The sequence below is a fragment of the Bradyrhizobium sp. HKCCYLRH3061 genome, from assembly GCF_051168015.1.
Taxonomy (GTDB): Bacteria; Pseudomonadota; Alphaproteobacteria; order Rhizobiales; family Xanthobacteraceae; genus Bradyrhizobium.
Genome location: NZ_JBNPUE010000002.1, coordinates 340,676 through 396,700 on the forward strand (window position 1 = coordinate 340,676; position 56,025 = coordinate 396,700).

54 protein-coding genes and 2 tRNA genes (2 of these 56 only partly in view) are annotated in these 56,025 nt (G+C 65.9%); 22 read left to right on the forward strand and 34 right to left on the reverse strand.

Annotation, left to right across the window (positions count from 1 at the left end; translation table 11 throughout):
* The 7 genes from ACQR2C_RS05420 to ACQR2C_RS05450 form a co-directional block, all read right to left on the reverse strand.
* On the reverse strand, nt 1-315 hold the start of the coding sequence (locus ACQR2C_RS05420) for a VCBS domain-containing protein (RefSeq protein ID WP_434880651.1). Its footprint begins 14,742 nt before the window's first position; the window shows 315 of its 15,057 coding nt (coding positions 1-315); its start codon is at nt 313-315; its stop codon lies off the left edge, out of view.
* 411 nt (nt 316-726) lie between these two features.
* On the reverse strand, nt 727-1,044 hold the full coding sequence (locus ACQR2C_RS05425; RefSeq protein ID WP_434880652.1) for a hypothetical protein: 318 nt from the start codon (nt 1,042-1,044) through the stop codon (nt 727-729).
* A 113-nt stretch (nt 1,045-1,157) separates the two neighbouring features.
* Nucleotides 1,158-1,838, reverse strand: a complete 681-nt coding sequence (locus tag ACQR2C_RS05430; RefSeq protein WP_434880653.1) for a transglutaminase-like cysteine peptidase — start codon at nt 1,836-1,838, stop codon at nt 1,158-1,160.
* A gap of 601 nt (nt 1,839-2,439) precedes the next feature.
* Nucleotides 2,440-3,774 (reverse strand): HlyD family type I secretion periplasmic adaptor subunit, encoded by a 1,335-nt coding sequence (locus tag ACQR2C_RS05435; RefSeq protein ID WP_315801020.1) that lies wholly within the window; start codon nt 3,772-3,774, stop codon nt 2,440-2,442.
* A gap of 1 nt (nt 3,775) precedes the next feature.
* A complete protein-coding gene (locus tag ACQR2C_RS05440; RefSeq protein ID WP_434880769.1) occupies nt 3,776-5,959 on the reverse strand; it encodes a type I secretion system permease/ATPase in 2,184 nt (727 codons plus the stop codon).
* Nucleotides 5,960-6,210: 251 nt separating this feature from the next.
* Complete coding sequence (locus ACQR2C_RS05445; protein WP_315801022.1) at nt 6,211-7,740, reverse strand: TolC family outer membrane protein; 1,530 nt, start codon at nt 7,738-7,740, stop codon at nt 6,211-6,213.
* A 574-nt stretch (nt 7,741-8,314) separates the two neighbouring features.
* Nucleotides 8,315-8,400: transfer RNA gene (locus ACQR2C_RS05450), tRNA-Tyr, on the reverse strand.
* A gap of 217 nt (nt 8,401-8,617) precedes the next feature.
* Between ACQR2C_RS05450 and rlmB the strand changes: the two genes are divergently transcribed.
* The gene (rlmB, locus tag ACQR2C_RS05455) at nt 8,618-9,448 is read left to right on the forward strand and encodes a 23S rRNA (guanosine(2251)-2'-O)-methyltransferase RlmB (protein WP_434880654.1); all 831 of its coding nucleotides are present in this window, start codon (nt 8,618-8,620) and stop codon (nt 9,446-9,448) included.
* Between the two features lie 56 nt (nt 9,449-9,504).
* On the opposite strand, the gene ACQR2C_RS05460 is transcribed toward rlmB, so the two are convergent.
* Nucleotides 9,505-9,945: a hypothetical protein gene (locus ACQR2C_RS05460; RefSeq protein ID WP_316237700.1), complete on the reverse strand. Its 441-nt coding sequence runs from the start codon at nt 9,943-9,945 to the stop codon at nt 9,505-9,507.
* Nucleotides 9,946-10,012: 67 nt separating this feature from the next.
* Entirely contained in the window at nt 10,013-10,474 is a 462-nt protein-coding gene (locus ACQR2C_RS05465; RefSeq protein WP_316237699.1) for a hypothetical protein, read from the reverse strand.
* A 370-nt stretch (nt 10,475-10,844) separates the two neighbouring features.
* Here ACQR2C_RS05465 and ACQR2C_RS05470 point away from each other — a divergent pair, with 370 nt between their 5' ends.
* Together ACQR2C_RS05470 and ACQR2C_RS05475 are read left to right on the forward strand one after the other, a co-directional pair.
* Nucleotides 10,845-11,309, forward strand: a complete 465-nt coding sequence (locus ACQR2C_RS05470; RefSeq protein ID WP_316177037.1) for a hypothetical protein — start codon at nt 10,845-10,847, stop codon at nt 11,307-11,309.
* Nucleotides 11,310-11,502: 193 nt separating this feature from the next.
* A tRNA-Thr gene (locus ACQR2C_RS05475) sits at nt 11,503-11,577 on the forward strand.
* Between the two features lie 53 nt (nt 11,578-11,630).
* Here the strand turns inward: ACQR2C_RS05475 and ACQR2C_RS05480 are convergent.
* The 3 genes from ACQR2C_RS05480 to ACQR2C_RS05490 form a co-directional block, all read right to left on the reverse strand.
* Nucleotides 11,631-12,227: a DUF2147 domain-containing protein gene (locus ACQR2C_RS05480; RefSeq protein WP_316237698.1), complete on the reverse strand. Its 597-nt coding sequence runs from the start codon at nt 12,225-12,227 to the stop codon at nt 11,631-11,633.
* Nucleotides 12,228-12,321: 94 nt separating this feature from the next.
* Nucleotides 12,322-12,966 (reverse strand): DUF3313 domain-containing protein, encoded by a 645-nt coding sequence (locus tag ACQR2C_RS05485; RefSeq protein ID WP_434880655.1) that lies wholly within the window; start codon nt 12,964-12,966, stop codon nt 12,322-12,324.
* 229 nt (nt 12,967-13,195) lie between these two features.
* Complete coding sequence (locus tag ACQR2C_RS05490) at nt 13,196-13,783, reverse strand: TetR/AcrR family transcriptional regulator (protein ID WP_316177033.1); 588 nt, start codon at nt 13,781-13,783, stop codon at nt 13,196-13,198.
* Between the two features lie 319 nt (nt 13,784-14,102).
* Between ACQR2C_RS05490 and ACQR2C_RS05495 the strand changes: the two genes are divergently transcribed.
* On the forward strand, nt 14,103-14,615 hold the full coding sequence (locus ACQR2C_RS05495) for a hypothetical protein (RefSeq protein WP_316216007.1): 513 nt from the start codon (nt 14,103-14,105) through the stop codon (nt 14,613-14,615).
* Between the two features lie 67 nt (nt 14,616-14,682).
* Here the strand turns inward: ACQR2C_RS05495 and ACQR2C_RS05500 are convergent, their stop codons facing one another.
* Complete coding sequence (locus ACQR2C_RS05500; protein ID WP_041750859.1) at nt 14,683-14,790, reverse strand: hypothetical protein; 108 nt, start codon at nt 14,788-14,790, stop codon at nt 14,683-14,685.
* A 180-nt stretch (nt 14,791-14,970) separates the two neighbouring features.
* Between ACQR2C_RS05500 and ACQR2C_RS05505 the strand changes: the two genes are divergently transcribed.
* The gene (locus ACQR2C_RS05505) at nt 14,971-15,216 is read left to right on the forward strand and encodes a hypothetical protein (RefSeq protein ID WP_434880656.1); all 246 of its coding nucleotides are present in this window, start codon (nt 14,971-14,973) and stop codon (nt 15,214-15,216) included.
* Nucleotides 15,217-15,442: 226 nt separating this feature from the next.
* Here the strand turns inward: ACQR2C_RS05505 and ACQR2C_RS05510 are convergent, their stop codons facing one another.
* The 4 genes from ACQR2C_RS05510 to ACQR2C_RS05525 all read right to left on the reverse strand — a co-directional run bounded on the left by ACQR2C_RS05510 (nt 15,443) and on the right by ACQR2C_RS05525 (nt 17,847).
* Nucleotides 15,443-15,682, reverse strand: coding sequence for a DUF6719 family protein (locus ACQR2C_RS05510; protein WP_315737532.1), 240 nt, complete (start codon nt 15,680-15,682; stop codon nt 15,443-15,445).
* Between the two features lie 218 nt (nt 15,683-15,900).
* Entirely contained in the window at nt 15,901-16,614 is a 714-nt protein-coding gene (locus ACQR2C_RS05515) for an outer membrane protein (RefSeq protein ID WP_316216006.1), read from the reverse strand.
* A 283-nt stretch (nt 16,615-16,897) separates the two neighbouring features.
* Entirely contained in the window at nt 16,898-17,344 is a 447-nt protein-coding gene (locus tag ACQR2C_RS05520; RefSeq protein ID WP_315801033.1) for a hypothetical protein, read from the reverse strand.
* Nucleotides 17,345-17,505: 161 nt separating this feature from the next.
* The gene (locus ACQR2C_RS05525) at nt 17,506-17,847 is read right to left on the reverse strand and encodes a hypothetical protein (RefSeq protein ID WP_315801034.1); all 342 of its coding nucleotides are present in this window, start codon (nt 17,845-17,847) and stop codon (nt 17,506-17,508) included.
* 290 nt (nt 17,848-18,137) lie between these two features.
* On the opposite strand from ACQR2C_RS05525, the gene ACQR2C_RS05530 reads away from it, so the two are divergent.
* On the forward strand, nt 18,138-18,683 hold the full coding sequence (locus tag ACQR2C_RS05530) for a tetratricopeptide repeat protein (RefSeq protein WP_315801035.1): 546 nt from the start codon (nt 18,138-18,140) through the stop codon (nt 18,681-18,683).
* A gap of 146 nt (nt 18,684-18,829) precedes the next feature.
* Nucleotides 18,830-20,218 carry a serine hydrolase domain-containing protein gene (locus tag ACQR2C_RS05535; RefSeq protein WP_434880657.1) on the forward strand — a complete coding sequence of 463 codons (1,389 nt, stop codon included), beginning with the start codon at nt 18,830-18,832 and terminating at the stop codon, nt 20,216-20,218.
* A gap of 107 nt (nt 20,219-20,325) precedes the next feature.
* Here the strand turns inward: ACQR2C_RS05535 and ACQR2C_RS05540 are convergent, their stop codons facing one another.
* Nucleotides 20,326-21,897, reverse strand: a complete 1,572-nt coding sequence (locus tag ACQR2C_RS05540; protein WP_434848736.1) for a S10 family peptidase — start codon at nt 21,895-21,897, stop codon at nt 20,326-20,328.
* Between the two features lie 238 nt (nt 21,898-22,135).
* On the opposite strand from ACQR2C_RS05540, the gene ACQR2C_RS05545 reads away from it, so the two are divergent.
* From ACQR2C_RS05545 to ACQR2C_RS05565, 5 genes are all read left to right on the forward strand, one after another.
* Nucleotides 22,136-22,819 carry a hypothetical protein gene (locus ACQR2C_RS05545; protein WP_434880658.1) on the forward strand — a complete coding sequence of 228 codons (684 nt, stop codon included), beginning with the start codon at nt 22,136-22,138 and terminating at the stop codon, nt 22,817-22,819.
* A gap of 11 nt (nt 22,820-22,830) precedes the next feature.
* Nucleotides 22,831-24,984, forward strand: a complete 2,154-nt coding sequence (locus ACQR2C_RS05550; RefSeq protein WP_434880659.1) for a CHASE2 domain-containing protein — start codon at nt 22,831-22,833, stop codon at nt 24,982-24,984.
* A gap of 161 nt (nt 24,985-25,145) precedes the next feature.
* Nucleotides 25,146-25,925 carry an NAD kinase gene (locus tag ACQR2C_RS05555; protein ID WP_315714654.1) on the forward strand — a complete coding sequence of 260 codons (780 nt, stop codon included), beginning with the start codon at nt 25,146-25,148 and terminating at the stop codon, nt 25,923-25,925.
* Nucleotides 25,926-26,048: 123 nt separating this feature from the next.
* Complete coding sequence (locus ACQR2C_RS05560) at nt 26,049-26,594, forward strand: response regulator (protein WP_172107934.1); 546 nt, start codon at nt 26,049-26,051, stop codon at nt 26,592-26,594.
* A gap of 124 nt (nt 26,595-26,718) precedes the next feature.
* The gene (locus ACQR2C_RS05565; protein WP_315801040.1) at nt 26,719-27,303 is read left to right on the forward strand and encodes an Hpt domain-containing protein; all 585 of its coding nucleotides are present in this window, start codon (nt 26,719-26,721) and stop codon (nt 27,301-27,303) included.
* A gap of 170 nt (nt 27,304-27,473) precedes the next feature.
* Here the strand turns inward: ACQR2C_RS05565 and ACQR2C_RS05570 are convergent, their stop codons facing one another.
* The 4 genes from ACQR2C_RS05570 to folE form a co-directional block, all read right to left on the reverse strand.
* Nucleotides 27,474-28,649, reverse strand: coding sequence for a DUF2336 domain-containing protein (locus tag ACQR2C_RS05570; protein WP_315801041.1), 1,176 nt, complete (start codon nt 28,647-28,649; stop codon nt 27,474-27,476).
* Between the two features lie 288 nt (nt 28,650-28,937).
* Nucleotides 28,938-29,963 (reverse strand): lytic transglycosylase domain-containing protein, encoded by a 1,026-nt coding sequence (locus ACQR2C_RS05575; protein WP_434880660.1) that lies wholly within the window; start codon nt 29,961-29,963, stop codon nt 28,938-28,940.
* Between the two features lie 149 nt (nt 29,964-30,112).
* Nucleotides 30,113-30,538, reverse strand: a complete 426-nt coding sequence (hisI, locus tag ACQR2C_RS05580) for a phosphoribosyl-AMP cyclohydrolase (protein WP_315801043.1) — start codon at nt 30,536-30,538, stop codon at nt 30,113-30,115.
* 27 nt (nt 30,539-30,565) lie between these two features.
* Nucleotides 30,566-31,273, reverse strand: coding sequence for a GTP cyclohydrolase I FolE (gene folE, locus ACQR2C_RS05585; protein WP_315801044.1), 708 nt, complete (start codon nt 31,271-31,273; stop codon nt 30,566-30,568).
* A 227-nt stretch (nt 31,274-31,500) separates the two neighbouring features.
* Between folE and ACQR2C_RS05590 the strand changes: the two genes are divergently transcribed.
* A complete protein-coding gene (locus tag ACQR2C_RS05590) occupies nt 31,501-31,962 on the forward strand; it encodes an iron-sulfur cluster assembly scaffold protein (protein WP_315801045.1) in 462 nt (153 codons plus the stop codon).
* Nucleotides 31,963-32,096: 134 nt separating this feature from the next.
* Here the strand turns inward: ACQR2C_RS05590 and ACQR2C_RS05595 are convergent, their stop codons facing one another.
* Nucleotides 32,097-32,990 (reverse strand): hypothetical protein, encoded by an 894-nt coding sequence (locus tag ACQR2C_RS05595; protein ID WP_434880661.1) that lies wholly within the window; start codon nt 32,988-32,990, stop codon nt 32,097-32,099.
* Between the two features lie 262 nt (nt 32,991-33,252).
* Between ACQR2C_RS05595 and yidD the strand changes: the two genes are divergently transcribed.
* A complete protein-coding gene (yidD, locus tag ACQR2C_RS05600) occupies nt 33,253-33,603 on the forward strand; it encodes a membrane protein insertion efficiency factor YidD (protein ID WP_315801047.1) in 351 nt (116 codons plus the stop codon).
* Nucleotides 33,604-33,766: 163 nt separating this feature from the next.
* Nucleotides 33,767-33,979: a hypothetical protein gene (locus ACQR2C_RS05605; RefSeq protein ID WP_434880662.1), complete on the forward strand. Its 213-nt coding sequence runs from the start codon at nt 33,767-33,769 to the stop codon at nt 33,977-33,979.
* A gap of 9 nt (nt 33,980-33,988) precedes the next feature.
* Here ACQR2C_RS05605 and ACQR2C_RS05610 read toward each other — a convergent pair whose 3' ends face one another.
* Both ACQR2C_RS05610 and ACQR2C_RS05615 read right to left on the reverse strand, forming a co-directional pair.
* Nucleotides 33,989-35,227 (reverse strand): hypothetical protein, encoded by a 1,239-nt coding sequence (locus ACQR2C_RS05610; protein WP_410051407.1) that lies wholly within the window; start codon nt 35,225-35,227, stop codon nt 33,989-33,991.
* Nucleotide 35,228: 1 nt separating this feature from the next.
* Nucleotides 35,229-36,602 (reverse strand): APC family permease, encoded by a 1,374-nt coding sequence (locus ACQR2C_RS05615; RefSeq protein ID WP_316177009.1) that lies wholly within the window; start codon nt 36,600-36,602, stop codon nt 35,229-35,231.
* A gap of 340 nt (nt 36,603-36,942) precedes the next feature.
* Here ACQR2C_RS05615 and ACQR2C_RS05620 point away from each other — a divergent pair, with 340 nt between their 5' ends.
* The gene (locus ACQR2C_RS05620) at nt 36,943-38,154 is read left to right on the forward strand and encodes an alpha/beta hydrolase (RefSeq protein ID WP_434880663.1); all 1,212 of its coding nucleotides are present in this window, start codon (nt 36,943-36,945) and stop codon (nt 38,152-38,154) included.
* Between the two features lie 21 nt (nt 38,155-38,175).
* On the opposite strand, the gene ACQR2C_RS05625 is transcribed toward ACQR2C_RS05620, so the two are convergent.
* The 3 genes from ACQR2C_RS05625 to ACQR2C_RS05635 form a co-directional block, all read right to left on the reverse strand.
* Nucleotides 38,176-38,535 (reverse strand): hypothetical protein, encoded by a 360-nt coding sequence (locus ACQR2C_RS05625; RefSeq protein WP_315801052.1) that lies wholly within the window; start codon nt 38,533-38,535, stop codon nt 38,176-38,178.
* A 138-nt stretch (nt 38,536-38,673) separates the two neighbouring features.
* Nucleotides 38,674-39,861 carry an MFS transporter gene (locus ACQR2C_RS05630; protein ID WP_434880664.1) on the reverse strand — a complete coding sequence of 396 codons (1,188 nt, stop codon included), beginning with the start codon at nt 39,859-39,861 and terminating at the stop codon, nt 38,674-38,676.
* Nucleotides 39,862-39,962: 101 nt separating this feature from the next.
* Nucleotides 39,963-41,378 carry a hypothetical protein gene (locus tag ACQR2C_RS05635; RefSeq protein WP_409997879.1) on the reverse strand — a complete coding sequence of 472 codons (1,416 nt, stop codon included), beginning with the start codon at nt 41,376-41,378 and terminating at the stop codon, nt 39,963-39,965.
* Nucleotides 41,379-41,576: 198 nt separating this feature from the next.
* Here ACQR2C_RS05635 and thrS point away from each other — a divergent pair, with 198 nt between their 5' ends.
* Nucleotides 41,577-43,649, forward strand: a complete 2,073-nt coding sequence (gene thrS, locus ACQR2C_RS05640) for a threonine--tRNA ligase (protein ID WP_434880665.1) — start codon at nt 41,577-41,579, stop codon at nt 43,647-43,649.
* 104 nt (nt 43,650-43,753) lie between these two features.
* Here the strand turns inward: thrS and ACQR2C_RS05645 are convergent, their stop codons facing one another.
* Complete coding sequence (locus ACQR2C_RS05645; protein ID WP_434880770.1) at nt 43,754-44,662, reverse strand: hypothetical protein; 909 nt, start codon at nt 44,660-44,662, stop codon at nt 43,754-43,756.
* 312 nt (nt 44,663-44,974) lie between these two features.
* Here ACQR2C_RS05645 and ACQR2C_RS05650 point away from each other — a divergent pair, with 312 nt between their 5' ends.
* Nucleotides 44,975-45,538 (forward strand): nitroreductase family protein, encoded by a 564-nt coding sequence (locus tag ACQR2C_RS05650; protein WP_315801054.1) that lies wholly within the window; start codon nt 44,975-44,977, stop codon nt 45,536-45,538.
* A gap of 196 nt (nt 45,539-45,734) precedes the next feature.
* On the opposite strand, the gene ACQR2C_RS05655 is transcribed toward ACQR2C_RS05650, so the two are convergent.
* The 3 genes from ACQR2C_RS05655 to ACQR2C_RS05665 all read right to left on the reverse strand — a co-directional run bounded on the left by ACQR2C_RS05655 (nt 45,735) and on the right by ACQR2C_RS05665 (nt 50,445).
* Nucleotides 45,735-48,206, reverse strand: a complete 2,472-nt coding sequence (locus tag ACQR2C_RS05655) for a putative bifunctional diguanylate cyclase/phosphodiesterase (RefSeq protein WP_434880666.1) — start codon at nt 48,204-48,206, stop codon at nt 45,735-45,737.
* Between the two features lie 918 nt (nt 48,207-49,124).
* Nucleotides 49,125-49,295: an RNA polymerase sigma factor region1.1 domain-containing protein gene (locus tag ACQR2C_RS05660; RefSeq protein WP_315801056.1), complete on the reverse strand. Its 171-nt coding sequence runs from the start codon at nt 49,293-49,295 to the stop codon at nt 49,125-49,127.
* A gap of 73 nt (nt 49,296-49,368) precedes the next feature.
* The gene (locus tag ACQR2C_RS05665; protein WP_316215997.1) at nt 49,369-50,445 is read right to left on the reverse strand and encodes a hypothetical protein; all 1,077 of its coding nucleotides are present in this window, start codon (nt 50,443-50,445) and stop codon (nt 49,369-49,371) included.
* A 273-nt stretch (nt 50,446-50,718) separates the two neighbouring features.
* On the opposite strand from ACQR2C_RS05665, the gene ACQR2C_RS05670 reads away from it, so the two are divergent.
* Nucleotides 50,719-51,738: a patatin-like phospholipase family protein gene (locus ACQR2C_RS05670; protein ID WP_434838383.1), complete on the forward strand. Its 1,020-nt coding sequence runs from the start codon at nt 50,719-50,721 to the stop codon at nt 51,736-51,738.
* Here ACQR2C_RS05670 and ACQR2C_RS05675 read toward each other — a convergent pair.
* Both ACQR2C_RS05675 and ACQR2C_RS05680 read right to left on the reverse strand, forming a co-directional pair.
* Nucleotides 51,725-52,153 (reverse strand): CBS domain-containing protein, encoded by a 429-nt coding sequence (locus ACQR2C_RS05675; RefSeq protein ID WP_315801059.1) that lies wholly within the window; start codon nt 52,151-52,153, stop codon nt 51,725-51,727. The two genes, ACQR2C_RS05670 and ACQR2C_RS05675, sit on opposite strands and share 14 nt — an antisense overlap.
* Nucleotides 52,154-52,457: 304 nt before the next feature.
* Entirely contained in the window at nt 52,458-53,255 is a 798-nt protein-coding gene (locus ACQR2C_RS05680; protein ID WP_316176998.1) for a rhomboid family intramembrane serine protease, read from the reverse strand.
* 523 nt (nt 53,256-53,778) lie between these two features.
* On the opposite strand from ACQR2C_RS05680, the gene ACQR2C_RS05685 reads away from it, so the two are divergent.
* The 3 genes from ACQR2C_RS05685 to ACQR2C_RS05695 all read left to right on the forward strand — a co-directional run.
* Nucleotides 53,779-54,336, forward strand: a complete 558-nt coding sequence (locus ACQR2C_RS05685; RefSeq protein ID WP_434880667.1) for a PAS domain-containing protein — start codon at nt 53,779-53,781, stop codon at nt 54,334-54,336.
* A 241-nt stretch (nt 54,337-54,577) separates the two neighbouring features.
* A complete protein-coding gene (locus ACQR2C_RS05690) occupies nt 54,578-55,192 on the forward strand; it encodes a PilZ domain-containing protein (protein ID WP_315801062.1) in 615 nt (204 codons plus the stop codon).
* Between the two features lie 332 nt (nt 55,193-55,524).
* Nucleotides 55,525-56,025, forward strand: the 5' portion of a protein-coding gene (locus ACQR2C_RS05695; protein WP_316176994.1) for a transglutaminase-like cysteine peptidase. It continues 126 nt past the right edge of the window; the window shows 501 of its 627 coding nt (coding positions 1-501); its start codon is at nt 55,525-55,527; its stop codon lies off the right edge, out of view.

Below are 56,025 nucleotides of genomic sequence, written 5' to 3' on the forward strand. Positions count from 1 at the left end.
CTGATCGCCATTGATGATTCGATCGGGGCCGACTTCGAAGCTGACGTCCTTCAGCGGGGCGCCGTTGGTGTCGAAAACCGGGTCGATCGAGACCGTCGACTGATTATCGAACAGGATGATCAGGCGGTTGCCGATCTTGACGAAGGTCAGCCGCTCGCTGGCAATGTCGCTGAAATCGATCTGGTTCGGGCCGTCGAGATGGACCGTGACGGCTTGGTTGCCCTGCGGCTTCCCGATCTTGAGGTGCTTGGCCGAGGCGCTGGATGGCTGCGTGGACGTGCCGGTCAACTGGGCCAGCAGGACAGGAGCATTCATGCGCCAAAACCTCCAAATATGGGGCGCTTTGGTGGCGCCCCATTTCTATCGTTAAACTATTATTAAACGAGAATACGGGTCAATATTACCGGTTCTTGTTAATCAGACTTTAGGGACTTTGGGTAAATGCAGTCAAGTGCAGCGGCATTTGCGAAGGTAAACAAGGCTGTGCCTATGCTTCCGCCTAAGGGGCGGAGCTGCCTGAACGACAAGAATAAATGGAAGCGAGGCCTGCAGAATTACTGCCAATTCGCAGTTATTCGATTGCGCAATACTCGGGGAACAACACGCACGCTGTTGGGAATAAGAGCTTGCCGCCATCAAACGGCCGAAATGGAACCGGCCTCTCGCGAATTATTTGCGAAAGGCAGGAATTATTCTTGAAGAGGATTGAAGTCGCGGCAGATTGCCTCAGATGCGACTGACGACGCAGGCCACCGGTTCGTATTTGCGGAAATACAACAAAGCCTGGTCACCGATGCCATCGAGCCACACCCCGCGGCCCGCATAGCGATAGCCGTCGCCCATCGGGACGAGACGAACCGGAATCGCGCGGTGGGGATGGAGGTAGAGCTGTGCGGTGACGATCTCGCCCGGCGCAAGCACGCGGTGTGAGCGCAGCATGTAGCTGCCGCCATTCTCGCAGGCGATCGAAAACGCAGCGCCCGGCAGCATCACCGCGTGAGCCTGTGCGCGGCCGATGAATCCACCGATCGCCGCCAGAGCCAATGCCCCGCAAACCATGACTTGCTTGATATTCACTGCGGCCCCCTGCGCGCCAGCTTCCCTGCGCGCATTAAGACCGCAAACGACTTCGGCTACAAGTCGTCCGCCTGCGACATTCAGAGCAGCAGCGGCCGTCCCGGATCCCGGCCGCCACCGATATCGGCTTCCGCCGCCGGCGCGACGTCGCTCTCGCTCTCGTGGTGCGGACGCTCGGCATAGGGCGCCGCGAACAGGCTGACGCCGCGGTGATCGATGGCGAACAGCGGCATGAACGACTGCAGATCGCGGCCTTCCATCAGCGCGGCCCGCCGGTTGTCGAGCATGGACCATTTGCCGTCGAGCCGCACGGCGACGACGGCGTGATCCTGCCGCACGGCGAGGTCGCGGACCAGCAGCAGCTTGAGATCCGATTCGGGCGTTCCCGCCGCCAGCAGCAGCGCGTATTTGGCGATCGCGTAATCCTCGCAGTCGCCGAGGCCGCTGCGCAAGGTCTGCAATGGCGAACTCCAGACGTCCGGCACGCCGTGTTGCTGGTCGTCGCTGACGTAGCGCACCGCCTGGTTGACGCCGCGATTGATCATTTCCGCGCGCGCGCGGCCGTCGCCAGCCGCAGCCGCCGACCGCGTCAGCGCGACGAAGATCCGCTCCGACGCCGAGCAGCGTGCGTCGTCGCCGTTGCAACGTTCGACCGAGATCCGCTCGCTTGCCATCGCGCCCTGGATGCCGCGCCATTTCACCCACAGCACGCCCTCGGGGGCACGGAACGTCATCAGGCCGAACGGCTCGTCGCTTGGCATCGCGACCGCTGGTGCCTGCGGGGCGTCGCTGACGATACCGGCGCGCCCGGATGCATCGGTCGATGCGACTTCCACGGGTCCAGAGGCGGAGCGACGCAGGCCGTCATGCTTGGCAAGCACGGCATTGATTGTGAAGAAACGGACGGGCGGCGGCACCGGCAGCGCGCTATCCGCAGTGCCCTGCGCAGACCTGCGGTTTGAAGTCTCGGCAAATGCGGCGCCGGCGCAACCGGCCCCCACCGACAAGGCAAGCACAAGCCCCAGCGCGCGCGGGAGAACCCGCGGCCGATCGATCCGCAACATCAGTGACGCCCCGTATGCTCCGGGGCATCGGCCGACGTCATCGCGTCGATCCCTGTCCCGGTCGTTATCGGATCAGGGATAGGGCCGGCGCTGCTTCGGGCCGGTTAAACCGCAATGATGTTCGCCGCCAAGCTGCGAACGCGACTAATCAAGGCCAACCGAACCGTGTCGCATTTGAACGATTCAGATTCTGGTAACGCTGCCCGCCGCTCGGGGCGGGCCCGGATGAGCGCAGCGGCGCCGGTGGCACGCATGCCTGCGCGGAGCCCGTACCCAGCGCGGGCACCCTGCTCCTTGCTCAGCGCTCGCGCAGCGCCTCGTCGCGCAGCATGCGGGCGGGCTTGACCAGATAGTCCAGCACCGATTTCTTGCCCGTCAGGATCTCGACGGTCGCGACCATGCCCGGGAGGATCGGAAGCGGCTGCTGGGCGGTGCCGAGATGGTTCTTCTCGGTGCGCACCATCACGCGATAGAAGGTCTCGCCGCGCTCGTTCTTGTCGCCCTTCTCGTCGGTGATCGTGTCGGCGCTGATGCGCTCGACGCGCCCGTGCAACGAGCCGTACACGGATGAATCATAGGCGCTGAGCTTGACCACCGCCTCGTGGTTGGGGCGGATGAAGGCGATGTCCTGCGGACGGATGCGGCCCTCGACCAGCAGCGTGTCGTCGAGCGGCGTGATCTCCATCAGGCTGGCGCCCGGCGCGACCACGGCGCCGATGGTGGTGACGTTGAGCTTGTTGACGATGCCGCGCACCGGCGAGCGCAATTCGGTGCGCCGTACCCGGTCCTGCGCCGACTTGATGTTCTCGTCGAGCACGGCGAGATCGCCGCGGGATTTCGCGAGATCGTCTTCGGCCTGGGCGCGAAAGGCGGTGACGATGTTGAGCCGGCGCGAGCGCGCCTCCTGCACCGCGGCCTCGGTCTTCACGATGCTCGCCTGCACCACCGCGAGTTGCCCGCGCATGTCGGTGGCCTGGCGGTCGGCACGTAGCATCTCGATCTCGGGCACCACCTTCTGGTCATAGAGCTTGCGGGTCAGACCCAGCTCGCGATTGAGCAGCGCCAGCGTCTCCGAGAAGCGCTTCTCGGTCGCCCTGAGCTCGTCGATCTCCTTGCTCTTCTGCTGCTCCTGCTGCTGCACCACGTCGACATCCTGCGCGAGCTTGCGCGCATGGGCGTCGAACACCGCGCGCTCGCTCTGGACTGCGCGCGGGGCGTCGGCGACGAGGTCATCGGGAAACGCGACCGGGCTACGGCCCTCGGTTTCCGCCGCGAGCCGGATCACCCGGGCCGCCATCGCGCCGCGACGCTCGCGGATCTCGCCGAACTGCGAGGCAAAATTGGTGTCCTCAATCCGCGCCAGCGGCTGATCCTTGTCGACGATCGCGCCTTCCTGCACCAGGAGATCGGCGATGATGCCGCCTTCCAGCGATTGCACCACCTGGGTCTGGCGCGACGGCACGACCTTGCCGTTGCCGCGCTTGACCTCGTCGAGCACGGCGAAATGCGCCCAGATCAGGAAGGTGAAGAACAGGCCGAGCGAGGCGAGCAGCAGCATCCGCGCCGTCTTCGGCGTGCGCAGTTCGACGGCGGCGCGGATGTCGTTGGAGAACGCGAAATCGCTGTGCGCCATGTCACCTCGTCCCCTGGACCGGCTTCCCCGCGTGGCTCGTGGCCGGCGCCGCTGCGGGCGGCTGCGGACGCAGCATGGTGAGGATTTGCGCGGTCGGACCGTCGGCGACGATCCTGCCGGAGTCGAACACCAGGATGCGGTCGACCAGCGACAGCAACGAAGGCCGGTGGGTCGAGACGATGATGGACATCTCGCCCTTGGCCAGCAACTTCAGGCGCTCGAGGAATTCGCCCTCGCTGCGAACGTCGAAATGCGCGGTCGGCTCGTCGAGGAACAGCACGCGCGGCTTACGGATCAGCACGCGCGCCAGCCCGATCGCCTGCTTCTGCCCGCCCGACAGGCTGCGGCCGCCTTCGGCGATCATCATCTCATAGCCCTGCGGATGGCCCGCGATGAAGGTCTCGACGCCGGCGAGCCGCGCCGCCTCCAGCACCTCCTCATCGGTCGCTGCGGGGCGGCCGAGCGTGATGTTGTCGCGCAGCTTGCCGTAGAACAGGTCGGTGTCCTGCAGCACGAAGCCGATGCCGGCGCGCAGATCGGCCGGATCGTATTGCTGGATGTCGATGCCGTCGATCAGGATGCTGCCTTCGGTCGGCGGATAGAACGCGGTCGCGAGACGGCCGACCGTGGTCTTGCCGGAGCCGACGCGGCCGATGATGCCGATCTTCTCGCCCGGCTTGATGTCGAAGGAGACGTTGTCGAGCGCCTTGGTCTGGCTTCCCGGATAGGAGAAGCTGACATTCTTGAACTGGATGCGGCCCTGGTTGATCTCGCGCGCGACGTAGATCTTTTCCGGCGGACGCTCACGGTCCAGCGACATCAGCCGGTCGATCGAGCGCAGCGCCGACGTCGTCTGGGTGAAGCGCGTCATCAGGCCGGCGATGCCTGCGATCGGACCGAGCACGCGCCCCGACAGCATGTTGGCCGCCACCAGCGCGCCGACCGAGAGCTTGCCGTCGAGGATCAGGAACACGCCGACGACGACCAGCAGCAGGCTGCAGAACTGGCTCGCGACGCTCGCCGCGGTCATCGCCATCGACGCCCAGAACTGGACGTCCTCGCTGGAGCGCGCCTGCGCCGCCACCGAGCGCTCCCACACCGTCTGCACGCGGCTCTCGCCGGCGACCGCGCGGACTGTCTCCATCCCGTTCAGCGATTCCACCAGGATGCCGTGACGCGCGGCGGATTGCGCCTGCATCTGCCGCATCGCGCGTTCGAGCGGCCGTTGGATCAGCAGCCCGACGGCAATCATCACCGGCAGCATCAGCAGCGGAATCCAGGCGATGGGACCCGCGATGATGAACAACACGATGATGAAAACGACCGCGAACAGCATGTCGGTCGCCGAGACCACGGTACCGGACGTGAAGAACTCGCGCACCGAATCGAAGTCGCGGAGCTGGTTGGCGAGGATGCCGACCGATGGCGGCCGCTTGTCCATCTTCAGCGACATCACGTGCTCGAAGATGTTGGCGGCGAGCACCACGTCGATCTTCTTTCCGGTCATGTCGATGATGCGGCTGCGTACCACCTTGAGCAGGAAGTCGAATCCGATGGCCAGCATGAGGCCGACGCCGAGCGCGACCAGCGAGGGGATCGCGCCATTCGGAATCACCCGGTCGTACACGCTCATCGTGAACAGCGGCGCCGCCAGCGCCAGGATGTTGACGATGAATGCGGCGATCGCGACATGGCCGTAGTTGGCGCCGAAGCGGCTGACCACCGACCAGAACCAGTGCGTCTTCGACACCTCGCCGGCCGCCGCCACGCGCGGATCGACGACTGCGGCGGGCCGCACCAGATAGGCGAAGCCGACATATCGCGCCGCGACCGCGTCGAAGCGCTCGATCGCCGGCTGTTCACGGCGCGAGGGATCGACGATGGTGAGACGGCCGGCGGCCTCGTCGATCGTCAGCAGGATGCGCGTGGTGCCGTCGTGAAACATCAGCACGCAGGGCAGCACCAGCGCGGGTATCTCGCTCAGCGGCCGTTCGACCAGTTGCGCCTCGAGCCCGGCGCGCTGCGCGGCGCGCTCGTACAGCGCGATGCTGAGCACGCCGCTGTCGAGCGGCAGTCCGGACAGCAGCGCGCTGCGGCTCAAGGCGCGGCCGTGATGAGCTGCGAGGTAGAGCAGACTGTCGCTGAGAGGATCAGCTGCCGGTGCGGCTGTGCTCATCTGCGGCATCACGTGCGCCGTCTCTTCGAGCTCGAACCTTGTCGGACGAATATTCAACAACGCCTCGGAATCCATTTGGCCGAACGACCCAGGCGGGCCTGCACCCATCGCTTCTTGCTAATAATTTGCTCTAGCCCAGTTCTTTGGCCTGCACCCGACTTTTTCGAGACTTTTACGGGTGTTTCGCGACAATCTCAGCGCAAAGTAAATGCATATGGTGAAAAGCCGGCGCGAGATGCGCCGGCTCTTGTTAGTTGCAGCTATTTCGACGCGGGCCCGTTGGGGCTCTGGGCAAATCCGCCGTACTTTCCGGAGGTAACAAACAACGTCGCATCCTCGGGATCGCTCGAGGCCCACCGATCGCCAAAGGTAATCGGCGCGGGATGCTTCGGCGTCCCATCATTCAGTCCGAACAGCGGCACCGGGCCGGCAGAGCTCAGCGGCTGCGGTCCCGGCGCCGGCGCGCGCAGTCGAATGGGCGCCAGGCTGTAGCCGATGAAGCCGCTCGGCGTGTCCACCGGCTCGGTCTCCGGGGGGTGACCGGTCTTCAGGTAGTTCAGCATCTGGCCCATCGCGGCAAGCAGCTGGTAGTCCGCAAACACCACCACACCGCGCGCCGACACCAGCGACACGTTGGCGTTGAAATACTGGTTCTGGGAGTTCAGGAGATCGATCAACGTGCGCTGGCCGAGCTCATACTCCTTGTTGTAGGCGACGAAGGTGCGGCGGGCCGCTTCGACATCGCGGACAAGAGCTGAGACGCGATCAGCGGTGATGATCCGGGCCGCCCAGGCCTTGTCGATCGACTCCAGCGCATCGCGCTGCAGCCGAGCATGCTTCTGCTGCTCCTGGATCATCCGCTGCGCGGCCTCCTCGCGGCGCCAGCTGTTCTGACCGCCGTTGAAGATATCCCAGGACGCAACGACCTTGCCGCTGACCTCGTCGTAACGATTGTTGTAGGTGATCGATTCCTTGCCTGTCGTCGCGCGGCCTTCCAACGAAAGCGTCGGCAGGAAGGTGCCGGTCGTGGCATCGAAGCCGCGCTTGGCAGCCGTCACATCCGCCGCGGCAGCGCGCAGGGTCGGATTGAACTTGTAGGCGATGTCGAGCGATTCCGCCTTGTCCCGCGGCATGTCGGACAGCCGGCCCGGGAAGCGCAGGTTATAAGGCTCCACGCCGACGACCTTGCGGTACTTCGCCCGCGCCACTTCCAGGCTGAGCCGGAACTCTTCGAGCACGGCCTGCGCTGCCGCGACCCGCTCCTCGGCCTGCTGCGTGTCGCCCTCGCCGGCCCGGCCGCCCTGGAAACGGGCCAGCACGTTCTTGCGCAGCTCGAGATGAACCTTGAGGTTCTTATCAGCCAGCGCGACCAGCCTGGAGTAGCGCACCACGTCGACATAGGCTTCGGCGGCATCGAGACCAATCAGCTCTGTTCGCTCCAGCACGCGATACGCGGCGGCATCGACCCGCGCCGCCTGGCGCCACACTTCATTGATCGACGAAAAGCCATCGAACAGCAATTGACGGACCACCACGCCGGCCTCGCGGCCGCGCAGGTAGCGGCCATTATTGCTCGGAGCCGGCGAGACATATTGCTTGAGCATCTCCGGCCCGGCGCTCGCGTCGAGCCGGACCTGCGGCAGCAGCGTACCCTGGGACTGGCGAAGCTCGGCTTCGGTGGCCCGCCGGTTGGCGGCGGCCTCCCCTACACCGGGATTGGTCTTCACCGCCTGGTTGATGGCATCCTGGATGGTGAACGGCTCAGCGCCCAATGCCGGGCTGAAGCTCATTCCCACAACACATATGAAAATGGGTGTATATACGATCTTCAACATAGGGAACCGATAACAAACCCGAGATCGGCTCGCAATGTGACTCGCCACAGTTGCGGCGAAAAATCGACCGGTTGTGGCAGAATAGCTACGCTCCGCCATATTCTCCGGAGCGGAGATTTCAGAATCTGAAGCAAAATCAAAGCAGTGGGAATGAAGTAAAGCCGAGGCGGTGATTTAAAGTCAGCTATTTGTTTCACAAAGAAAAATCTCGCCTCGGAGAATGTCGAGTTTTTCGTGTTTGTCTTCAATATGGACCGCTTCCGCGGCATTAAGTGAGATGGGCCCTCAAGCGACACAGCGGAACGGCAACAGGCGATCAGTCGCACGCCATTGCCACGCCGGCCCGCCACGACGGCCGTGAGCAATCGCCGCCCCGGCATCAAGGAACAACGAAGGATCCAATGAATATCGCGACCGACCGCCGGGCCCGAGATGCGAGGCATATATTTCGACGCACGGTCTGCAGCGAAACAATGGCTAAGGGGGTCCATTGCCCTCGAAAAATCTCGTCGAGCTGAAAGGCAGTAGATGGTGGGGGAGGCAGGACTCGAACCTGCGAAGCCATGAGGCGGCTGATTTACAGTCAGCTCCCTTTGCCACTCGGGACACTCCCCCGTATCGATGGCAATTCGGGCCGGCCGCGGAACAGCAGCGTCGGGGACCATCAGCGCCATGGAGACGGTAAGACCGCGGGGCCCGGATGAGCGGGCGCGCGCGGCCGGGGCCCTTATGATCGAACCCGCCCCTCGAAGTCAACCAAGGGACGACGAATTTTCCCGCCTGAGCGGTGCCAAATTGCCAGAATCCGCAGGCCGTGACAGAAGCTCGTGCCATGAGCGAACGCGACCGAAAGCCCCCTTTTCGCCGTCCGGGCGGCAAATTCTCCGGCAAACCGCGCGGATTCGAGCGGCCGCAGCCGTGGCGTGAACGCGACCACGGCTCGGATGGCCCCGTCATTCTCTATGGCTGGCACACCGTGACCCTGGCGCTGGCCAATCCGAAGCGGAGGATTCGCAAACTTTACCTGACCGAGAACGCTGCGCGGCGGCTCGCCGACGAGCGGATCGAAACAAGGGTGACGCCGGAGATCGTGCGCCCCAGCCAGATCGACCAGCGGCTCGGTCCGGACGCCGTGCACCAGGGCCTGCTGGCGGAGGCAGATCCCCTGCCCTCGCCGGACATCGACACGCTCGCGGCCGAGGGGCTGATCCTGGTGCTCGACCAGATCACCGACCCGCACAATGTCGGCGCCATCCTGCGCTCGGCGGCAGCATTCGACGTGAAGGCGATCGTGACCACCGCCCGCCACAGCCCGGAGGCCACCGGCGTGCTGGCCAAATCAGCCTCCGGTGCGCTCGAACTGGTGCCGATCATCACGGCGCAGAACCTCGCTCGCGCCCTGACGCGCCTGAACGAGCGCGGCTTCCAGACGGTGGGGCTGGACAGCGCGGGCGAGCAGGACATCGCGGCGGTCGCCTTGCGCGAGCCGCTCGCGTTGGTGCTGGGCGCGGAGGGCAAAGGCCTGCGGCAATTGACGCGCGAGACCTGCAGCGTCGTGGCACGGCTCGACATGCCCGGCGCCATCAAGAGCCTCAACGTCTCCAATGCCGCCGTGCTCGCGCTCTATATCGGCGCGACCCGGATCGGATTGATGCCGAAATGATCAAACGCCCGCGCGCCGAGGCGCACGGGCGTTGGCCTGAACGAATGTCCGGCTGATCAGTAGTAGCGGCGCAGCACGCGCTGGCCGTGATAGTAAGGGGAGGCGCCCCAGCGATAGGCGTGGCGGCGATGGTGATAGCTGTAGACCGGCAGCGCCTGCTCCTCATAGGCCGGATACGGCGCGAAGGCGCCTGGACCACTGTAGGTCGGCCCCTGGTTGACGTAATAATACTGCCGGGTCGGCTCGGACAGCCGCTCATAGCTCGCGCCGCAGGCGCCGCAGCCGTGGCCATAGGTGTAGCCGGGCTGATAGAAATATTGCGGCCGATACGTCACGGTCGGCTGATAGGTGACCGTCGGCTGATAGGTGACCTGCGGCGCGCAGGGGGTGGCGTAGCCGCACGGGCCGCAGGCGGTGGCGCCGCAGGCCGCGGCCGGTGCGCTGCCGGCGACGGCGAGACCGGCAATCGCGACAAGTCCTGAAATTACTCCACGCATAACTCTCTCCTGTTGATCTGTTCTTGCTTGTCTTGCTTGTGTTTGGCTGTCGATGGTGAGTTGCTCGCTAGCGGCGGTAGGCCGGCGGCCGATTGGGATAGCCGGGTGGATCACCATCGGGCGGAGCCAGGATGACGGCAGGCGGATACATCGGCACCGTCGGCTCCGGCGGCTGCATCTGGGATTGAGCGCCCCACGAGCGGGAATAGCTCTCGGCGGGCTTCGGCAGCTTGCGATCGGCCGGCGGCTCGATCTCCATCCGGCCATAGCCGGGCCTCGCTCCGAGGGTCGGATAGTAATGGCCGACATATGGCTCGGGCGGGACCGTGCGGCCGCCATAGATCGTGGGCTGCATGTATTGACCCTTGCCGAGACTGGACTGGCCTTCGACGACAGCATAGGAGGCATCAATGCCGTCGATGACGACGGGCACGCCGGGTCGCTGGGGAATGACGATCTCGAAGCCTTCGCTCGCGAGCGCTGCGGAAGAGGTCCCGATCACAATCACAAAAGCCGTTGCAATACGCATGAATTCACGCCCCGGTTGCCGTCCTACAAATACCGCAACGCGCGCCCTGATGGGTTAAACGCGCACATCAATCTGCCGGTAAGACTAACGCGCGAGCCATCATTCCGGGTTAAAGCTCCGGTCGGGTTCACGCGTGAGGGTTAATGCCTGATCATCAGCCCGCGCGGTCGCGACCATCGTGCGCAGCCCAATCGTGGATGTCACCAGCCCGACGGCTCCCTCAACCGCCCGGCGTGCCGCTACCCCCGCACGCGACGATCGCGATCAGTGTCGACAACGCGCACCGCCGGCCGTCGTGAAAAACGGCGTGACCGCGGAACGGCAGCGGCCGGAGGAACTTAGGAGTTGGGGCGCAACGACGGAGTCATCCATGATCAGATCTGCAATTCTCGGGGCTGCTGTTCTCGCGACCGCGCTGGCCGGCCCGGCCATGGCGCGCGACATGCACCACCGCCACCACATGGCCCGCCACGACGGCGCGATGATGCAGCAGCAGCGCGCCGACGCCGGCTGGACCAACAATGGCTGGAACAACGACTGGAATCGCCGCGGCACCGGCTTCTGGCCGGCTGACGTCGCGGCGGGTGCCGTGGGGGCCGCCGCAGGTGTTGCTGGCGCAGCCATCGGAACCGCCGGCGCCATCGCCACCGCGCCGTTCCGCACCGCCGACGCCTATGCCTACGGTCCCGGCCCCTCTTACGGCCAACCGAGCTATGATCGCGGCCCGAACGGCTACTATGGCGACTGGAACAGTTACGCGACCCGCAACGGCCTGGTCTGCCGCCCCGGCACCATGTTCAAGGGCAGCGACGGGCTGATGCACATCTGCCAGTAAAGATCGAGCCGGAGCGGCTTCGACGATCGGCTCCGACAGGGGCGGCCCAACGGCCGCCCTTTTTGCTGGGCTGATGGGAGAAGCGGCGCTCACGCGGGGAGTAGCCGGACTGCATCAACTCTGGTAGGAACACCGCGCTTCGCGAGACCTCGTCGCAAACTGACGACGAGATCTGCGCCACCAATGTGCCTTCGCCGGCTTAGCTCAGCGGTAGAGCAGCGGTTTTGTAAACCGAAGGTCGGGGGTTCAATCCCCTCAGCCGGCACCAGCTTCCGTGCAGTTGGGATTTGCTGCGGCAATGGCTGTCACCGGCTTTAGGCGTCAATTCGCCCTCGTCCTGGCGGCTGGCTTGGCGATGCCGCTCGCCGACGGCGGCCTGGGCGCAGTCCACTCTGGATCCGGCAACGGCCCGCCGCCCTCGCCGGTCGCTCCGATGAGTTGGCCGGGCACCTGATCAGTGACCAACGCCCAACCTTGCGTCGCGCAGAACAGCCCGAGCAGACAGCCCTTGACCGCCAGAATCTTCGGGTCATCGCGCCAGATCGAGACAGCATAGGTCTTGCCGTCCTCGGCGTTGTAGACCTCGCCGCTGTGGCGGCCGTCGGCGTTCAGCTTCAGGCCGAGCAGCATCTGATGGCCGAGCAGCAGACGGCCGCGCCTGGCCGGATCGGGATTCAGCCGGTCGCGGAACGGCTGCCCCTTGGCATCCGCCACCTCCTTCATCCAGACGATGTAGCCGCAGACGCGGTCGGCCATCGCGCCACAGCGCTCGATGCGGACGCGGGCGCGGCCGTCCTCGGTCAACCATGTGCCGACCGGATCGCCGACGGGAGCGGCGTGACCACGGCCCTCCGCCATCGACAGCAGCAGACTGACGACGATGCGCAACCCGACGCGCAGAACGAATCTCAATGTCATGTCCAGGGACCTCATTGTCTCCATGGCCTCGAGCCACGCGCTCGTCCGATGCGGTGCCATCTGCCCGCGCGGCGCGATCGTTCGCACGGCCCGCTCACTGGAGCTGTGCGACCAGGGCCTCGGCGCCTTTATCGATTCCGGCCTCGGCGGCCGCGAGCGCACCAACGCTGGCTTTGATGTCGTAGGGCGAGGGATATTGCTTGCTGACGAAGGCGCTAAGCAGTCGCCCGCTCGCGGCATCGAAAATCTCCGCCGCATAGAACACCGAGCCGGTCAGTAGTCCTTCTCCGTCGCGTGCACTCTGCACGCCGTTGTAGACGGCTCCGGCGAGATCGAAGCGGGAGGCGACGCCGAGCACCGGCGTGTTGGCGACGGCGCCGGTCAGGGTCAGCCGCAGGCGCAGGGTATTCGGCCCACGCTGATGGACGATCTGGAAGCGTGTCGAGAGACTTTCCAGGAAACGCTGCTGCATGTAGGCGGCAAGCGCAGCCTTGTCCCGATCGGACATGTCGCCGAACTGGTGATCCGCGCCGCGATAGATCACGACCGGATCGAGTGTCACCTTGTCGTAGCTGCGCCAGTCGGCGGCGGCCGCGTAGCGGTAAGGCACCCGGCCCGATGGATCGGATGCGTTGGGCGCCAGATAGCGCGCCGACGCCACTCCGGTATAGGCCACCGGCGTCACCGTGTTGCACCCCGCGCAGAGGCCCGCTGCGGCGATCGCAGCGAAGCCGGACATCCGAAATCGACTCCTCATCCCCTTCTCCACGACTGCGGCGCCGTTGCCAGCGCCTCACATGATCATCTCTATAAACCGACTAGACGGTTTGTAAATAGCAAATCGAATGAGAAGGAATGCGCGGTCGACAGGGACTTCCGGCGGCATCGAGCGCCATCGGACGCAAGCCAGCCCGACTTCGCTCAGATCGAACCGTCCAAGGCTGGAGATGGCGCCGAGCTCGAGGGTGTCACCGCTCCCCGGTCGTCCCGGCCTGCCGGAATGCAGTCCATTGCTGGTCGTCGAGCAGGCGGGCAAACAGACGGTCCAGGTCCGGCTGCTCCAGCGGCGAGACGCGCAGCATCGTCATCAAGGCAAGCCCACGTGCCGCCGCCCATCGCAGGACCGCGAGATCGGCGTCATCGGCCTCGCCGCGGATCTCGGCAACTCTCTCGGCATCCTTGGCACGGGCATCGGCCAGCAATCCCGGCTCCTGGGCGAGGGCCCCGAGCATGGCCTGCGCCACCGAATATTGCTGTGCGATCAGCTCCCGCGAGATCGCGATCTGCGTCGCGAGCTCGGGCTGATCAGCCGCTTTGCCGGCTTCAGCCCTGTACCTGCTGGCGAATTCGTCGAAATGCAGGAATTGCTGTTCCAGCAGAGCCTTGAGCACCGCTTCCTTGTTGGGAAACTGGTGCATCAGGCCGCCCTTGCTCAGCCCGCTCTCGCGGGCGATGGCGTCGAGCGTCAGCCGCCCCGGACCATCGCGGGCGATGATGGTGAGGGCGGCGGTGAGCGCGGCCTTGCGCGACCGCTCGGAGCGTGAAGGGTTGTCCATCGAAGACTGCGAAGTGCCCGGACGGTGCACGAAGGTTGCGAGCAGATGATCCCCGAAGTCCGGGGCGGCTCGGTCATAGGGGCGAGCCGCCCTCCTCTGTCAAGAAGAGCTCCGGAAAAACCCGCCGCTTAGGAACCATTTGTACGCGACTGGATTTCCGGTATCGCCTTTGGCGGGTGGGGACGAAACGGGTTCAGACTGTGGCAATATTGTTGTCACATCTCACCTAGAACTCCTGCTTATCCCCAGAAGTCACTGGTCTTCAACTTGATTTCGTCAGCCGCTTTTGTTGCAATTGAGGCATCGGGGGACAAGCGTCATGACGTGGAAAGAAGAGCGTGATGCGCTGATCGCGCAGACCATGGCCTTCGTGCAGTCGGTCACCGGCAAGCCCGCCGACTTCGCCCAGTTCGAGCTGCCGACCGTTCCGGTCGGCACCCCCATCACACCGCAGCAGGCCGTGGCCGGTCGCCCGACGCATGCCGCTGTCGAGCACGTGATGGCCAACACCGTCGAAACCGAGACACGTCGCGGCGGCAACGTGCAAGTTGAAATCCCCGATGCTGTGGGGGAGCCTGCAAGGCCGAGAGCGCCCGACTCCATCGCGTCCGAGGCTTCGTTCGCCACCGCGAGCCCGGTCCCTGCGGAGCGTTTCACAAGCATCGCCTCGCAGCTCGATCTCCAGCGCGACATGCAGGCGGAGATTCGCGCCCGCGTCGCACGCTTCCGGGCCCATCAGGAGCGCTTCAATCGGGAGCGTCAGGAATATTTCAGCGCGACACTCGCGCGCCTGAAAGCATCGGCCGGACGGAGCGCCCTCCCTGAGGACTAAAGGCGACCGCGCCAAGGATCTCCGATGGCCGAGGGTGCACAAACGTATCCGCAATCGACACGCCGGCTCACAGCCAGGCGCACAGCAGCGCCACATTGGCGACGAAGGCGAGCAGCAGCCCAAAGGCGAGCGTCAGCTGGATCCGCCCGCAGAAGATGTGGAGATCGGTTCCCATGGGCTTAACCATCTGGCGATTCTAGCCCCGGAGTCCCACGGATTCTTTTTTCAAAAATTTAGGACTCGTTTACGACTCGGCCGCCCGAAAAGGCCCCTTTCCTGCCTCAGGCGCGCCAGTGTCTCGCTGCACGTGCCGTTCATTCTCGGTTCATCCTTCGCTTCTCCGGAGCTGTTTGGAATGCCCTACGCGCTGTTTTGCAACGACGCCAAGTTGAGCAATGCCTATCCGACCGAGGGAGACGTCTGGAGGCTGGCGCGGCAGAGTGGGCTGGTGGTGGACGTGATGATCAATGCGCGATCGACCGCGCATCTGCAGCTCGACAATGATTACGAGATCCGGCCCTGCGCCGCCGAGCCCGAGGAAGATCCCTGGCAGAACCGTGCCGAAGCCGAGCAGGAGTTCAACATCCCGTTCGCATCCTGAGCGGCTGCGGCGGAAGCGCGCCTTGGACGATACCATAGGCTCTGTGCACGGCTGATCCCGGAGCCTCGGCGTGCCCAGACCGAAGCCGCCGGCAGAAGACATTCACGCATTCATGCCCGTCCGCTCCCGCGGACGACTTGCCTTGATCAAGGATTTTTCGACAGACAGACCCGCGATCAGCGGGCAGCCGGAGCTGCCCGCTGGAAGGTCGCCATGAAGCCCGTTCTCAGGGCGTCGCCGTCGCCAGCGATACCGTTTCGGCCGGAAGGGCGACACAGGCGCGCTTGCGGCTGACGCCGCGGATCGCGCCGGTCACCTTCAGCACCTTGCCCGACGGGCAGGACGCGGTTTGCACCAGCGCCACCTCGTAGGGGGCCAGCATCAACGGTTCGGACTTCAGGACGGTCTGGGCGGAGCACGGCAAAACAGCCGCCGACAACAACAGCACGGACACCAAGATACGCATGTGGGATGATCCATCAAACCGGCGGACTGATAATATCAACTGATGGCGAAAGTTTCACGAAGGTTTGAAAATTTTTTCGCACCGCGTGAGCGTCCTCGAAACCATCGCCGGCCACCCGCCGGACAACAACACGCCCGCACCAGACGGCGCGGGCGTGTTGGAATTGAGGCGCGATACGCTCGACCCGGAAGCCGTCGGCCAGGGGCTCGCGACCTCGCTTAGTACTTGCTGGCGGCCGGCCCGCCCCAGCCGAAGCGGTAGTTCACGCCGACCTTGACCGTATGCTCGTCGCCGTTGAAGCGGCTGCCCACGACCGGAGCCGGTCCGCCCGTGAAGGTCGTATTGCCGAAATTGTAGTACTGGTATTCGGCCTTGGCCGACCAGTTCGGCGCGAACATGTATTCGAGGCCGGCGCCGACGGTGTAGCCGTCCTTGGTATTGCCGGACGTGGTGAAGCCCGTCGGCACGCCGGCGACGCTCACCCCGAGATTGTTGCCGTCCCGCCAGGCGTAACCGCCCTTGGCGTAGAGCAACGCCGGTCCCCAGGTGTAGCCGAGACGGCCGGTGACCGAGCCGAGCTGGTTGGCGCCGGTCGAGGTCACGACCGTCGCCCCGGGGAAGCCGAAATTGGTCGTGTTGCGGTCCATCCAGCTGTACTGGGCCTCGATGCCGAGCACCCAGTTCGGGGCAAACTGGTAGTCGAAGCCGCCCTGCACGCCGCCGAGGAAGCGCCCGTTGTTGCCTTCCAGGCTGTTGTTGCCGGCGAAGGCACCGCCGAGGTGACCACCGAGATAGAAGCCGGTCCAGTTGTAGATCGCCTGAGGGGGCGTGTAGACCGGCGCCTTGGTGTAGGTGCGCGGAGGCATGTCGGCGGCGAAAGCCGGGGCAGCCAAGGTGGTCAAGGCCACTGCACTGATCAAAAACCGCTTCATGGGACGTCCCCGTTATTCGTTTGCGACATCTATCGAACATCATGGCCGCATTTGGGTTGCCCGGTGGCGGTGACGCAGCTGTGATTGCTGCTGCGGTGTCACCAGAGGGCAACAAAGGCCTTTTGTTCCATAGGCTTCCCGAATATTTCGTGAAGCTGACGCCTCGCCCGACATTTGGTCGCCGCAAGGCGACAAAGCGTTCGGCCCGTCCCTGATTTGTGATCGGACGAACCGCTTGGCAAGGCGCTGCGACGACGTGGCAGGCCGTCGAAAACGCCGCGGCCTAACGCGTGAGGCCGGCCAGCTCCGGGAATGGCGTGTAGGTCGACCCGGCACAGAGCTCGCCGGCATCCTCGACCAGGCGGTCGAACCGGCCGTCGACGAACACCGCCGCCCGCTCCTGCGCCGGACGGTAGCTGCCGTCGGACTCGCGCGCCGCATAGCGGAGACAGCTCACATAACGCAGCCGGCCACCGACCGTCCGTTGCACCGGCTCCGCCATGACGCCGTCGCGCACCCCGACCGGATTGTTCAGGTAGGTCCTCAGATAGGAAAGGATCTCGCTGCGGTGGTTGGTCGGAAACGGCTGGCTGCCGACGCCACGATCACCGGTATAGGCGATGCCGCGATTGTCCTCGCTCATGAACGCGGCCGGACCGCCGCTCGCGCAGCCGGCCAACAGCAGCGCCAGCACGGTCGCCGGCCACCAGCTCGATCTCCCCATCCCCACGGCGCCCAACTCTTGCAAGCCAATCCCGCGGTCGTTCTAGCTCAAAGCCGACACCCGGGAAATCCGTCCCGGCTCACGCCTTCGTCAAGCCGCGACCGCCGGAGCGCTCTGGCGCTCCGGCGGTCGACGATCAGATCTGGCTTGGCCAGGCCGTGGCCGGATCAGCCGCGGCGGGTCGCCGGCGTCACGCGCTTGAGGCTCACCTTGTTGTGATGGCTGAGATGCGCGACGTGGCGATGCTTGTGGCGGACAAGCGAGGCATGCGGCTTGGTCTTCGTCTTGCCGACGGTGGGCTTCATCTCGTTGGCCTTGTCGCCGGCCTGCATCGCGCCCGGCTTGGTGGCGTCGGTCTTGGCCGCATCGGTCTTGCTCACATCGGTCTTCGCGGTGCCAGTGGTCTGGCTGGACTTCGCGGACGTATCGGTTTTTGCAGGACCAGCGGCGAACGCGGGCGCAGCCAGGATCGACGCGGCGAGCAGCGCAACAGACATTGACTTCAGCATGGTCATCTCCGTGATGTGAAGATCTGGAGGCACCATCCAGTCCGGATGGGCTCGTGATCATGGAGACGACGATAGGGAACCGGCACTGAACCCACCCTGAAGTAAAGCGGTGTTTTCAGTTCATGGACATGAAGGGATAGTCATCGAGGTGACTGGTCTGTCATCATGTCGTCCGTATAATGCACCGATCGCGGCGCAAAATCCGCGCAAATGGCCGGGAATATTTCGCAGCTGCGGGAGTTCTTCTCCGTACGCAGTCACCTGTTGGATCGACAACTCGGGAGATACGAATGAAAAAGTCTGCGATCAGGATTGCCACGCTGGCTCTGTTCTCGATGGCCGTGGCCTCCGGGCCGCTGCTTCTGTCGAAGGCCTATGCCGCGGGCAGCGATACCCCGTCTGCGCCGCCGGCGTCGGATTCGGGCAAGAAGAAGAAGGACAAGAGCTCGAGCATCGAAGATCCGAAGTTCCTGGCGGCCTATCGCACGGCCTACACCTCGATCTATGATCGCGGCGACTACACCACCGCGATCCAGCAGCTCAAGGCGCTGAACCGAGAGGACGTCGCCGACGTCGCCAACCTGATCGGCTACTCCTACCGCAAGCTCGGCAACTACCAGGCCTCCAAGCAGTACTACGAGCAGGCCCTGGCGGATGATCCGAACCACGTGCGCACCTGGCAGTATTACGGCCTGTGGCAGCTCGAACAGGGCAACCGCGAGCAGGCCAAGTACCACCTCGACAAGGTCGCACAGCTCGCCGGCACCAACAGCCCCGAATATCGTTCGCTGGCCGACGCGCTGGAGAAACAGCCGGGCACCGGCCTCGTCTACTGACGGCGCGATCGGAGCAGCTCCGATCTCGACAGTGGCGCAACCCGAAAGGGTTGCGCCATTTTCGTTTGTCCCATGTCCCTCGTCCGCTATGGATAGGATGTCTCGCAGTTCATTTTCATCACGTATTTTGGACAGGAGATTGCCTCGTGGAGCCCTGGCTTGGCGCAGCACTCGATTACATCAAGGATTGGCTGGCCTTTCAGGTCGCGGTCTCCGAGCAGCCCGGCTGCATCCTTGCGATCGCCCATCGCGGTGAGATCGTCCTGGAGGCGGCCTACGGCCACGCCAATCTCGACAGCGGCGAGAAGCTGACGCCGCGGCACCGCTTCCGCATCGCCTCGCACACCAAGGCGTTCACCGCCGCAGCCCTCATGCGCCTGCGCGAGCAGAAGCGGTTGAAGCTCGACGACACCGTCGGACAATACGTCAAGGATCTGCATCCGGACGTCGCCGCGGCCACGCTGAACCAGCTGCTGTCGCACACGGCGGGCCTGATCCGCGACGGCAAGGATTCCGGCCAGTTCACCGACGGCCGCTCCTATCTCGACAAGGATGAGCTGCTGGCGGAGCTGAAGCTGCCGCCGGCGATCGATCCCAACAGCCGCTTCAAATATTCCAACCACGGCTACGGCCTGCTCGGCCTAGTCATCGAGGCGATCACCGGCGAGCCCTACCCGACCTGGCTCCAGCGCGAGATCATGACGCCACTTGCCTTGCGTGAAAGCGCGCCGGACATGACGCTGCTCGGCAAGGGTGTCCCGTTCGCGCGCGGTCATTCGCGCACCGTCCCCGTGGGCCGCCGCGTCGTGATTCCCGGCGACAATCCGACCAACGCGATCATGGCCGCGGCCGGCGTGGTCGCGACGGCAGCCGACACCGCCCGCTTCTTCGCCCAGCTCGCCCCGAACGCGAAGAAGAGCCTGCTGTCGGTCGCGAGCCGGCGCGAGATGATCCGGCGGCAATGGCGCGTGCCCCAGGACGTCGAAGAGGCCTATTACGGCCTGGCGCTCATGAGCGGGACGACCGCCGGCTTCGACTGGTTCGGCCATGGCGGCGGCTTTCAGGGCTACATCTCACGCACCTCGGTCATTCCCGCGCGCGACATCACGATCACCGTGCTGACCAATGCCGTCGACGGCTGGGCGCCCGGCTGGGCCAATGGCGTCAAGTTCATCCTGCAGGCCTTCGCCACCCATGGCGCACCGTCGCGCAGGACGCGCGATTGGACCGGCCGCTGGTGGACGCTGTGGGGCGCCGTCGATCTCGTCCCGTTCGGCGAGAGGGTCATGGTCGCCAATCCGGTGTTCATCAACCCGTTCCTCGATGCCGCCCGCATCGAGGTGACCGGACGCGATACCGGGCGCATCGTGCACGCGGCCGGCTATGCCAGCCATGGCGAGGCGGTCAGGCGAGTCCGCACCAAGTCCGGCGTCAGCGAGATCTGGCTCGCGGGCGCACGGGTGCGGCCCGAACGCGTGGTGAAGGCCGAGATGGAGCGGAAATATCCGAAAGGGCGCCGGAAGAAGGACGCGTAGGCGCAAACATGGTGCGTAGCCCGGGTGAGCGCAGCGATACGCGGGTTCTCGCACCCAGCTCGTGTGAACCCGGATATTGCTGCGCTCATCCGGGCTACTTGCTTGGCCTACTTCATCAGCGCCTCGGCCTCGCCGCGGAACGCTTTGCGCGCGTCGTCGCGGGAATAGAACATGTGCCCGCCGGGATAGACCACGAGCTTGACCCGCGGCGGCCGCGCGAAGGCGGGCAGCTGGTCGAGCAGGATCTTCGAGCCGTAATACGGCGTGGCGAGATCGAACAGGCCGTGGCCGACCAGCAGCTTGAGCTTGGGATCGAGCGCGAGGATCTGCCGGAGCTCGGCGGTGGACTCCGGCGGGCTGGTGCCGCGGCCGAAATCCCATGACCGGTTCACGGCTCCGCTCAGCAGCTCATAGGAGCCCTCGGGGCGCCAGTTCAGCTTGCGCGTCGTCAGCTCGACCGCCGCACTGGTCAGCGGCGCAGTGAGTACGTCACCCGATGGATCGGAGCTGCGCGACCGACTCGAATCCGGATAGGGATCGATGCCGAGCACCGAGCCGTCATAGCGGCCGGTGATGCGGCCGTTCTTGCGGTCGAACTCGCGGCGAAACTCCGAGACGTCGAAGCGCCCGGCCAGCCTGCGGCTGACCGCCTGGTCGATGCCGGTCAGGCTCGCGACCTTGTCGGCGAGCCGATTGGTTGCTTCCACATCGGCCTCGCCCTTGACGAGGTCGAGCAGGAACTCGCCGCTGGCGTAACGCTCGACGTCGGCAAGATCGGCGCGGGTCACCGGCCCCTTCAACTGCTTGGCGACGGCGGCATAGCTCGGCAGGCTCGCGACATATTGCATCAGGCTCGAGCCGGAATAGTCGCGAAAATCCATCAGCGGCGACAGCAGGATCAGGCCGCTGATGCCGATGCCCTGGTCATGCTGCAGGTTGTTGACGATCTTCGGACCGCGAATGCCGCCATAGCTCTCAGCCGTGATGAACTTGGGCGATGCGAGACGGTCGTGCTTCTCCAGCCAGCGACGCACCACGAGCGACAGCGAACGCACGTCGCCATCGACCGAGAAGAACCGTTTGCGCACCTCGTCGCCGGTCGCGACGAAACGGCTGTAGCCGGTCCCGACGGGATCGATGAACACGAGATCGGTAAAGTCGAGCCAGGTGTCTGCATTCGGCATCAGCTCCGGCTTCGACGAGGGCGTCACGCTGGCCGCATCGATTCCGATCCGCCACGGACCGGCATTGCCGAGTTGCAGATAGGCGGATGAGGCGCCAGGGCCGCCGTTGAAGAAGAAGGTCACCGGGCGGCTGGCGCGATCGGCGCCATCGAGCTGATAGGAGGTGTAGGCGATGTCGGCCTGCGGCTCGCTCTTGTCGTCGAACAGGCGGATCGAACCGGCAGTCGCCGTGAACGACAGCGTGCGGCCGGGCAGTTCGAGCTTCTGCGTCGTGGTGGAGTCCGGCGGCAGCTTGTGCTGCTCGGCGGTCGATGCTGAGCCGGGCGGGCTCGCGGCGCGATTTCCAGCCGAGCCGGTGCGATGTGACCCCGGCGCTGCGGCGTCCTGCGCCGCCGGTGGCGCGTCCTCGGCGTGCAGGGCCGGCCCGGCGAGCACTGTCGTCAAGGCCAAGACCATCAGACCGGGCCACGCGACGGACGATCTCAAACCTGCCATCAGCTCACTCCCTCGACCAGGCGGTTGGCGTAACTCGCCATTTCTGCAAGCGCATGAACCGCGGCTTGGGAGCAAGCTCAAGCAACTCTTCCGTGATCCAGGTCACATCAGCACCCGTGCCTGGTCCCCTCAGGTGTGTTATGGGCTCGAACCTCTCCAGCGCTTCCGACGTCCCATCACCGGGACACCCAGGTTTGGGACAAGAGGCGCGCCGCCGATCGCGATCACGGAGTTCATCATGAAGTTGCCGACGCTCATCATCGCAGCCCTCACCGGGCTCGCCGGACCGGTCGTGATTGGACCGCCGGCGGCCTGGGCAGGCCCGCCGGCGGCGCTGGTCGAGGACGTCCAGGGGGATGTGGCCGGCGCCGAGCTGATGGACTATGTGGCGCCCGGCCAGGTGATCAAGCTTGGCCCGGATGGCGCCGTGGTGATGAGCTACCTCAAATCGTGCCGGCGCGAGACGGTCAACGGCGCCGGCAGCGTCACCGTCGGCCCCGGCGAAAGCACGGTCGACGGCGCGACGCTCAAGAGCGACATCGTCAATTGCGACGCCAGCCACGCACAGGCCACCTCGCGCGAGACCAGCGAGGTCGCGGCCACGATCGTGCGCAGCGTCGGACCGGACAGCGCACCGGTGGCGCAGGCGATCATCTACAGCGCGTCGCCCATCTTCGAGGCCAAGGGCCGCGGCTCGCTGGTGGTCGAGCGCCTCGACCAGCCCGGCGAGCGCCAGCAGGTCGAGCTCTCGGGCCGGCAATACAAGGGACGATTCTACGATTTCGCCGGCACCAGCCACCCGCTCACGCCCGGCGGCACCTATGTCGCGAGCTTCAGCAACCTGCGGATCGTGTTCAAGGTCGACGCGCAGGCCAAGGCGGGCCCTGGACCCGCGGTCGGGCGATTGATCCGGTTCAACTGAGCCGAAAGCTCTTGTCGGTGGCGATCGGACGCCGGACGCGCGACGCGCTTGCCGTCATCGCCATCGCGCTGGCGTGCGCGGGCCTGTTCGTGTCGCCCGTCTTCGAGCGCGGCCGCGGCCTGTCGCTGGATGCGCTGACATGGCTGCGCTTCGAGACCTTCGGCAACCGTCACGATGCGGCGGCGAGTCCGGCGGTGGTGATCGCGGTCGACGAGGAGAGCTACCAGGCGCCCCCCTTCAAGGGTGCGCCGCTGTTGACATGGACCGGCGAGATCGGCCGCGTGATGACGGCCGTGCTCGATGGCGGCGCCAAGGTGGTCGGCTTCGACATCGTGTTCCAGACGTCGATCGAGCAGTCGGAGATTCCGCTCGGCGACAGCACCCTCGGCGAGAAGACGCGCGGCTTCGATCGCGACTTCCTGCGCGCGCTCGCTGCCGCGGCCGCCGGCGGCAAGGTGGTGCTGGGCGAGATCTTTGCCGAGCCGCCGATCCTGCCCGCGCCCGGCCAGCGCATCGCGGTGCGCCAGCAGCAGAATCTTCGTCCGCTCAACACCTATACTGACAGCGACGATGTCGTCCGCCGCCATCCGCTGACGCTGTCGGTCGACGGCAAGGCAGTCCCGAGCATGGCGCTGGAACTGGCGGGGCGCGCAACCGGCACCGCGCCGCTCATTGCCGCTGACGGCGTCACACTCGGTGCGTACAAGGTGCCCGGCAGCGTGCCGAGCACCATGACCCTGAATTTTGCCGGCGGCGCCCAGGACATTCCGACCTACTCGTTCGCCGACTTGCGCGCCTGCGCGCTGAAAGGCGACAAGGACTATTTCCGCCGCGAGTTCGCCGGCAAGGTCGTCCTGCTCGGCACCGTCGGGATCGAGGATCGGCGGCTCACCTCGAAGCGCTTCGCAACCCGTGCCGAGGGCGCGCGGCGGCCGCGCTGCGTGCTGGACGAGCGCAGGATCGCCGAGACGTTCGCCCGCAGCACCATTGCCGGCGTCTACATCCACGCCACGGCGGTGAACAATCTGGTGCGGCAGGACGCGGCAACCGAACTCGGACGCCCTGCGATCTACGCCATCGCCGCAACCATCGCGCTGCTTGCCGCGCTGCTCGCCCGACTGCTGCGGCCCGCCTCCGCAGCGGCCATCCTGGCCGTGGCCGCCCTGCTCTACACCGTGCTCGCAACCGCTCTCTTCGACCATGCCTACGCGCTGCCCCTGGCGGAGCCGCTCGCAGCGGGCGTGCTCGCGCTGGCAGCGACCACCGGCTATCGCTTCATGGTCACCGACAAGGACCGCAGGCTGCTGCAGAAGAGCTTTGCCTATTACCTCGCACCGCACGAGATCGACCGCATGCTCGCTTCGCGCCGGCTGCCGCAACTCGGCGGCGAGACCCGCGAGGTCACCGTGTTCTTCTCCGACATCGAGGGCTTCTCGCGCCTCGCCGAGCAGATGACGCCGGAGCAGCTCATGGCCCTCACCAACGAATATCTCTCGGCCATGACCGACGTCATCGAAAGCCACGACGGCTATGTCGACAAATACATCGGCGACTCCGTGGTCGCCGTGTTCGGCGCTCCGCTCGACGATCCCGATCATGCGCGCAGCGCGGCGCGCGCGGCGCTCGACTGCAAGGCGAAGCTCGCCGAGCTCAACAATACGTCGACGGCGTTCCAGGGCATCAAGGTGGCACAGCGCGTCGGCATCAACAGCGGCGCCGCGCTGGTCGGCAATTTCGGCTCGCAGCGCCGCTTCAACTATTCCGTGATGAGCGACGCCGTGAACGTCGCCTCGCGGCTCGAGGGCGCCAACAAGTTCTATGGCACCACGATCATCGCCTCCGAGAGCACGGTCGCGCTCGCCGGCACCGAGTTCGCCTGGCGCGAGCTCGACACCATCCGGGTCAAGGGTCGCGAGCAGTCGCTGAAGATCTACGAGCTGCATGGCCGCGCAGCCGAGCTCACGCCGGAGGAACAGGTCCTCCTCACCGGCTATGCCACAGGCCTCGCGCATTGGCGCGCCCGCGAGCTGCCGCAAGCGGCCGACTGCTTCGCGCGGGGCGCACCGAGCGATCCTCCGAGCCGCTTCTTCGCCGAGCGGGCGGAAGCAACCCTGGGGACCGGCTCCTCGTCCTGGGATCCCGTGCGGAGCCTGCAGGAAAAATGACGCCCCGATGACTTCGGCGCGTGCGCGTATGTCCTGGCCACATCAGCCTCACCGCGGCCCCATTGCCCCAGGATACCGGCCGCGATGGACAAGCACGGGCAAGGTCGGCTAGACGACACGGCGCCTGTTACCGGCCAACCGACCAGCGAGCCCTGCGACGCATGACCACGTCCAAGCGATATGAGCGGATCGCCTTCGTTGCGAGTCCGAGTGCCGAGGCCCAGGCCGCGCTGACGCAGCTCTCCGCGCTCTATGGCAACTCCGATCCGGACCTGGCGGACGTCGTGGTCGCGCTCGGCGGCGACGGCCTGATGCTGCAGACGCTGCACGACCACATGCGCTCGGGAAAGCCGATCTACGGCATGCATCGCGGCACGGTCGGCTTCCTGATGAACGAATTCAGCACGATCGATCTGCACGGGCGGCTCGAAGCGGCACAGGAATCGGTGATCCATCCGCTGCTGATGCGAGCGACCGACGCCGCTGGCGTCGTTCACATCCACCACGCCATCAACGAGGTCTACCTGTTCCGCCAGACGGCACAGACCGCGCGGCTGCGCATCCTGATCGATGAGCGCGAGCGCATGCCGGAGCTGATCGCCGACGGCGTGCTCGTCGCGACGCCCGCGGGCTCCACCGCCTATAATCTCTCCGTGCAGGGCCCGATCCTGCCGATCAACGCCGCGCTGCTGGCGCTGACGCCGATCAGCGCGTTCCGGCCGCGGCGCTGGCGCGGCGCCCTGCTGCCGAACACCGCCTATGTGATCATCGAGGTGCTCGAAGGCGACAAGCGGCCGGTCGCGGCGGTGGCCGACCATGACGAGGTCCGCAACGTCCAGCGGGTCGAGGTGCTTTCCGACAAGACGATCTCGATGCGGATGCTGTTCGACGCCGGCCACAGCCTGGAAGAGCGGATCCTGAGCGAGCAGTTCGGCTACTGACATCTCGGTTGTCCGCGCCTTTTTGCGCCTCAGCCGCCCCGCGCAACGCTTTGTTAACCCGCGGCTCCGTATGGTTAATGCGCGTTGACCACCTTCACCGGTGATCCCTCCGGGCCGGCCCAAATGTATCGCATCGACTTCAACAAGCTGCGCTTTCTCGTCTGCGACGACAACCCGCACATGCGCCGCATCCTGCGCACATTGCTGCATTCGTTCGGCGCCCGCGAGGTCAACGAGGCCGAGGACGGCGCGACCGCTCTCGAGATGTACACTCATTTCTCGCCTGATATCGTCATCACCGACTGGGCAATGCCGATCTTCGACGGCCTCGAGCTCGCGCAGATGATCCGGCAGCCGGAAGCCAAGGGCAATCCCTACGCGCCGATCATCATGCTGACAGGGCATTCGGAGAAGCGCCGGGTCACCGTCGCGCGCGACGCCGGCGTGACGGAATTCCTCGCCAAGCCGATCTCGGCCAAAGGCCTGTATCAGCGCATCCTCAACGTGGTCGCCAATCCGCGCCCCTTCATCAAGACAAAGACCTATTTCGGCCCGGACCGGCGCCGCAACACCAACACGGCCTATATCGGGCCCGAGCGCCGGATCGGCGGCGAGGCGGAGATTTTCCAGCAGCCGTCACTTCTGGATAAAGCGCGCTCCGCAGTTTAGGGGCGCGGCAGTGAGCCGGCGTTAACGCAATCCGGGGATCGGCGCCCAGCGCTCCAAGCTCCTCGGATATGAATCGGGGCGATGCGTCGAAGTGCGCTGGTCGGCATCATCAGGGGATATCGAGATGGCAAAAGACAAGACCCCGGCGATCCAAGTCAAGACCTACGCCTCGCATCACGTCATCACCCAGCCCAATCCGCTGAAGAAGGTGCTGCGTCGCGCCGAAGAGAAGGATCTCGACGATCCGATCGCGCGTGCCGAAGCCGCGCTCGAAGGGCTGTCCGGCGAGTTCAAGTCGTGGATGGACACCGAGGCCGATCGCCTGACGAAAGCCTATGCAGCAGTCCTCAAGACCGGCTTCGACGACGATGCCTGCGAGGAGATGTTCCGCGCGGCACACGACATCAAGGGCGACGCCGCGACCTTCGGCTATCCCGCCGCCGCCGAGGTTGCCGACAGCCTTTGCCGGATCATCGAGCACGCGCCGGATCTCGAAAAGGTCCCGGCCGAGCTGTTCGAGCATCACGTCAACGCGATCCAGGCGATCGTGCATGATCATACGAAGTATGACAGCGCGACGGTCGCAGGCGAACTGAGCCGCCGGCTGCGCCGCGTGGCGGACGACTATCTGATCCAGGTCAACCGCAACCGGCCGGAGCATCTCGAAGCGATCCTGGCGCCGAGCCTCGTGCCGAGCGATCAGCCGTAATCGGATGGCGATCACGTAGGATGGGCAAAGCGCCGCCGCAAAGCGGCGGTCGCGTGCCCATCATGGATCGGCAGTCTTTGCAGCAAGTCGGTGGGCACGACGCCCCAGCGCGCTCGAACGTGGCAATATCTGCGACGCGCCTTTGCCTACCCTACGGCAGCGCACACGGTTCACGCCGCGATCAGTCCGAACTCCAGCCCGGCGACGAAATCCTCGGCCATCACCTCGTCGCAGAACTCACGGGCCTCGTCGCGCGCGGATTCGGTGGCGAAGCGGCGCAGCAGGATCAAGAGCGGCGCCGCCGCGTCGCGGTCGGTGGCGCAATGGGTGAGCACGCGCTCCACCATCTTGCGGCGCAGGATCGCTGCCCCGCTCAAGGTGTCGGCAAAGCCGTTCTCGCGGCAGACCTCGAGCGCGATGCTGAAGGCGTCGAAGGTGGTGTCGGGAATGCCCGCCTTGCGCAGCAGCCCCTGCAGGCTGGCGCGGCCGCGATCGTTGAGCAGCGCCGCCACCCGCGCCCGTGGCATGTCGGCGAGCTCCGACAGCGCGATCTCGAACAATTCGACATTGCCGGAGAGCAGCGCGCGCAGGATCAGACCCGCGGTGAGTTGCGAGGTCGCGCGCAGATGCTGGACCAGCCCGCGCAGCTCCTCGCCGCGCGAGCGCGCCGCGATGGTGATGGTCGAGCGGTCGCGCGCCTCATTGGTGATGCGCCCTGCCCTGTCGGCGCTGAGCCAGTTCCTGGCGACCACGAACTGCGCCAGTGTCTCTGAGAGCTTGTCGACCAGCGCCGCGCGCGTCGCGGCCGGCAGATCGTCCAGCACCAGCATCGCTTCGCGGATGGCGGCGAGATGGCCGTGACGCTCGACGATGCGGTCCCAGGAAAACGGCGCCAGCTCGGCATAAGCATTCTCGATCAGCTCGAGCGCTGCAGCGGCGCTGCCGACCTCGGCGATCGCTGCGCACACCGGCGCCGGCAGGCCGACGCGGCGCGCGATCGCGCATTGGGTTTCGGAGTTACCAGTCGCGACGATGTCGACGAGGTCGGCATCGATCAGCAGCGGCGAATATTCGAGGATGATGGCGGCGACAGAAGCCTGGTCGGTGGCGAGCGCCTGGACGATGGCGGCCGGCGCCTCCTCCGAGCGGGCGAACACCTCCGCCATCGCCTGCCGCACCAGCGGCGACGGATCGTCCAACAGCATGAGGAGCGCGCCCTCCGCGGCGCCGCGATCCTCGTCGCAGAGATCCGACAACAACCACGCCCGCGCGAGCGCCCTGGTGGCCTCTGCCCGCTCACCGGCGGGTGCGGTTCTGACCCAACTGAGAAACTGCCGAACGATCATGGTCTTTCCGGCTTACGCAACTTGCAGACAAAGGCCACGAGGGCCTCAACAGCACCGAAAATAAACCACGACGCTTAACAAAGCGTTCACCATAAGTGGCTGGTTTTGTTGATGTTTTGTTAAGACGGCAGGTTGTTCTATACTATGTTACCACTCAACGCCGCATTTCGCCGTGATCCGACGGGGGAAATGCGGCCGCCGCCGGCGGCGCGAGCCGCGGCGGGAAATCAAAAATAGTTCTTTTTGATCAATCGCTCATCGCCGCGCGCGACGGCCTTTGCAGGCACGTCAGCCCGAGAAGGTGCCGTGCGGATCGCTGAACAGGTCGAGCCTGCGCTGACCATTACCGCTGGCATCGTTACTGCCGCTCTCCGGCGGGGTCGCGCTGGCAACCGATGAATGGCCCCACAACTCGCGCACGGTTGGCGAGACCGCCTGGCTCGACTGGCCGTCGACCTGGAAGAGCGAGCGAAACATCGGATCCGCCGGCCGACTGACCGCCGACGCGTCGGCCGTCGTCGAGGTGCCGGCCCGGGATGAGCCGCGCGCATCCGGAAACATCGACAGGAAGGTTGCGGTGTCGGTCGTCGGCAGCGCGCCGCCGCCGGCCGCATTGGCCGCGACATTCGTCCCACCGTAAAGTGCAAGCGCGCCCCGGGTGGCCGAGGAATTGGCCGCGCCGGCATAGCGCGTGTTCAGCACCGCATAGACCTGGGACACGCTGCGGGCTTGTCCGTCGCGATCGTAGAAGATCGGCCGGTTGGCCGCGGCGGCACCGGGAAACATCTGCGTAGCCGATGCGTTCGGCGTCTCCCGGGCGCTGGTGATCAGCTTCGCGGCGCCGCCGACGCCCATGAAATGCGCCATGTAGAGCTCGGCATCGGTCGGCCGGCGGCCGATCTTGCCGGTGAGCTGGAAGCTGTTCGATTGCGTGAGCGCAGCGGCCATGGCGGACGACGCCTGCGGGTCGTCGCGCAGCTTCATGATCGCCTGCCGCATGGCGGGATCGCTGACCGTATAGTCGCCCGACGATGTCCGGGTGATCGCGTCGGCATATTGGCCGTAGCCGAGATCGGCGCCGGCTTCCTTCACCGTGCCCAGCCAGGTCTGGTCGATGAACTGGTAGAGCCCGCGCGCTGACGACGTCGAGGCGCCGGCGGTCGGATTGAAGTCGGACTCCATCTTGGCGGTCGACAGCAGATATTCGAAGCTGGTGCCGACGCTGTCGGCGGCCTGCTTGATCGCGCCGGCGACCTTCGCCCGGACGCCATCGAGGAAACCGGTGGACGAGGAGTTGGATGCGTCGACCGACATGGGAAGACCCGCTGTTTGCAGATTCGCTGGCAGACGAACGCGCCGGAAACGTCCGGCAAAATGCGGCGGGTATGGTTAATGGCGGGTTAATTCGCTGGGCCCGGCCGGGCCAATGAACGACAGGACAGACCCGGAGGAAGGTCGCTGGCCTACTTGCGATAGACCTCGGCCGGATCGAACAGCCGGTCGGCCTCGACAAACACCAGCCGCGCGCCCTCGCCCTCAGCCCGCTCCACCTTGCGATAGAAGCAGGAGTGGCGGCCGGTGTGACAGGCCGCGCCGGTCTGCTCGACGCGCAGCCAGACCGCGTCCTGGTCGCAATCGGTGCGCATCTCGACCACGCGCTGGGTCTGGCCCGAGCTCTCACCCTTGCGCCACAACGCATTGCGCGAGCGGCTGAAATACCAGGCTTCGCCGGTTGCCACCGTCTTGCGCAGCGCCTCCTCGTTCATGTGGGCGACCATCAGCACGTCGCCGCTCACGGCGTCCGTCGTCACGCACGTGACGAGGCCGGCCGCGTCGAACTTGGGCAGGAAGGCCAAGCCCTCCTCGCGCTCGACTGAGGATGAGGACACGAAACTCTCGCTAAGATGTTGCTGGTCTTACCGTTGCGGCGAGCGCACCATCGACAGGAAGCGCCCCTGCTCGGCCGGATTGTCCCTGAACATGCCGGTGAAGCGGCTGGTGAAGGTGATGGCGCCGTGCTTGGCGACGCCGCGCACCGACATGCAGGTGTGCTCGGCCTCGATCATGACAGCGACGCCGCGCGGCTTCAGCACCTCGTCGATCGCAGCCGCGATCTGGGCGGTCAGATGCTCCTGGGTCTGCAGGCGGCGGGCGAAGATGTCGGTCAGGCGCGCCAGCTTGGACAGGCCGACGACACGCTCGACTGGCGTATAGGCGATATGCGCGCGGCCGTAGAAGGGCATCATGTGATGCTCGCATTGCGACGTGAACTCGATGTCGCGAATCAGGACGAAGTCGTCGTAGCCGGCGGTCTCGCCAAAGGTACGGTCGAGCACCTCGGCCGGGCACTGGTGATAGCCCTGGTACAGCTCGTCATAGGCCTCGACGACCCGGCGCGGCGTATCGACCAGCCCTTCGCGGGTCGGATCCTCGCCGATATAGTTCAGGAGCGTGTAAACCGCGGCCTCGGCTTCGGCGCGCGACGGCCGTGGCCGGTCCGGCCGCACGGCAGCAGCAAGAAAATCGGCAGGATCGAGCTCTGCAGCGCGGGGGTCGGTCAGCTTGGCGTCTAACGGCTTGCCCTCGGGCTTGGTGGTGCGCAGCGTCTTGATCAAAGTGTCCATCTCAACTCCGTTCGACCGGTCGGCGGTCCGACCGGAGTGTCACCGGCACAGCATCACCTTGAGGGCGTCACCTGCAGAGGCGCCACACGCAGGCTTGGCGCCTCTGGCGCCGGACGCCTGTGGATGTGGCTGGAATTCCTGCCAATCGTTTCCATATACTCGCAATATAGGGCGATGAAACCCGGCCGCCAAGGCCGCCACGCCGGTAATTCCGGGACGTCAGGCACATGCTGAACGACATCTACAACAAGCGCATCATCGAGCTGGCCGGCAACATTCCGCGGCTCGGACGGCTGGACCACCCGGACGCCACCGCCACCGCCCATTCCAAGCTCTGCGGCTCGACCGTCAAGGTCGACCTCAAGATGGATGGGCCCGTGGTGACCGACTTCGCCCACGACGTGAAAGCCTGCGCCCTCGGCCAGGCCTCCTCCTCGATCATGGCCCGCCACGTTATCGGTTCCAGCGCCGCGGAGCTGCGCGAGCTGCGGGAGACGGTCCGGAGGATGCTGAAGGAAAACGGCGCGCCGCCGGAGGGCAAATGGGCCGACATCGCCCTGCTCGAGCCCGTCCGGGATTACAAGGCCCGCCACGCCTCGACGATGCTGACCTTCGATGCCGTGGTCGATGCCATCGGCCAGATCGAGGCGAAGGCCAACGGCGCGGAGCCGGCCGCCGCCCAGGGCTGAGGCAACGCCGCTTCCCGCCCGCGCGAGCAGAATGACCGATCCGTAGCCCGCATGAGCGCCGCGACATGCGGGAGCAGTATTTCGACACGCCGATTCTTGGCGCGAGGCCCGGCTCACCCAGGCGACGTCGATGCCTATTGCTGTGGCGTCGCGGCGACGGTCGCGGGCGGCAACGCCTCGGCGGTACGCGACAGTTGCGCCTTGTCCAGCGCAACGGGGAAGCGGTCCTGCTGCTTGTCCTTGGCCTGCGGCTTCGGCGCGAGCTCGGCGACCGGTGTCGTGCCCTTCGGCGGCAGCACCTCGGCGATCAGATCCGTGGTCACGACATTGGTGAGCCGCAGTTCGGCGCGCGACAGCTCATGCAGGTCTTCCCACGGCGGCACGTTCAGCGCCAGCGACAGCAGATCGCCCGCTCCACCCATGTCGAAGGTGTATTTGGCGAGACGCCCGATGTCGCGCTCGACGATCATCAGGTCCTGCGCCGTGTAGCTCGCCGCCTTGGCGTCGTCGGCGCGGTCTCCCATCCAGATCTGGTGGACGCGGACATGGGCCGCATCCGGAACATAACGCGTGGTTCCGGCCAGCAGCAGGAACACGCACATCGACTCGCAATAGGCCTCGGGCATGACCCGCGGCCGATCACCCCCGCGGCTCGGGCGTTGGGTCATGCCGACGGTGGTGCGCATCTTCAAGCCGCGGAACCGGCGGCCCAAGGTGATCGCGTCATTGACGGAGCCGCCGCTGGAATCGAGCACCAGCGTGGTGCCAGTCAGGTCGCGATCCCTCGCGAAATCCTCGAAATCCTTCGGCGTATCGCCGGTGACGACCCCGACCGCGCTGACCCAGCCGCAATTCGGCTCGCAGGCGACCCAACCAAACCGCATCGGGAGTTTGCGCTCTTCGAGCGCGCCGCCGGCGCGCGCCGTGTTTGACATGATGGTGATCGCGCCACCGACCACCATCCCAAGCGCTGCAACACCGAGTAGCATCCAGCGCAATTCACGCGACCGCAGCAATCTCACGCGCAATCCGTCCCCCTCGTCAAGCTCGGTACGCAGTTCCTCGGTTTTCTTGCGGAAAGACCTGACAACTTGGCCTCAAATCCGTTATTAGTCTGTCACATCCTTGCCGAGAAACGTATCCGGGCAATCACCTACCGTCCAGCTGCGGCGTGCTGCGACGCCGCTGAAAACCGGCCATTGTTGCATCACATCACCACAAATGACCGAGAGCCGGGTTCCCTGCCGAGGAACCGGTCAGAAGCTCGCCCATCCATCTTGCATCGCGCTCATGAAGCACTCATGCTCTGACATCGGCTGCCATTCTGCGCACATCGGGTCGCTGCTGGCCCGACTCCCGCGGCGCGCTGCTCATGCGCTGATCTGGCTGTATCGCCACACATTGTCGCCACTGGTCGGCTACAATTGCCGGCATCTGCCGACCTGCTCGGTCTATGCCGATGAAGCCATCGAACGCTTCGGGCTCTGGGCGGGTGGGTGGATGACACTCGCTCGGCTGCTGCGCTGCCAGCCCTTTGGCACCTCGGGCATCGACAACGTCCCAACGACGGCTCCAGTGCGCGCCCGCTGGTACCTGCCGTGGCGCTACGCGCGATGGCGCGGCGTCAACGGCCCGGACTGATGTGCAGCGCAACAGACGCCTCGCCCGTCGATTGATCTGCAGAAAAAGGGCCTGGCGAAATCTGTAGTCAGGCTTATTCTTACGCCAAGAGCCGGCGCTCCCAGCAGGAACCGCGCTGCCTCGGTCTGCATTGATGTGACGCTTCCTTCGGGAGGAGACAACGATGCGCTGGACAATCAGTCCCAGAAGCAACGGATCGCGCAAGAGCATCGGTCCCGACCATGCCGACCACCACGATGCCCGTCAGGTGGACCTGCTCTGCATCATCGCTTTGTTGATCGTCATTGTCGGTGCCTGGCGCTATCTCGCCGACAGCACCGCCCTGCCCCCGCCGACGACGTCCTACATCGTGCCCAGCCAGAGCGTGCACTGGTGAGATTCACCCCTACCATCTCGGCCAAAAGATGAAATCGTCGCGCCGCGGCGGCGGATAGAGAGGAACGGGCTCCGGCGTCCGCGGCACGCGCCGGGCGCGCGGCGGCGGCTGATAATCCGTCTCTGGAGGGGCGCTCGCTTCGGCCGACACCGTCGCGTCGGCAGGAGGCGATCTCACCGCGAGCAGGACATTCGATTCCCGCGTTCGCCAGCGATAGCCGATCCCGAACTCCAGCGGCTGCGCACGCTCGAACAGCTTCGCATAGCTCCTCTGGTACATGTCCGGAAACTTGTCGATCGGCCCGGCGTAGCGTCCGAACGGCAGGAAACGCCAGGCCCGCGCCTCATAGCTCGCGAGCGGGATGCCGGAATCATCCTGGACGACGGTCGCACTGTTCTTGAGCAGCCAGCTGCGGACCCGTCCGAAGCCGTTCTCATGCAACAGATAGGACGCGCTCTTCAGCAGGCTGTCGCCTGGCCCCAGCGGCTCGCAGAACTTGAGCAGCCCACTCGCCTTCACGCCGGAATCGGAGAGATCGGTGGAGAAGTAATAGAGCGTCTTCACGACCCCGTCGGCGCCGGCGAACAGAATACGCGCGCCCTTTGTTGCATTGCGCGCCGGCGGCTCGGAGTTGCCGTGCAATCCGCCGTTCTCGTCCAACCAGATCAGGCTCGCCTCGCGGATCGTCTTGCCGGTGCGTGCCAGGAACACGTAGAGGATCGGCAAGGTCCCTTCGAGCTCGCCTTCGCGCAGGTCGACCTTCATGTCCTTGGTGATGAAGAAGGAGAAGCTCAGGATCGACTGCAACGAGCGTTCGACATAGGACAGTGCCGGGCCAATGCCGCCGCGCGGCAATCTGGACAGGTCCGGGATCGGGCCGGTTGGCTCGAGCGCCGCCAGGACATAGGTCGTTGCCTTCGGGTGAAAGGCGTCGGCATAGAGAAAATCCGGCCCCGAGAAGAAATAGAACATCGCCGGCTGCGGGGCCGTCAGATTGGCATCCGTCCAGGCCCTGATCTTCGACAACTGCCGCTGCTCGAGCTGATTGAAGGCGTTGTCGAAGAAAGCCGCGTGCCGCCGCCACGCCGGATCCTGTACGAAGGGCGCAAGTGGCGAGCCCGCCGCCGGCGCCATCCCCGCCAGCACCCGCGCCGTATCGTCCGGCGTGACGGACTGAGCCCGAGCCTCGAAGCTCGGGGCAAGCATCAGACATGCGACGGCGAACCAGACTCTCGAGACCCACAGCATTTCAATCCGAACCCGATGCGAGCGTTGCGGCGACACGGCGCGACCGCGCGTGAGCGAACCAATAGATCACCAGTCCCGACGCCATTGCGCCTGCGCCGAGCCCTGCCTGCAACGGCCGCGTCATGACGAGATAGTACATCATGAAGAAGGTCACGCTGAGGAAGATCAACGGCGTGACCGGATAGCCCCAGGCGCGATAGGGTCGCGGGAGATCTGGCTGCACGATACGCAGCTTGAACAGTCCGACCACGGCGAGAAACGAGCAGGACAACAGCGAGAACTGGACGAGGTCGAGCACCGACTCGAAGCTCTCAGTGAACAGCATCAGCGTGGCCACGGTGAGCTGGAACAGCACCGCATAGGCCGGCGCGCCGTTGCGCGAGCGCCGTGCGAACACCGACAACGCCGGAATGTCCTCGCCCATCGTCATCAGCACGCGCGGGCCGATCCACATCATCGCGGCGATGGAAGGAACCAGTCCGATGCAGATCATCGCGGACACGAAGCGGCCGCCGGCTTCGCCGAAGATATGACTGCCCGCGATGCTTGCGACCTGGAGCTGGCCCGCGAGCGCGTCCATCGGTGCAGCCCGCAGGAAAACCGCGTTGAGCGCAATGTAGAGCACCAGAACGATCACGGTGCCAAGCAGCAGCGCGCGCGGCAAGGTTCGCTCAGGCGCATGCAACTCGCCGATGATGTAGGTCGCCGCGTTCCAGCCGGAGAACGCGTACATGACGAAAACCAGTCCAGTCGCGAACGCAGCGCTCGTCACGTGGCCGAGATCGGTCGCGGCCGGCAGGAACGTCACCGGTTGCGGGGCGGCAATGGTATAGCCGGCGATCAGGAAGGCGGTGATGAGCCCGAGCTTCAGCACGGTCGACAACAGCTGGAAGCGGCTCGACTGCCTGATGCCGCCGAGTTGCACTGCCGTCACGAGCCAGACTGCGCCCGTGGCGAGCAGCATCGGCGGAGCGCCCGGGATGACGGCACGGCCATATTCTCCGAACGCCATGGCCGCGAGTGCCACGGGCGCTGCGAAGCCCACGGTCGCCGAGACCCACCCGGCCATGAAGCCGATCGCCGGGTGGAACGCCCGCGTGAGCAAATTGTACTCGCCGCTGGAGCGAGGAAACATCGTGCCGAGTTCGGCGTAGGCCAGCGCCCCGCAGATCGACACCAGTCCGCCCACCGCCCACAGCGCCAGGATGGAGAAGCCGGATGGGATGTCGCGGACCTGGAAGCCGAGGCTGGTGAAGACGCCGACCCCGATCATGTCGGCGATGACGATGGCGGTCGCGACCGGCAAGGACACGGATGGAACCCGGTCGCCGTCCGCCCGGCCCAGGCTGGGATCGTCCGCCTCGGATGCAGCCATTTCGTCGAGGGACGCCGTGCGCCCCTTCCTCTGCCTCAGCCCAGGTTCCCGCCGAAGCATTCAAACATCGTTAACGGGCGTTAAATATGACCTTCCTCAAGGGTATTTTTGAACCGATTTCGGCCGGGCCAGGCTGCGGCATTGCATCGGGCGGCCAAACGACCCACAATCGCGACACGTTCGCGTGGTGTGTCCCGGTGCGCCCGGGGTTGACCGGACACGATCCTTAACGCGACCTCAATTTCGGCGGCGCAGGTTGAACGAAATCCGCTGGTTGAAGAGCCGCGTTGGGGCTCGAACGCGTCTTTGGGGACGGATGATCGGGGAACACCAGAACGTCATGAGGTCTGTGCGCCAGGGCTTGCGCCTGTGGTGGCGCGCGGCATCGGCGCTGGCAATCTGTCTTTCCGTCACGCATTGCGGCAAGGCGCCGAATCCCGAGGCGTTGGCCGCCAACGCATCGACGGCCCAGGGGCTGACCTTCGACGACCGTTTTCCGGTACCTGAATTCAGCGACCGCTTCCCGTCCGCGCAGGAGAGCTTCCGGCTTCACACGCCCTCCGACTTCGCTCCGAAGCCCGCGCCCTCTCAGATCGCATCGCTGGAGCCGCAACGGCCGGAACGGCGGCAGCGTGAGGATCTGACGACCCTCGTCAGCATGAAGTCGTCGGCCTTTCCCTATTTCGGCAACAACCCAGCCTCCGACGCGCCGTTCCTGAACGTCAGCAACGGTGAGCGACGCGGCCACCGCAGCTTCTCCGGCCGCGTCTACTGGCAGGACCAGACCTACAACGACAGCCGCGTGCTGGTGCACGTCCCCGAACAGTTCGATGTGCGCAAGCCGGGCGTGATCGTCGTGTTCTTCCACGGCAACGGCGCCACGCTGGAGCGCGACGTGCGCGACCGCCAGTTGGTGCCGCAGCAGATCACGGCGGCCGGCGTCAACGCGGTGCTGCTCGCGCCGCAGATGGCCGTCGACGCCGCCGATTCGAGCGCCGGCAAGTTTTGGCAGGCCGGCGGCTTCAAGCGCTTCATGGACGAGGCTGCGGCCAGCCTCGCCCGCCTGACCGGCGATCCGGCGAGCGCGAAGACCTTCGCCGGCATGCCCATCGTGATCGTCGGCTACAGCGGCGGCTTTCTCCCTACGGCCTGGAGCCTCGAGGTCGGCGGCATCAGCGACCGCGTGCGCGGCGTGGTGCTGCTCGATGCGGTCTATGGCCAGCTCGACAAATTCGCCAACTGGATCGAGCGCAACCGCTCCGGCTTCTTCATCAGCTCCTACACCCGCTATACCGCGCGGCATGATCAGGAGCTGATGACCATGCTGCGCAATCGCGGCATCGAGGTCTCCGAGGGCATGGACCGGCCGCTGCGGCCGGGCAGCGTCGTCTTCGTCGAGACCGACGAGGGCATCACCCATCGCGACTACGTCACGCAGGCCTGGACCCGCCAACCGATCAAGGACGTGTTGATGAAGATGGCGGCCGCCCAGCCGCCGATCCGGATTGCGGCCGGCGCCCAGGATAGTTCGAACCGTGTGTCGAGCCGCTGAGCGGGCAGCCGACGCCGCGCTTCAGGATTTCGGCAGCTTCGGCATGTTCTCGACGAAGCCGTTGAAGCAGGCGAGCCGCTCGTCCTCTTCCTTGGTGAACTTGCAGTCGGCGACGGTCTTGGCCTTCATCGCTTTCGGCTTGGCTGCCGGAGGAATGACGGCGTCATAGCAGTTCAGCCGCTCCTTGGTTCCGTCGTCGATGTCCAGGCAGGCCTGGAGCTTGACGGCTGCCGATTGCGGCTTGGCCGGCGCGGCGGCGGCGGTCTTCGTTCCCTTCGGCTTGACCTGCACCAGCGGGCGGTCACCGACCATCGGCGCGCTCTGGGCCAGCGCAGGGGTGCACAGCAGCACTGCGGCCAGGCTCAACATCATCTTCTTCATGCCATATCTCTCTTGTCCGACCCGTGGGCACGCGAGGACGTCCGCCGATGCTACTCGCCGGCCGAGGCAGAATCCACGCCCCCGGCAGCCCCCCAACGACATCGGCCTTTAATCTGGTCGGACCGGTCTTGCCAAGCGTCAACCCGCTGCTCGGGCCGGAACCGCGATCCGCGCGCGCTGGCGGCTGGCCAGGATCACCAGCAATGCCAGGGTCAGGAACATCAGGGCGACGTAGCCGGTGGCGCCGAGCAGGTCGCGTGCAAACAGGCTGCCGCCGATCGCGGAGCCGATGGCCTGGCCGATATAGAGCACGGACGTGTTGAGCGACACCGAGGCCGAGGCGAGCGGCGGCGCGGCTGCCACCAGCCGAACCTGCTGCATCGAATTGGTGGACGCAAACCCCAGCCCCCAGATCGCGACCGCCACCGCCATCAGGACGTAGGTGCCGGCCGCCAGCGTCCAGGCCGATACGCCGGCGAACATCAGGCAGGTGAACAACAGCGACGTCCGATAGGCCCCCCAGCCATCGACGATCCGGGTTGCGATGACGACGCCGAGAAAGCCGCAGGCGCCGTAGATCGCGAACACCAGCCCGATCTGGTTGGAGTCGGCGCCGGTCAGGCGCTTCAGCAGCGGTCCCATGAAGGTGAAGATCACGAACTGTCCCGACATCTGCAGGGTCGTGACCAGGAGCAGCAGCACCACCAGGCGGTTGCGGCCGAGCTCGGTCCAGGTCTTCAACGCGACCGGCGCGCCCTTCAGGCCGGATGGCAGGCGCCATGTCAGCAGCACGAAGCTGACCGCGCCGGCCGCAGCGACCGCGAGATAGGCGGCCCGCCAACCGGAATGACTGCCGATGAAGGTGATCATGGGCAGCCCCACGGCGGCCGCCAGCGACCAGCCGAGGAAGACATAGGCGATGGTGCTGCCGCGCTTCTCGACCGGGCTGATCAGCGCCGCGGTCCCGGCGGCCTGCGGTGTATAGAGAGCGCCGACCGCGAGCATCACCAGGCGCAGCGCCAGCAGGCTCGCATAGTCCGGCGCAAACGCCGAGGCGAAATTGCCGAGCGTGAGCACCAGGAGTGTCGCCGCCAGCAGACGGCGCCGGTCGAAGCGGCTCGTCAGCCAGGCGGTCAAGGGCGAGCAGATACAGAGCACCACCGCGCCGAAGGTGATCAGCAGCCCCGCCGTCTGAATTCCGACGGCGAGATCCGAGGCGAGCTCCGGCAGCAGGCCAGCGGGCGCCAGCACCGAGCAGCCAGTGACGAGATTGCCGAGCATGAGCGAGGTCGGCGCAAGGCGCCCGGAAGCGGAAGCGGATGTCATCGCGCCTCAATAGCAGAGAATTTCATGCATTTGCATGAAAATGTCTCATGCCGTCCATGACTTTCTCTCGTCCTCCTCCCTTGTCCTGGCCGCTATTCTCGTCAGCGCGCGGGGGCAGGCTGCGCCGCCGAGGCCTGCGGCGAGGGAATCTGCCTCCAGGGAACCGGCGTGCCCGTCGGACGGACGATAGCCTTGGACGGCGGGCAGCTCTCGGTCAGCATCTTCAGAGCAGATTGCAGGCCTTCGCTGCTCACCGGAAATGTCGAGACATTGCGACGCGCAACATTCAACAGGGAATCGCTCAGCTCGGCAGACGGCATCAAGGACAGCGTTTTCACCTGGCTTGCATTCAGGAACACGCCCCAAGTCTCGCGATCGCCGGACCGCCGCGGCGGCGAGAGGAAATTGAGCCGCAGATCTCCGCTCGTCATCGCCAGCGGAGCCGGCGGCGGGCCGGCCGGCGCGATGCGCTCGACGTCGAGCTCAAAGCGGTCCTGATCGAAGCAGACCATCTGCAAGCGCGTGGTCTGGAACGTGCTCTCACCCTCCTTGCGTGCGAGAATGGTCTTGTAGGCAATCCCACGGCTGGCGGTCTCGAACATCCAGGGGCTTTCGACCCGCTGCCGCCGGTCGAGCGCGAAGCGCGCAATCTCCTCCCGCGTCAGGATGCGCATGCTCTCGAACGGGACAGACCGCGCCACCGTGAGCAGAGCGGGATCCGCGCCGAGCCTGGTGATGTAGTCGAGCACCATCTTGTCGGCCCGCGCCATCGCCTGCTGCATTGCCTGCGCCCGCATCTCGCGGGTCGGGACGCCGCCGGTGAAGTTCAGGATGACGCGCGGCGAATGCACCGCGAGCGTCGCATCCGCTGCGATCTCGCGCGTGGGCGCGCCGAGCAGCAGGTAGGGACAGGCCGAATTACAGATCGCCCCTCGGGTCCAGACCTCGCCGTGCAGTTCGCGCCCGGACAGCTTCAGCTTGGTGCAAGCGTCGCCCTCCTGAGGCTCGAAGCCGCACTCGCGCAAGGTGGTGCGTCCCACCCGCACGGCGGCCTTGCGCTCGCGCAGCATGTCGCCGATGGCGAGCGCCTGCTGCAGATTGCCGCCTGGCGAATTGAAGTAGATCGGCAATCGGCGCTCCCCGATCTGCTTCATGAACTTGCGAAACCGCGCGGCGGCGCTGCCGTCGATCTTGCCTTCGGCGGCGATCCAGCTGTCACAGCCATGTCCGCAGACATCCGAGGAGCCCTTGACGAGCGCGAATGCGATCGGCGTGGAGCCGTCTGCGATCCGCGGCGGCGACGCCCGGCGCACAGCCGGCTTGGACTCCGTGGCGGGCCTGACCGGGGTGGCCGGCCTCGCCTGTGCCGCGGGCTTTGGCTGGGCCGCCGGCCTCGTCATCGTCGGAGCGGCCGCGAGCGGCGACAGGCTCGACAGCACGCACATGATCAGCGCGGCCCCGACATGCGCGCCACCCCGCCGAAAAAGAGAGAGCGGCGCCTCCCCTGCAGACTCCATCGCCAAACGCGTCCCCACGCCCCGAACACTTGAAGTTGTATCATACCGGCCCGCGGCGGCAATCACCGCATCGCCCCGTCGGCCGCAATTGGCCGGTTTTCCCCTCCCTCCCCGGGTTGCAGCCTCCGAATCCCCTGCTATACCCCTTGCTCCCGCTTACCTGCGCTCGTTCGCAGGAGTGAGCTCAAGGAGAGACCCATGCCTGATTCCAAATCGCCCGACGCGAAATCCGCCGCCGACCAGTCCAAGCCCGGCTTCCAATACAGCCTCAGCAACCTGAAGCCCGCCGCCCCGGTCGAGAAGATCACCATCAGCTTCCCCGACGGCGCCCGCCGCGAATATCCCAGAGGCACCACCGGCTTCGACATCGCCAAGGGCATCTCGCCCTCGCTCGCCAAGCGCACCGTCGCGATGGCGCTGAACGGCGACCTCGTCGACCTCATCGATCCCATCACCGAGGACGCCAAGCTCGAGCTCGTCGACCGCGACGACCCGCGCGCGCTGGAGCTGATCCGGCACGACTGCGCGCACGTGCTTGCGGAAGCCGTGCAGGCGCTGTGGCCCGGCACCCAGGTCACGATCGGCCCCGTGATCGAGAACGGCTTCTATTACGATTTCTTCCGCAACGAGCCGTTCACCCCCGAGGACTTCGCCGCGATCGAGAAGAAGATGCGCGAGATCATCGGCCGCGACAAACCCTTCACCAAGGAGGTGTGGGACCGCGAGAAGACCAAGCAGGTGTTCCGCGACAAGGGCGAGGCGTTCAAGGTCGAGCTGGTCGATGCCATTCCCGGCAACGAGCCGATCAAGATCTACTACCAGGGCGACTGGTTCGACCTGTGCCGCGGCCCGCACATGACCTCGACCGGGAAGATCGGCAACGCCTTCAAGCTGATGAAGGTGGCGGGCGCCTATTGGCGCGGCGATTCCAACAATCCCATGCTGACCCGCATCTACGGCACCGCCTTCGCCAAGCAGGAGCAGCTCGACGCCTACCTGAAGCAGATCGAGGAAGCCGAGAAGCGCGATCACCGCAAGCTTGGCCGCGAGCTCGACCTGTTCCACTTCCAGGAGGAAGGCCCGGGCGTGGTGTTCTGGCATCCCAAGGGCTGGAGCATCTTCCAGGCGCTGATCGCCTATATGCGCAGGCGGCTCGCCGGCGACTATGACGAGGTGAACGCGCCGCAAATCCTCGACAAGTCGCTGTGGGAGACCTCGGGCCACTGGAACTGGTACCGCGAGAACATGTTCGCGGCGCAGTCCGCCGGCGACGAGGCCGAGGACAAGCGCTGGTTCGCGCTGAAGCCGATGAACTGCCCGGGTCACGTGCAGATCTTCAAGCATGGCCTGAAGAGCTATCGCGACCTGCCGCTGCGGCTGGCCGAGTTCGGCGTCGTGCACCGCTACGAGGCGTCCGGCGCCATGCACGGCCTGATGCGCGTGCGCGGCTTCACCCAGGACGACGCGCACGTGTTCTGCACCGAGGACCAGCTCGCCGACGAGTGCCTGAAGATCAACGACCTGATCCTGTCGACCTACTCGGATTTCGGCTTCGAGGGCGAGTTGACGGTCAAGCTGTCGACCCGGCCGGAGAAGCGCGTCGGCACCGACGAGATGTGGGATCACGCCGAGCGCGTGATGGCCACCGTGCTGAACGAGATCAAGGCGCAGAGCAACCACATCAAGACCGAGATCAATCCGGGCGAAGGCGCGTTCTACGGGCCGAAGTTCGAATACGTGCTGCGCGACGCCATCGGCCGCGACTGGCAGTGCGGCACCACGCAGGTCGACTTCAACCTGCCGGAGCGGTTCGGCGCGTTCTACATCGACGCCGACGGCGCCAAGAAGGCGCCGGTGATGGTACACCGCGCGATCTGCGGCTCGATGGAGCGCTACATCGGCATCCTGATCGAGCACTACGCCGGCAGCTTCCCGCTGTGGCTGGCGCCGACCCAGGTCGTCGTCACCACCATCACCTCGGAGGGCGACGAATATGCCAAGCAGGTGCTGGCGGCGCTGCGGCGGGCGGGACTGCGGGCCGAGATCGATCTGCGCAACGAGAAGATCAACTACAAGGTCCGCGAGCATTCGCTGCAGAAGATCCCGGCTTTGCTCGTCGTCGGCAAGAAGGAGGCCGAGACGCATTCGGTCTCGGTCCGCCGGCTCGGCCGCGACGGCCAGACCGTGATGCCGACGGCGGACGCCATCGCGGCGCTGGTCGACGAGGCGACGCCGCCCGACGTGCGGCGCCGCCAGCGCGAAGCGGCCTGACGTCGGCCTGACCCCGCGTAAGCGGGCGACATGCGGGAACGGTGTTCCCGCATGTCGCTTGCGCTCCCCCGATCAACACGTTCCCTCGCCCTCATTGCGAGCGGCTACGCTGACAGAGTGGCAACGACATCAACGGAATCTCCGTCTTTGCCCGCCGCCTGCAGCGCCACCTCGGCGCATTCGGCCATGTAGAGAAACATCGTCGCGAGCATCCGCTCGATCGCCTCGCGGCCGCGCGGCAGGATGGTGATGGCGTCGGTGCCGCGGGCGAGCAGGCCCTTCTCTTCCGCATCGCGCAGCAGTGTCAGCACATGCTTGCGCGACACCGAGAAGCGCGTCGCCAGGGCGTTGATGGAGAGCGGCACGGGTTCATCCGGCGGGAACGGCTGCTCGGGCCCTGCGCCCTGGGCCAGGCTGAACAGGATCACCATGCCGGCTGTGCGCTCGGCAAACGGCTCCAGCTCGGGCGCGCCGTCGAGGACGCGCAGGCCGGCGATGAAGCGGCGGCCGAGCTCGAGCACGAAGGTCTTCACGAAGGCCGGATCGTTCAGCGCCGTCCGATAGACCACGGCGGCCGGAAGTACCGCGCTCATCGCGTCGAACTGCACGCCCCAGCGCTCCTGATGCAGCGCGATCAGCTTGTCGGTCGGCACCAGCGGACGCCGGCGACGGTCGAGATTGGCGGCGGACGCGACCAGCCCGGCCGCGCGCATCAGCGCCAGCATCGCCTCGCAGCGGCCGCCACTGCACAGATCGAGTCTGGCGCACATCTCCTTCATGGCGCCGACGGTCAGGCCGAGCTCGCCGTCGCGCTGCTCGGCGAAATGCAGGTACAGCGCGACATGCGGAAACAGCGCCCTCGCCCGATCGCTCAGCAACGCATTGAGGATGCGGTCGCCACGGTAGAGCCGGACCGCGGCTGCGGTCGAGGCTCGCATCGCCGCGGCGAAGCCGGGCGCGCCGCGCAGCCGCAGTACGGCATCAGGTGAAGGTGTCAGCGCTGTCATTCCCACTGCAAGGCTGGTGCCCGGCCGGCCGCGAGCTGCGGTCGCCAGCGTCATCTTTTTACCGATCCACCCCAACTTCCACAATTGCCGGCGCCAGGCCGGGCTGCGGACCGATGGACGCAGCCCGTACGACCGACGCCGCCGCACCAGGCGAAAGATGGCCGGCTTCACGTCACGGCTGCACGCCGGCTCGAGCAAAGGGTCCGCCTGCGGCCGCGGCAGCACGCGGTAGAACCGATCAAAACGCCGTGCCGTGATCTCGTTGCGGGCGGGGGCGCATGCTATCTGTCGCGGATGCAACCAACGAGACCTGACGACGTGACCGACGCGATTGAACTCCTGAAGACCCGCCGCTCCGTGAAGCCGCGCGAGATGAGCGGTCCCGGCCCCTCGCCCGCCGAGCTCGACACCATCCTGACCATCGGCGCCCGCGTGCCGGACCATGGCAAGCTCGCGCCGTGGCGCTTCATCGTGTTCGAGGGCGACGGCCGCCGCCGCGCCGGCGAAGTCATTGCATCCGCCTTCGCCAGGAAGAACCCGCAGGCGACCGCTGCCGAGCTGGAGGTCGAGAAGAACCGCTTCATGGAAGCGCCGCTTGTGATCGGTCTCGTCAGCTTCACCCGGCCGCATCCCAAGGTGCCGGCCTATGAGCAGGAGCTGTCGGCCGGCGCCAGCGCGATGAACATCCTGACCGCGGCCACCGCGCTCGGCTATGGCGGCTGCTGGCTGTCCGGCTGGTTCATGTTCGACCGCGACGTGATGGACGGGCTCGGCCTGAAGCCGGAGGAGAAGCTCGCAGGTCTCATTCATATCGGCAAGCCGACCAAGCCGAGCGAGGACCGCCCGCGCCCGGCGCTGGCGGACATCGTGACGCGGTTCTGAGCGCGACAATCTCCGCTGTCGTCCCTGCGAACGCATGCGAACGCAGGGACCCATAACCACCGGCGGCAGTCGCGACACAAGCTCGTTCGACACCATCCGTCACCACATCTTCCTGGGGTTATGGATCCCGGATCGGCGCGCGCCTACGGCGCGCTTGTCCGGGACGACGGTTGAGGGTGTGGCGGCCGTCATCCCATCACGCCGCCTTGGACGATCGCCCACCGAACTGCGCCAATAGCCCCGCGATCTCCGAGGCCGGCTTGGCGGCGCTGAACAGAAAGCCCTGGACCTGGTTGCAGCCTTCGGCGCGCAGCCAGTCGAGCTGATCCGATGTCTCGACGCCCTCGGCGGTGGTGATGATGTTGAGACTCCTGCCGAGGCCGGAAATGGCGCGGACAATGGCGAGGCAGTCGGAGCGCTGCGCGAGGTCCTTGACGAAGGAGCGGTCGATCTTGATCTTGTCGAACGGGAAGCTGCGGAGATAGCTGAGGCTGGAATAGCCGGTGCCGAAATCGTCCATCGAGATGCGGATGCCGAGCTGGCGCAGCTGATGCAGCGTCGCCAGATTGGCCTCGGTCTCCGCCAGCAGGATCGACTCGGTGATCTCCAGCTCGAGCCGCTCCGGCGCCAGCGCCGACTGTGCCAGCGCCTGGACCACGACCTGCACCAGATTGCGGCTGCGGAACTGCACCGCCGACAGGTTCACCGCCACCTTGATGCCATCGGGCCATCGCGCCGCCTCGTGACAGGCCTCGCGCAGCACCCATTCGCCGAGCGGCACGATCAGGCCAATGTCTTCGGCCACGGGGATGAAGTCGGCCGGCGAGATCATGCCCTTGTCGGGATGGCGCCAGCGCAGCAGGCATTCGAAGCCGGAGATCGCGCCGGTCGCGACGTCGACCAGCGGCTGGTAGTGCAGCTCGAATTCGCCCTGCGCGAAGGCGCGGCGCAGATCGTGCTCCATGTCGCGGCGCTTCTGCGCCTGGCGGTCCATCTCCTTTTCGAAGAACCGATGCACGCGGCCGCCGTCCTGCTTGGCGCGGTACAGCGCCATGTCGGCGTTCTTCATCAGTTCCTCGCAGCTCGCGCCGTCGCCCGGCGACAGCGCGATGCCGATGGAGGCACCGATCACGAGCTCATTGCCGTCGATGTCATAGGGAGCGCTGAGCGCCGCGATCAGACGCGCGGCGCTCTCGCTGGCGTCATCGGCGCCGCCCTGACGGATGATCACCGCGAACTCGTCACCGCCGAGCCGCGCCGCCAGCTTGCCGCCATGCATCTGCTGCGTCAGGCGGCCCGCGACCGCCTGCAGCAGCCGGTCGCCCATCGGATGGCCGAAGGAATCGTTGACGGTCTTGAACAGGTCGAGGTCGATGCACATCACCGCGATGCGCCTGTCCGCCGACAAGGCGCCGTCGAGCTCCTGCGTGAGGCGCTGCTGGAAGAATTCGCGGTTCGGCAGGCCGGTCAGCCCGTCATGGTGCGCCATGTAGGCGATGCGCGCCTCGGCGCGGCGGCGCTCGGTGATGTCGACGATCGCGACCAGCACGCCGTCGCGGCCATCGAAGCTGATCTCGCGGCCATAGGTCAGCACCTCGATCTCGCTGCCATCAGCCTTGCGATGGCGCCAGTCGCGGTGAAACAGATCGCCGTCGGCGAGCCGCAACAGCGCGTCATCGAGGCTTTCCCATTCGCCCGGCGGCCAGAGATCCCAGACGTTCATGCACAGGAGATCGGCCCGGCCGTAGCCATAGTGCCCGACCATCGCGTCGTTGACGTTGAGGATCTGCGCGGTCTTGGCGTCGAGGATGCACATCGGCACCGGATTGGCGTCGAACAGCAGCCGGAACGAGGCCTCGCGCCGCTTCAGCGCGGTCACATCGGCAATGGTCAATGAGATGATGTCGCCGAAGGCGTGGGCGCCGAGCCTGAGGCTGCGCGCTTCGCTGTCGAGCTCGAACTGGTCGCTTCGCCCGTGCGTGACCACGTCGAACAGCCGCGCCATCACCTCGGGCGTACACAGCATGTTGCCGCCCTGCTTCAGCCGATGCCATTGCAGCGTCGCCGACGGCAGCCTGAGCAGGTCGGCGGCCGCGCGATTGTGATGGACAACCTGGAAATCGCAGGGCATGCCGACGCTGTCGCGGATGGTCGCGAGCGAGACGACGCCGTCATCGGTCGTCGAGAAGATCGCGTCGAGCAGATTGTACTGCGTGGCGCGCTCGTTGACATAGGTCCCGACCAGCGTGCTCCCCCACCGCGAATTGGTCGGCAGCGCCAGGACGTCATAGCTGCGGACCATGCCGTCGCGCACGCAATGCGCAGAAGCGAGATAGGGCTGGCCGCTGGCGAGCGCGCAATTGGCGGCCTCCACCAGCACGGTGGCGCAATCCGGCGACACGGCTTCGACCGCGACGTCCCAGCGTTCGTCCTGCAGCCATTGCTGGACGTAGCGGCCGCTGCGCGAAATCTGCAGGCCGCCGTCGTCGTTGTTGAGCACCGCGATGTGATCGGCGAGACGGCCGAGGCTGCCCAGCATCACGTCCTCGTAGCGCGGCAGGCGCTGCCCTGGCCTCAACGCGGCCTGCCATTTGCGCCTGAGCACCGGGATGTCGTCAAAGAGATCGCTGCTGATCGTTGTCAACGCCTTGGTCGTCGCGGCACTCATCATTCCCACTCGATCGCCCACCCTGTCGGTCCCGGCGGTATCTGAAGCAGACGCGGCTTTAACGAGCTGTAAATGCATTGGCTTCGCGCATGGCGCGCAGCGATTGTGACAGTTTTAAGTGGTTCCATGGTTATCGCGCATTAGCGACTGTGACAGCGTCGCTTCACGTTCATCGCCGCTGTCCCAACGAGAGGGAGATACGGCACGGATGCGGATGTGACTGCGCGATCTCGCGACACGATCTGCCCGAGTTTTGCTGATCGAACCGCCCTCTTCAAACAGAGGGCGCAGGGAGAGCCGGACCTCGACTGAGGCCCGTGGCCCGCCTGCGAAAAAAAATGCAGGCGGCAGGTACCACAGGTCAGCCGGAAACCCGGCCCTCCCTGCGCGATGGCTTTAACGGCTGCTTCGCGTTCTCCCTGGTGCGCCGGGCTTTCTGGCCACCATCCCCACGCGAAGCCAGGGCCTCGACGTGAGTTGATATCAGCATCGGGATATCAGGACCGCGCGACTTGACCGTGCGCAGCAGATCGTTCGTCGGCGCGAGCAACCCCGCGCTGCAATCCACCACGCCCACCGCTCCCCGCCTCGCGTCTCGTGACGACCGCGATACGCCCCTCATCTCGAGGCGGGATGCGCGGAAAGATCCACCTGATTTGCCCGACGACGCAAGGACTACTAACTGCGACAAAGTAACCCGACGGGCAGACGTCGCGAGTTTAGCGAGTCATGTCGCGCACCACTGCTTCGACGATCACCGCCGTCGTCCCGGCCTTGAGCGGGGACCCATAGCCACCGGCCGCGGCGAGGCGGGCCGCTGACAGCTACGTCCCCGATAGCATCCGCGGTATGGGTCCCGGCGTTCGCCGGGACGACACCGTTGGTGGAACGCGATCCTGCAAAAACTCTGCGCTCGCATCACTCCTGCTCCAGACGAATGCCTGCGTCGCTGAGCGCCTCCATGAGCCGCTCGATGTCCTCGGATGCGACGGTGTTGCCTGGACAGATCTCATTCAGCTCGTCGAACGTGATCCATCCCTTACGCTCACCGATCGCGATGGCATGGCGGATGATGTCGGATATCTGCATGCGGCTCTCCCCGGAGATGGGTTCTCATCAATAGCGGGGAGAGTCGGTTTGCCCCTGCAGGCTTTCGCGCGTCCTACCGCGCCAGCACCTCGACCTCGCCGTCGACGCCGTTGACGACGCTGAAGGAGCGCTCGAACACCTTGCCTTCGTTCTTGGCGATGGCGCGGTAGTCGCCTTCGGACAGCACGACCTTGGGGAAGGCGCCGATCGATTCCTTGATCACGTCGCCGCCGGGGTTGATGACCGACCAGGCGGTGTTGGCGAGCGCCTCGCCGCCCTTGTCGGAGACGAGCTTCAACGTGATGACCGCGGCACGGTGCGTCACCGTGACGTCGGTGAGCTTGCCGGCCTGGACGCGGATGTCGGAGCGCACCACCGAGTTCGCGTCGCCATAGTTGGAGACGATGTAATAGGTGCCTTCCGGCAGCATCAGCATGTCGCCGGCGGCGACGTTCGGCACCAGCGGCGCCCGCTCGCGGCCGTCGAACTGGCTGCCCTTGTAGATGGCGAACGAGATCTGGTTCTGCGGGATCTTGCTGGTGCCGACCCTGCCCTCGAGGCGCAGGCCGCCGGCCGGCAGCACGAAGGATTCGCGATCGGTCTCCGTCTTCAGGTTCACCGACCTGACCGCGCTGACGAGGCCGAGCGCGACATGCACGACATAGGTGCCGGGCGGCAGCACGATGTTCGGCGTCGGGCCGCGATCCTCGCGCAGCATCTTGAAGGCGCCAGATTCGTCCGGCCGGTCGGCGAACACGCGCCAGACCAGACCGCCATTGATGTTCGGCAGGTCCTTGCCGAACCGCGCCGACAGCGACAGCACGCCCTGGTTGGGAGTCGCAGCCGGCGGAGCGGCCACCGGCGGGATCGCGGCCGGCGCGCCCGGTGGGATCGCGGCGACCGGGGGTCCCGGCAGCGCCTGCGGGGCCGGCGGCGGAATGGGCCCGGCGGCGGGGCCGGAGGGGGGCGCCAGGCTGACCGCCGCGCCGGGATCGGGCACCGAGGCCGGCGGAACCGGCGGTGGCCGGTCGCCGAACAGTTGCGCCGCGGCCGGCGACATCACGAAACCGGTCAGCGGGCACGACAAGGCGAGCACAAGCCATAGCCGCCCGCTGCGCCGGAATCTGGTGAACCCGCGACCTGTCGTCATCGTCCTGCTTTTGACCGAAAACGCGGCAAATTCAAGCCTCTACTCAACCGTCCCTGAGGAACCGCGCGAACGTCGCGCGACCTGGTCGCATTCTCCGGCGCCTCAGCGCCCGCGGCGCGCAGTCTGCCCGGCGGAGCGTTCAAATCAGCGGCATCCGGCGCTCCCGTCGACCCGGCATAAAGGATGCTTCTGGTAGGCTGGTGCTAGGCTGTCATGCGTCATGAGTCCGTTGCCGACTCGTTGCACACAGTATGCGTAGGCGTGGAGATCTCGGTGCTGGATATTCTGAAAGGACGCCGTGCGAGCGGAACCGAAGGTTCCGATGTCGGTCTCGGGACGATCCGCAAGCCGGTGATCGGGCTGGCGCTGGGTGGCGGCGCGGCGCGCGGCTTTGCCCATATCGGCGTCATCCGGACCCTGATGGCCCACGGCATCGTGCCCGACGTCGTGGTCGGCACCTCGATCGGCGCCGTGGTCGGCGGCGCCTATGCGGCCGGCCAGCTCGATACCCTGGAGGAATGGGCGCGCAGCCTGCAGATGCGCAACATCCTCGGCTATCTCGACATCCGCCTCAATGGCTCCGGCCTGATCGGCGGCGAGAAGCTCGCCGCCCAGCTCGAAGCATCGCTCGGCCGCGTCACCATCGAGGAGCTGCCGATGAAGGTCGCGACGGTGGCAACCGAGATTCGCACAGGGCACGAGATCTGGCTGACCCATGGCAGCCTGGTCGATGCGATGCGCGCCTCCTATGCCCTGCCCGGCATCTTCGCGCCGGTCCTGATCGGCGACCGCTGGCTGGTCGACGGCGCGATGGTCAATCCGGTGCCGGTGTCGGCGGCGCGGGCGCTCGGCGCCGAGATCGTGATCGCCGCCAACCTGTCGAGCGACGTGTTCACGCATTCGACGACGATCTACGCGCATGGCCAGCCGGTCCAGGTGCCGGAGACGGTGATGGAAAGCACACCGCCGAAGCGGCGCTTCCGCAGGCTGTTCTCGCCGGAGCGCGCGGTGAAACGGCAGTTCTTCGGCGAAGGCGGCCGGCCGGGCATCTCGTCGGTGATGGTCGACGCCTTCAACATCATGCAGGACCGCATCACCCGTGCGCGCCTCGCCGGCGATCCGCCGGACCTGCTGATCTCGCCGCGCGTCGGCCAGATCGGCTGGTTCGACTTCCATCGCGCGGCCGACCTCATCGCGTTCGGCACAAGGGCGGCCGAACGTGCGCTGGATTCAATCCAGGAGGCGATCGGCGCAGTCACGCCGACCGGCGGCGGAGCGACTACGCCGTCTTGATATACTGGCGGAGCGCTTCCTGCTCGGTCTCGTATTCCTGGACGCGCCACTTCACGACGTCGCCGATCGAGATCAGGCCGACCACGCCGCCCCCCTCGATCACCGGCAGATGGCGGAACTTGCCGTTGGTCATCATCTCCATGATCGAGGCGACCGTATCCGCCGGCTTGCAGCTCACCACCCGCCGCGTCATCACGTTCGACACCGGCTCGGTCAGCGCCGCGGCGCCGCGCTCGCCGAGCGCGCGGACGATGTCGCGTTCCGAGAGGATGCCCTCCATCCGGCTGCCCGACATCACCAGCACCGCGCCGATCTTGCGCTCGGCGAGCCGCTTGGCAGCCTCGGCGAGTGTGGTCTGGGACTCGACGCTCTCGACCTGGTGGCCCTTGATGTCGAGGATCGCACGTACTGTCATTGCTCGTCTCCTTGAAAGGCCGGTGCGCCTTCTTGAACGAGGCGTCGTTGCGGCCGATGCTTCCAGCGATCGTCAGTCAAGCGAGTCTTCAATCAACAGTCTGGCAGCGCAACCGATCCAACGCATCCGGCCCGACCGCGTCTGATCCAACGCAGCGGATCGCGTTGTGGTTGCAACGCCCTTCGCAGGCCTGCCGCATGGCACAAAAGGGCCTGCTTTCGTTCGCCCGGAATCGTGTCCCGGTTGTGGTGGACGCAAATGATGAATGAAATCACCCGCGCTCGCAAGCGCAGGATCGCGGCAACTAATGGTCGGCCGCGTCGGACGGCAACGCAGGTGCAGCATCGCCACGCGCATGCGGGATGGGATCGAACAGCGCAAACAGGATCAGTCCGGCGATGAAGCCGCCGATATGCGCCTGCCAGGCGACGTCGGCGCCCTCGGCGCCGGGCGTGATGCCGCCGATGCCGAACACGATGTTGACGCCGAACCACACCGCCAGGAAGCCGAGCACCCGCGGATTGCGCAGCGCACGCGACAGCGACAGCGCCGGCACCCTGGCCGCTGCATCGGCATCGCCGCGGGTGAACGACAGGAAGCTGCCGCTCACGAAGGCAAAGCGCATCGCCGCCGCCATGGTGCCGGACACGGAGGCCGAGGCGCCGATCATCGGCGCCAGCGCGTGCTCATGGGTGAGCAGATGAGCCAGCGCACCGGCCGCCGCCGTCACCGCCAGGAACAGATAGAACCTGAGCGCTCCGAAGCGGCGCGCGAGCGCGCTGCCGAACGGCAGCAGCCACAGCACGTTGAAGCCGATATGCGCCAGATTGGCGTGCAGCAGCGAGTAGCTGAAAAAGGTCCAGATCTTGGCCGGCGTGCCGCCGGGAAACGCCCCGTCCATCAGGGTCTGGTCGTATCGTTTCGGGACAAAGGCGAACAGGTCGATGATCCCTGCGTTCCACTCGTCCGGCAGCAGCACGCGCAGATGGATCACCGCGATCAGCAGGATGTAGGCGGTCAGTGCGCCCGGCAGATTGAGGATCGGCTCCCGCGCCTGCTGGAGCGGCGGATCCTGCGTGAGGTCTGACGAGGAGGAATCCAACGGAACGCACGCCTTCGACGAGAGGAACAGATCCGTCAGATAGGCGGCTTTGGCCGGCCTGCGCAAGCGCACGGCGGCAGAGTTGATGTGTGGGGCGGAGGCAGCGGAGGCGAAAGGGCGACGGATCCGCAAAAAGAACGAGGGAGGGTCCTGAGAAGACCCTCCCTCCGAGACTTGCCGGCCTTTGCCGCGTCCGGAGCGCCCGGGGTTGTTGTCCCCACCCCGCCCCGTCGCGACGACCAGACTTGTTTGACGCCGCCTGCGTGTACCTCACCGTATCGCGGCGGACCTTGCACCGTCCGGCCGCGATCTGATGAACGCATTGTTAACGATCGCCGGGACGCCGCCAAGCTCATCGTTAATTTAACCTTAACGGGCGGAAGGCCGGGGTAAAGCCGGCACGATCGCACCATCGGCATGGACGCTGCACCACCCCTCCTGCGAAAATCAACCAGGGAGGCGCCTGGACGAAAGCGGGACAGCAATGTCCCCCGTGACGTCGAGGGCGCGAGGGGTTACCGAGATGAAACATCCGTCCAATCGCGAGCTCTTCGCCTATTGGAACGACAGGCGCGGCCATGCCAAGGCGCCGGAGCGCTGCGACTTCGAGCCGTCGGCCGTGCGCGAGCTGCTGGGCGACATCTTCGTCCTGTCCTGCGATGCCGACAGCGGCTTTCCGTTCCGCATGGCCGGCACGCGGCTGTGCGCCCTGCTCGGCGGCGACGTCAAGGACAGGAGCTTTCCGGCGCAGTTCGCGCCGGCCAGCCGCCGCGAGATCGAGGAGATCACGGCGGTGGTCTGCGAAGAGTCGCTGCCGGCGATCGCCGGCGTGACGGCGCAGGCGCCGGATCGCACCACCGCGCATTTCGAGCTGCTGCTGCTGCCGTTCGCGACCCGCGCGCATGAGCCGATCAGCCTGACCGGCCTGCTCGCCCCGTTCGAGACGCCAAGGGGCGCGCTCGGCCCGCTGGAGATGGTCTCCTGGCGCTATATCCATCCGCCGGTCGAGCCGATCGTGCCGCGCGCGCTGCGCAAGCTCGCGCTCGCCCGCGGCCTGATGGTGTATGAGGGACTGCGCTGACGTCCTGCAGATGCGTGTCCCGTAAGCCTCGTCGGGGCCCCAGCTCTCTCCCCGTCATTGCGAGCGCATCATCCGGACAAGGCCCGGAATGACGGAGAGAGCCGTCATCAGCGGCAATGCTCGTCTTGCGCGAACAAGATGAACGCCTGCGGTGCTGCGATAACGCTGAATTAACCGTGCAGGACTTAGTTTCAACACTGGATCATCCGGCACGCTAAGAGCCGGCTTTGAGTGGCGAAACATGGCGTTGCCGAACAAAAAACTCTCTCTTCCGGCCGCCGAGGAGCGCCGCCGTTTCCAGCGGGTCAAGGTCCACCTGCTCGGCCGCTACATGCTGCCCGACCGGCGCGAGTTTCCCTGCCAGGTGATCAACATGTCGCCGGGCGGGCTGGCACTGCTCGCACCCGGCATCGGCAATGTCGGCGACCGCGTGATCGCCTATCTCGACCATATCGGCCGCGTCGAGGGCAAGATCACCCGCATCATCGACAACGGCTTCGCGATGACGATCGGCGCCACCGCGCGCAAGCGCGACAAGCTCGCCGCGCAGCTGACCTGGCTCGCCAACCGCGACATCCTCAACCTGCCGGAGGATCGCCGCCACGACCGTATCATTCCGCGCAACCCGATCGCGGTGCTGACGCTCGAGGACGGCACCAAGATGACCTGCCGCATCATCGACATGTCGCTGTCGGGCGCGGCGATTGCGGCGGAGACCAGGCCGCCGCTGAAATCGCAGGTCATGCTCGGCCGCGTCCAGGCGCGCGTGGTGCGAAATCTCGAAGGCGGCTTCGCGATCGAGTTCATGCACGCCCAGCTCGCCGAAACGCTCGAAGACAGCGTTACCGCGCGGTAAAGCCGCAAGCCTCTGAAATCCCGCAACTTCACGGAGCACACGGCGTCCGCCACCACGGGCGCCGTGTGGCGTTCGGCCATCGCACAGGCAGTCCAGCGCAGTTAATGGTTGGCGGGAAAAGCGCACGGGACCCTGCAACGGCAGCGGTTCCCGGCTTAATGCAGCGCATTCGATTCAACCGCGAATGATTCAAATTTTAGCTAGATTCGATTCAAGTGAAAGTCGAATAAGCCCTTTGTTTTACTTGGATTTGCGTCAAATCCATCGTGGCGATTTAGCGGCAGCGAAAAATCTTTGTGAGACAGATGGTCCCAACGAAGACGGGGGCCAAAATGGTCAAGCGGACGGGACAGGCAACAGGGTGGGCGGTCGCAGCCTTCCTGATGGCGATGGGCGGGGTGGCGCATGCCGGTGATGACCGGGTGCTCTATGCGAGCCTGGGCGACACCGCACGGGCGCCGATCGGCTGGGTCGAGTTCTGCACCGAGACCCCCGAGGAATGCCGCGGCGGCGCGTCGCAGCCCCGCGACATCGTGCTGTCCCAGACCGCCTGGCGCGATCTGCTAAAGGTCAATCGCTGGGTCAACGAGAACGTCAAGCCGATCACCGACATGGACCATTGGGGCGTGGTCGAGAAATGGTCGCTGCCGACGGACGGCTACGGCGACTGCGAGGATTACGTGCTGTTGAAGCGCAAGCTGCTGATCGATGCCGGCTGGCCCCGCGAGGCGCTGCTGATCACGGTGGTGCGCGACAAGAAGGGTGAAGGACATGCCGTCCTCACCGTGAAGACCGACAAGGGCGAGTACGTGCTCGACAATCAGAACGAGAGC

Bases quoted from the DNA above. Each gene is read 5' to 3' on its own strand.
- ACQR2C_RS05430 (WP_434880653.1), bottom strand. From the start codon at position 1,838: ATGCCAAGCGACGAGCCGTTCGGCCTGATGACGTTCCGTGCCCCCGAG.
- ACQR2C_RS05435 (WP_315801020.1), bottom strand. From the start codon at position 3,774: ATGGCGCACAGCGATTTCGCGTTCTCCAACGACATCCGCGCCGCCGTC.
- ACQR2C_RS05440 (WP_434880769.1), bottom strand. From the start codon at position 5,959: ATGCCGCAGATGAGCACAGCCGCACCGGCAGCTGATCCTCTCAGCGAC.
- ACQR2C_RS05445 (WP_315801022.1), bottom strand. From the start codon at position 7,740: ATGAGCTTCAGCCCGGCATTGGGCGCTGAGCCGTTCACCATCCAGGAT.
- rlmB (WP_434880654.1), top strand. From the start codon at position 8,618: ATGAGCGAACGCGACCGAAAGCCCCCTTTTCGCCGTCCGGGCGGCAAA.
- ACQR2C_RS05460 (WP_316237700.1), bottom strand. From the start codon at position 9,945: ATGCGTGGAGTAATTTCAGGACTTGTCGCGATTGCCGGTCTCGCCGTC.
- ACQR2C_RS05465 (WP_316237699.1), bottom strand. From the start codon at position 10,474: ATGCGTATTGCAACGGCTTTTGTGATTGTGATCGGGACCTCTTCCGCA.
- ACQR2C_RS05470 (WP_316177037.1), top strand. From the start codon at position 10,845: ATGATCAGATCTGCAATTCTCGGGGCTGCTGTTCTCGCGACCGCGCTG.
- ACQR2C_RS05480 (WP_316237698.1), bottom strand. From the start codon at position 12,227: ATGACATTGAGATTCGTTCTGCGCGTCGGGTTGCGCATCGTCGTCAGT.
- ACQR2C_RS05485 (WP_434880655.1), bottom strand. From the start codon at position 12,966: ATGTCCGGCTTCGCTGCGATCGCCGCAGCGGGCCTCTGCGCGGGGTGC.
- ACQR2C_RS05490 (WP_316177033.1), bottom strand. From the start codon at position 13,783: ATGGACAACCCTTCACGCTCCGAGCGGTCGCGCAAGGCCGCGCTCACC.
- ACQR2C_RS05495 (WP_316216007.1), top strand. From the start codon at position 14,103: ATGACGTGGAAAGAAGAGCGTGATGCGCTGATCGCGCAGACCATGGCC.
- ACQR2C_RS05500 (WP_041750859.1), bottom strand. From the start codon at position 14,790: ATGGGAACCGATCTCCACATCTTCTGCGGGCGGATCCAGCTGACGCTC.
- ACQR2C_RS05505 (WP_434880656.1), top strand. From the start codon at position 14,971: ATGCCCTACGCGCTGTTTTGCAACGACGCCAAGTTGAGCAATGCCTAT.
- ACQR2C_RS05510 (WP_315737532.1), bottom strand. From the start codon at position 15,682: ATGCGTATCTTGGTGTCCGTGCTGTTGTTGTCGGCGGCTGTTTTGCCG.
- ACQR2C_RS05515 (WP_316216006.1), bottom strand. From the start codon at position 16,614: ATGAAGCGGTTTTTGATCAGTGCAGTGGCCTTGACCACCTTGGCTGCC.
- ACQR2C_RS05525 (WP_315801034.1), bottom strand. From the start codon at position 17,847: ATGCTGAAGTCAATGTCTGTTGCGCTGCTCGCCGCGTCGATCCTGGCT.
- ACQR2C_RS05530 (WP_315801035.1), top strand. From the start codon at position 18,138: ATGAAAAAGTCTGCGATCAGGATTGCCACGCTGGCTCTGTTCTCGATG.
- ACQR2C_RS05540 (WP_434848736.1), bottom strand. From the start codon at position 21,897: ATGGCAGGTTTGAGATCGTCCGTCGCGTGGCCCGGTCTGATGGTCTTG.
- ACQR2C_RS05545 (WP_434880658.1), top strand. From the start codon at position 22,136: ATGAAGTTGCCGACGCTCATCATCGCAGCCCTCACCGGGCTCGCCGGA.
- ACQR2C_RS05555 (WP_315714654.1), top strand. From the start codon at position 25,146: ATGACCACGTCCAAGCGATATGAGCGGATCGCCTTCGTTGCGAGTCCG.
- ACQR2C_RS05560 (WP_172107934.1), top strand. From the start codon at position 26,049: ATGTATCGCATCGACTTCAACAAGCTGCGCTTTCTCGTCTGCGACGAC.
- ACQR2C_RS05565 (WP_315801040.1), top strand. From the start codon at position 26,719: ATGGCAAAAGACAAGACCCCGGCGATCCAAGTCAAGACCTACGCCTCG.
- ACQR2C_RS05570 (WP_315801041.1), bottom strand. From the start codon at position 28,649: ATGATCGTTCGGCAGTTTCTCAGTTGGGTCAGAACCGCACCCGCCGGT.
- ACQR2C_RS05575 (WP_434880660.1), bottom strand. From the start codon at position 29,963: ATGTCGGTCGACGCATCCAACTCCTCGTCCACCGGTTTCCTCGATGGC.
- folE (WP_315801044.1), bottom strand. From the start codon at position 31,273: ATGGACACTTTGATCAAGACGCTGCGCACCACCAAGCCCGAGGGCAAG.
- ACQR2C_RS05590 (WP_315801045.1), top strand. From the start codon at position 31,501: ATGCTGAACGACATCTACAACAAGCGCATCATCGAGCTGGCCGGCAAC.
- yidD (WP_315801047.1), top strand. From the start codon at position 33,253: ATGAAGCACTCATGCTCTGACATCGGCTGCCATTCTGCGCACATCGGG.
- ACQR2C_RS05605 (WP_434880662.1), top strand. From the start codon at position 33,767: ATGCGCTGGACAATCAGTCCCAGAAGCAACGGATCGCGCAAGAGCATC.
- ACQR2C_RS05610 (WP_410051407.1), bottom strand. From the start codon at position 35,227: ATGCTGTGGGTCTCGAGAGTCTGGTTCGCCGTCGCATGTCTGATGCTT.
- ACQR2C_RS05615 (WP_316177009.1), bottom strand. From the start codon at position 36,602: ATGGCTGCATCCGAGGCGGACGATCCCAGCCTGGGCCGGGCGGACGGC.
- ACQR2C_RS05620 (WP_434880663.1), top strand. From the start codon at position 36,943: ATGAGGTCTGTGCGCCAGGGCTTGCGCCTGTGGTGGCGCGCGGCATCG.
- ACQR2C_RS05625 (WP_315801052.1), bottom strand. From the start codon at position 38,535: ATGAAGAAGATGATGTTGAGCCTGGCCGCAGTGCTGCTGTGCACCCCT.
- ACQR2C_RS05630 (WP_434880664.1), bottom strand. From the start codon at position 39,861: ATGACATCCGCTTCCGCTTCCGGGCGCCTTGCGCCGACCTCGCTCATG.
- ACQR2C_RS05635 (WP_409997879.1), bottom strand. From the start codon at position 41,378: ATGGAGTCTGCAGGGGAGGCGCCGCTCTCTCTTTTTCGGCGGGGTGGC.
- thrS (WP_434880665.1), top strand. From the start codon at position 41,577: ATGCCTGATTCCAAATCGCCCGACGCGAAATCCGCCGCCGACCAGTCC.
- ACQR2C_RS05655 (WP_434880666.1), bottom strand. From the start codon at position 48,206: ATGAGTGCCGCGACGACCAAGGCGTTGACAACGATCAGCAGCGATCTC.
- ACQR2C_RS05660 (WP_315801056.1), bottom strand. From the start codon at position 49,295: ATGCAGATATCCGACATCATCCGCCATGCCATCGCGATCGGTGAGCGT.
- ACQR2C_RS05665 (WP_316215997.1), bottom strand. From the start codon at position 50,445: ATGACGACAGGTCGCGGGTTCACCAGATTCCGGCGCAGCGGGCGGCTA.
- ACQR2C_RS05675 (WP_315801059.1), bottom strand. From the start codon at position 52,153: ATGACAGTACGTGCGATCCTCGACATCAAGGGCCACCAGGTCGAGAGC.
- ACQR2C_RS05685 (WP_434880667.1), top strand. From the start codon at position 53,779: ATGAAACATCCGTCCAATCGCGAGCTCTTCGCCTATTGGAACGACAGG.
- ACQR2C_RS05690 (WP_315801062.1), top strand. From the start codon at position 54,578: ATGGCGTTGCCGAACAAAAAACTCTCTCTTCCGGCCGCCGAGGAGCGC.